A 57,671-nucleotide genomic window follows, 5' to 3' on the forward strand; every position below is an offset into this window, starting at 1 on the left:
TTTTTACTTTTTTGAATTTGCTACGAAATTCCTAAATTGCATTACGAGACGATTATACTTCCTATAAGGCAAATTATCAATAGTTTTTTACATTTTTTCCATGTTTAAGAATAAATGCAATTCTATGTAACTGCTTCTGGAAGTTTCCATCTCTCCATCACAATGACAGTATAGTATAGTTTTTTGGGAAATGCTATAACGAAACCCTAAGCGTTTTCTTACGAAAATCTTACGGAAATTATAGTTTTTGCGAAATATGTATAAATATTAGTACAATCTCATTTGGAGGCTGTACCTGTGTATCGGTTTGTGCTATATTGTTCATATATTTCTTTTTTTATTATTTTTTGAACAGTTTTTCTTTTTACAGTGAAGGAACTATACGCAGTCATGGAGGTTTTTATGGATCGGATTGGTTTGATTTGTCGTTATATTAAGGAAGATCCCCGCAGTACCCAGCGGGATCTGGCACAGAAAACAGGGTTTTCCGTGGGAACGGTGAATACTTTAATTAAGGAGGCCATGCAGCAGCGGCTCATTGCCCAGGGCAAGAGTGTGGCTGGTACCTATGAGCTGACCGGTGCTGGGGACGCGTTTTTGGAGCAGTTTCAGGTAGACGGCGCGCTGATCATTGCTGCGGGATTTGGGTCCCGGTTTGTGCCACTGACCTTTGAAACACCGAAGGGACTTCTGGAGGTCTTTGGAGAACGGATGATTGAGCGGCAGATTAAACAGCTGCATGAAGTCGGCATTACCGACATTACCATTGCCGTGGGGTATTTAAAGGAAAAGTTTGAGTACCTGATCGACAAGTATCAGGTGAAGCTGCTTTATAACCCGGAGTATGCCACCAAGAATACTCTGACTACCATCTACCGGGCCCGGCAGGTACTGGCGGGTAAGAATATGTACATTCTTTCTTCCGACAACTGGCTGCGGAACAATATGTTCCACGCCTACGAGTGCGGCGCCTGGTATGCTTCTTCTTATATGGAAGGAGATACTTCTGAATGGTGTCTTTCCTATAATAAAAAGGGACGTATCACCCATGTGGAAGTGGGCGGGCATGATTCCTGGGTGATGTATGGCCCAGTGTTCTTTTCCAGAACTTTTTCCGAGAAATTCCTGCCGCTTCTGGAGCGGTATTATCACACCCCGGGTACGGAGCAGTTTTACTGGGAGAATGTGCTGATGGAACATCTGGATGAGCTGGAGATGGATATCAACCGACAGCCGGAAAACCAGATCTATGAGTTTGAAAATCTAGAAGAGCTGCGTCAGTTTGACCCGCGGTATCAGAATCATTCGGATAACACGGCGTTAGAGCTGGTTTCCCGGGTTTTTGAGCTTCCGGAGTCTGAGATTCATGACATCCGCTGCTTAAAATCCGGCATGACCAACAAGTCTTTCCTGTTTCAGCTTCAGGGACGGCATTATATCTGCCGCATTCCGGGACCTGGTACGGAGCTGCTTATCAACCGGAAGGAAGAGGCAGATGTATACCGCGTCATCCAGCCGTTAAACATTTCCGAGCATATCATCTATATGAACGGGGAGACTGGCTACAAGATTGCGGAATATTATGAGGGAGCACGTAATTCCCGGTCGGACAGCTGGGAGGATGTGAGCCGGTGCATGGAGGTTCTGCATAAGCTCCATGAATCAGAATTGACCGTGGACCATGAATTTAATATGCGGGAGCGGATTGCCTTTTACGAGGGACTCTGCGCAGGCCATGGCGGCACGCTGTTTGAGGATTACACTGAGGTACGCAGCCACATGAATGAGCTGTTGGACCAGTTAGATGCCCTGCAGCGACCGAAGATCCTCTCCCACATTGACAGCGTGGCGGATAATTTCCTGTTCCTGCCGGATGGCTCTGTGCGGCTCATTGACTGGGAGTATGCCGGTATGTGCGATCCCCTCATAGACATCAGCATGTGTGCCATCTATTCCTATTATGACGAGAACGCCGTGGAAAAGCTGATGCAGATCTACTTTGGAAGAGAGCCGGAATTGCTGGAACGCAAGGTCATTTACTCTTACATTGCCCTGGGCGGATTCTTGTGGGCGCTGTGGGCGGTGTACAAAGCATCTCTCGGAGAGGAGTTTGGGGAGTATACACTCATCATGTATCGGTACGCGAAGAAATATCATAAGAAAGTATGTTTGTTGTAAGAAAAATGTTACCATTTTCCATTGGCTCCATGCTATAATCAGAATATATGAGATTAGGAGGATGGTATGAAATATACAAAGCGATTTACGACAGCCGCCATGGCGGGGCTGATTGGTGCCATGACCCTGGTTTCCGGCGTGACCGCCTACGCCGCTACCGGCTGGCAGCAGAACGGCAGCACTTATTACTATTATGACGCAAATGGGGAATTGCACAAGGGCTGGCTCAACACGGAGAACGGCTATTACTATCTGAATTTATCCACCGGCAAGATGACCGTTGGCTGGGAGAAGATCAACAACAAGTGGTACTACTTCCAGGGCAACGGCGTGATGGCGACCGGATGGGTGAAGGATAACGGCAAATATTACTACATGCTGACCGATGGCACCATGCACACTGGCTGGGTAAGCATTGACAACGTCTTTTATTATTTGGGCGACAGCGGTGCCATGGCAACTGGCTGGGTGAACATGGATAACGGCTGGTACTATTTTGATCCAAACGATGGCAAGTGCACGGTAAACAGCGCACGGGAGATCAAGGACAGCTGGTACATGTTCGGCAGCGACGGCAAGATGGTAATCGGATGGCAGCAGGTGGACGGCGGTTATTACTATTTCCACACCGACGGCAAAATGCTCACCGGATGGCTCAGCGACGGTACCAACAGCTACTATATGGATCCGGCGAATGGCCGTATGTCCACCGGGTGGAAGCAGATTGAGAATTCCTATTATTATTTCAACAATTCCGGCCACAAGCTTACCGGCTGGGTCCAGATTGACGGAACCTATTATTACCTGAACCCATCTGACAAGGGGCGCATGGCGGCAAACACCACGTTGAAGATTGACGGAGTTTCCTATACCTTTGCGGCGAATGGTGCCTGCACCACCAGCAATGGGAATGCCCTAAACGTAAGCAACAATAACAATACGAATTCCAGCACTGTTCCGGGAAACAACACTTCCTCGGGCACGACTCCGGGCAGTACCAGTACCAGCAACAGCACTGCGCCCGGAAGCTTCAACTCAAACAGTAATAACAACAGTAACAATGAATATGTATCCACCGGCCCGGCTACCGGAAAAAGCGATCCAAGCTTCAATGGAAGCACGCCTTCCGGTGGCAACAGCCAGAGTAATTCCAGCAGCAGTTCCAATTACGTCAATGGGCTGCTGAAGGCCGGACTGACCTCTGGTCCAAGACCGTAGGCAATGTAACAAAACAGATTGTAAGCACAAAATATCCCGCATCCGACTGAGATGATTCATCGGATGCGGGATATTTATTTGCAAAAATTCAGTTTTATGAGAAGAACAGTCTGTTCACTGCACTGAAGATACCGCGGATGGAGGACCGGGTGATGTTGGAGCTTACGCCGACACCGTAGGTCACCTTGCCGCTGTCCTTGTCCATTAAATGGATATAAGATGCTGCCTGTGCGTTGGAACCGGAGTTCAGAGCGTGCTCGTTGTAGTCCAGAACCTTGATCTGAACGCCGAGTGCTTCTTCCAGACCGCGCTGTACCGCATCGATCGGGCCGTTGCCGACGCCCTCGAAGGTTTTCTCCATGCCGTGATCGGTATAGGTAACCTTGGCAAGGGTTGCAAACTCGCCGTCTGCAGACTCGGTATCGGTGATCTGGCACTTGCGGAAGTGGATCGGCTCTTTCTTGTCCAGGTAGTTCTTGCGGAACTCTTCCATGATCTGCTCCGGAGCAACCTCACCCTGCTGCTCGGAAATCTTCTGGATGACATCCGCGAACTCTTTGTGCATGCCCTTCGGCAGCTTGAAGCCGTAGAAGGTATCCATAACGAAGGCTACGCCGCCCTTGCCGGACTGGCTGTTGATGCGGACGATTGGCTCGTACTGTCTGCCGATGTCGGACGGATCGATCGGAAGGTACGGAACCTCCCAGTACTGGCTGTTTCTCTCATGGAGAGCCTGTAAGCCTTTGTTGATGGCATCCTGATGGGAGCCGGAGAATGCAGTGAATACCAGCTTTCCTGCGTATGGATGACGCGGGTCAATGGTCATCTTGGTGCAGCGCTCGTACACTTCTGCGATCTCGCGGACATTCTCAATATCCAGCTTCGGGTCGATGCCCTGGGAGAACATGTTGTAGGCGATGTTTAAGATATCTACATTACCGGTACGCTCACCGTTGCCGAACAGGGTTCCCTCGACACGGTCTGCGCCTGCAAGGAGTGCCAGCTCGGTGGCAGCCACGCCGGTACCGCGGTCATTGTGCGGATGTACGCTTAAGATCACGCTTTCGCGGTTCTTGAAGTGCTTGTGCATCCACTCGATCTGGTCTGCGTATACGTTCGGAGTGTTCATCTCCACGGTAGACGGCAGGTTGAAGATGATCGGCTTCTCCGGAGTTGCCTCGCCCCAGGTATCCTGAACAGCGGTGCAGACCTCCAGCGCGTAATCAAGCTCGGTGCCGGTAAAGCTCTCCGGGGAGTACTCTAACATTAAGTCGCCGTCGTAATCCTTTGCATATTTCTTGACCAGCTCAGTGCCCTCGATAGCAATCTGCTTGATCTCTTCCATGTTCTTATGGAAAACTACGTCACGCTGCAGGGTAGAGGTGGAGTTGTAGATATGGACCACTACTTTCTTGATACCCTGGATTGCCTCGAAGGTTCTCTTGATAAGGTGCTCACGGCACTGTACCAGAACCTGCACGCGGACATCATCCGGGATGAGTCTGCGCTCTACTAACTGTCTTAAAAAGTCATATTCAATCTGGGATGCTGCCGGGAAACCAATCTCGATCTCCTTAAAGCCCAGCTTGACTAACATATTGAAGAACTCGATCTTCTCTTCTACTACCATCGGCTCTACCAGGGCCTGGTTTCCGTCGCGTAAGTCTACGCTGCACCAGATCGGCGCTTTCTCGATTTCCTTGTCTGGCCACTCGCGCTCCGGGTAGTGTACGACCGGGTTTCTTTTGTACTTAGCGATGTTTAACATAATTCATTTCCTCCAATTTGTTCGTTGTCCTGTTATATGCTGCGATGTTTTTGTATTACGGTGTATTCCGGCTGCTGCCTGTTTGTTCTGGCAGTTCCGGCAGATTCTGTGCTCAGCCCATGACGGGCAGTCGCTCGATCACGCCGTAGAAGCGGACAATGAACAATACTGATCCTACTGATTCAGCCCCATCTTTCATCATTCCTTTTTCTGAAAAATTTGATACGTTAATCCATATAATAGCATATTTTTCCAGATGTGACAAGAACCCATGTACAGCCGGAAGTTCTCTTGTAAATCCCGATTCTTTACAGAACATGCCCCTGTGCCTTCATGACCTCGATCACCTGGTCTACCAGCATCTCGCACTGTTCGGTGGTCGGCGCTTCTACCATGACGCGCACCACCGGCTCGGTGCCGGACTGACGGAGCAGGATACGACCATCTGCGCCCAGGGTCTCGGTGGCCTTTGCCACTTCTGCCTGAACTGCCGGATCATCCTGTGCTTCCTTTTTATCTTTGACGCGGACATTTTTCAGTACCTGCGGCAGGATCTCCACCTCAGAGGCCAGCTTGCCCAGAGTTTCCTTCTTCTCCAGCATCACTTCCATCACCTTTAAGGAGGTCAGGATGCCGTCACCGGTGGTGGCGTGCTTGCTGAAGATGATGTGGCCGGACTGCTCGCCGCCCAGACAGTTGCCGTACTGGGACATGTTCTCGTAGACATATTTGTCGCCCACTGCGGTCTTCTCGTAGGAGATGCCCTCCCGGTCAAATGCTTTGTAAAGGCCGAAGTTAGACATGATGGTGGTGACTACGGTGTTGTTGCGCAGGGTGCCAATCTCCTTCATGTACTTGCCGCAGATGTAGAGGATCAGGTCTCCGTCTACCACGCTGCCGTTCTCGTCTACCGCGATACAGCGGTCTGCGTCGCCGTCGTAAGCAAAGCCCACGTCACAGCCGGACTCTTTCACATAGTCCTGGAGTACATGGATATGGGTGGAACCGCAGTCGGTGTTGATGTTTAAGCCGTTCGGATGGTTGTTAATGACATGGGTCTCTGCGCCCAGGGCATCAAATACGTTCTTGGCAATAGCGGAAGCGCTGCCGTTGGCGCAGTCCAGAGCCACTTTTTTGCCCTTGAAGGAACGGGTGGCAATGGAGATCAGATAACCGATGTAGCGGTTTCTGCCTGCAGCGTAGTCGGTGGTGCGGCCAATGGCATCCTTTAAAGCAAATGGAAGCTCTTCCATCTCCCCGTCTAAGTAGCGCTCGATTTCTACGATAACGTCCTCTTCCAGCTTCTCGCCCTTGCCGTTGATGACCTTGATGCCGTTGTCATAGTATGGGTTGTGGCTGGCAGAGATCATGATGCCGCAGTCGAACTCCTCCGTGCGTACCACATAGGATACGCTTGGGGTGGTGGTGACATGAAGCAGATAAACATCCGCGCCAGAGGCGGTGAGACCTGCTACCAGGGAATACTCAAACATGTAGCTGCTCCGTCTGGTATCTTTGCCGATGGCTACGCGGCAGCGTCCCTCCGGATTGTCTGCGGTCTTTTTCGCGCGCTGTCCGTAATACCAGCCCAGGAAGCGGCCTACCTTATAGGCATGCTCTACCGTTAAATTGACATTTGCTTCGCCGCGGAAGCCGTCGGTTCCAAAATATTTTCCCATAATTTTAATCTCCTCTTTCTGGCTTAAACCGGAAATTCCCGGCAGGCACACCTGCGCCGCCGGGAACCTTTTGTATATTAGTATTCGATTTCTTTTAAGAAACGGCCCAGCGCATCCTGCCATGCCGGAAGACGCTCGAATCCGTTCTCGCTGAGTTTCTCTTTGCTCAGACGGCTGTTGGACGGACGTGCTGCCTTTGCCGGAAACTGGTCGCTGCTGACCGGAGTAACCGGCACATCCATGCCTGCCTGGCGGAAAATCTCTTTTGCGAACTCGTACCAGCTGCACAGACCCTCGTTGGTGGCATGATAACGGCCGTACTTGTCGGTCTGGATCATGTCGACCAGAAGTCTTGCCAGATCATAGGTGTAGGTCGGGGAACCAATCTGGTCATCTACCACGCTGACAGCTCCGCGCTCTTTGCCGAGACGCAGCATAGTCTTGATGAAGTTCTTTCCTGCCACGCCAAATACCCAGGCGATGCGCACGATAAAGTATTTGTCGGACAGCTCTTCTACTGCCAGCTCTCCCTCGTACTTGGTCTGACCGTATACATTTAACGGATGGCGTTCGTCATCCGGCTCCCACGGGCGGGTGCCCTGGCCGTCGAATACGTAATCCGTGCTGATGTACATCAGCTTTACATCTGCCTCTTTGCAGGCCTGAGCCACATTTCTTGTGCCCTCGCCATTGATGCGGCGGCAGAGGTCTGCGTTATCCTCAGCTGCGTCTACTGCAGTATATGCGGCACAGTGGATGACTGCGTCTGCGCCGGAATTTTTAATGACACGGCGGCAGGCTTCCGCGTCGGTGATGTCCATTTCCTGGACATCCACGCCGATGCCCTCGATGCCGCGCTTTGCCAGTTCATTCATCAGGTCAGTTCCAAGCTGACCTTTTGCTCCTGTTACCAGAACCTTCATGCTGTTTCCTCTTTCTGTTTCACAGTTTTTCAATGACGGTTTCGCAGGCTTACACTTCCTCGCGGTTTCCGTACATTTTCTCGTAATAATTCTGATACTCGCCGGAGATGATGGTCTCCCACCACTCACGGTTCTCCAGATACCACTTGATGGTCTTTTTGATGCCGTCTGCGAATTTGGTCTCCGGCAGCCAGCCCAGCTCGTTGTGGATCTTGGTCGGGTCGATGGCGTAACGCATGTCGTGGCCCTTGCGGTCGGTAACATGGGTGATCAGGCTTTCCGGCTTGCCCAGCTCCTTACAGATGAGCTTGACGATATCGATGTTCTTCATCTCGTTGTGGCCGCCGATGTTGTAAACCTCACCGACACGGCCCTTGTGGATGATCAGGTCGATGGCCTTGCAGTGATCCTCTACATACAGCCAGTCGCGGACATTTAAGCCCTCGCCGTACACCGGAAGCGGCTTGTCTGCCAGCGCGTTTGCGATCATGAGCGGGATCAGCTTTTCCGGGAAGTGATACGGGCCGTAGTTGTTGGAGCAGCGGCTGATGGTGGTCGGCAGGCCGTAGGTTCTGTGGTATGCCTGTACCAGAAGGTCAGCGCCTGCCTTGGAGGAGCTGTAGGGGCTGCTGGTGTGGATCGGGGTCTCCTCGGTGAAGAAGAGATCCGGGCGGTCTAACGGAAGGTCGCCGTATACTTCATCGGTGGATACCTGATGGTAACGTTTGATGCCGTACTTGCGGCAGGCATCCATCATCACTGCGGTACCCTTGATGTTGGTATCCAGGAAGATCTCCGGATTCTCAATGGAGCGGTCTACATGGCTCTCTGCAGCAAAGTTCACCACGATGTCCGGGTGCTCCTCCTCAAAGAGTTTGTAGATGGCCTCGCGGTCGCAGATGTTGATCTTGCAGAAACGGAAGTTCGGGTTCTTTAATGCCTCTTCCAGGGTGGATAAGTTGCCTGCGTAGGTCAGGCAGTCCACGCACACGATCCGGTAATCCGGATACTTGTTTAACATATGGTAAACAAAGTTGGAGCCGATAAAGCCGGCGCCGCCTGTTACGATGATAGTCATGGTCTGTTCCTCTTTTCTTTTGGTTTGCTGGCTCCGGCCTTATTTCATGTCGTTGCCGTGCAGCTTGTCGATGTATTTGCCGTCCAGAACATCTTTTAAGTAGCGGCCGTACTGGTTCTTCTTTAACTCCTCGTAGGTCTCCAGAACCTGCTCCTTGGTGATCCAGCCGTTTAAGTAGGCGATCTCCTCCAGGCACGCGATCTTGCGGTGCTGATGGGTCTCTACGGTCTTTACAAAATTGGTGGCCTCCACCAGGGACTCATGGGTTCCGGTGTCAAGCCAGGTAAAGCCCTGGCCCAGGAGCGTTACGTCCAGCTCGCCGTTCTCCAGGTAAATACGGTTTAAATCCGTGATCTCCAGCTCGCCGCGGGCAGACGGTTTTAAGCTCTTGGCATACTCGACCACACGGTTGTCGTAGAAGTACAGGCCAGTCACGCAGTAGTTGGACTTCGGATGCTCCGGCTTCTCCTCGATGGAAACGGCCTTGCCCTGATCGTCGAATTCCACGATGCCGAAACGCTCCGGATCGTCTACATAATAACCGAACACGGTAGCTCCCTTCTCCTTGGCTGCTGCCGCGCGCAGGCGCTTCTTTAAGCCCTGGCCGTGGAAGATGTTGTCGCCCAGTACCATGGCAACCGGCTCTCCACCGATGAACTCCTCGCCGATGATAAAGGCCTGTGCCAGTCCGTCCGGACTCGGCTGTACCGCATAGGACAGCTCCACGCCAAACTGATGGCCGTCTCCCAGAAGCGCCTCAAAACGCGGGGTGTCTACCGGGGTAGAGATGATCAGGATCTCCCGGATGCCGGCGTTCATAAGAACGGACAGCGGATAGTAGATCATTGGCTTGTCGTAAATAGGAAGCAACTGCTTGGATGTTACCTTGGTCAGCGGGTACAGGCGGGTGCCTGAGCCGCCTGCCAGAATGATACCTTTCATAAGTGTTCTCCTTTTGAATACATAAAATACCGCCCGGGTCTCTTTTGTACAAACGGACAGTTTAAGCTAGTTTGTACTATACCACAGATGCGCCGATATTGCAATCTGGGGCCGGAAAGAGACCGGGCGGGAATTCGAAATTTTTTATTAATTTGTGAGGGTTTCTGTTGAAACATGAAGGGCGCGGGCCAGTTTCTGCAGCGTCTGGGCCTGGGTTTTGCTGATATCCCGCTCTCCCTGCTCAAACAACTGAATCTGCCGCAATGGGACGCCTGACTGGTCAGCCAGTTCCCGCTGGGATAATTTTGCATATGCTCTGAGGCGCTTCAGCTTGGACTGCTTCCTGTCTTCTTCCATGCGTTTATCCACGATTTCTACAAACATCCGGATATCTGCTTCATGAAGAGGATTATACATGCTGCAGACTTCCGTGACAGGGATAACACTTTGGATTCGTTTGAAGGTTTTTACACTGTGCCACTGGTAATAAGCCAGGACCCAGCCGGTCCAGTACTCTGGAGTTTTATCCAGATACATGACATCTTCTGTGTCCGGAACCGGAAGTCCGCTAAGGCTCAGTACTTCCTTTGCCACCTCACAGCCATTCTTTCCTGCTGTAAAAGCTGGATTCCCCATTTCGAACTGTGCGGCCATACCGCTGATTAAAAACATAGTGTAAAAATCATTTAGCTCAAAATCCAGTGTATTCACTGCATAATCCAGCATATCCCCCATGACACGCTGAGCCAGCGGGAGGTACTCTTCATCGTAAGCGTGGATCATGATTCTTCATCCCCTCCCTCATAATGTCGATCATGTACAGGTCAGTAACCCGGGCTTCTTCTCCTTTTGTCTCCCGATACTGACGGCGTGCCGCCTTATCTCTCTGTATTTTCTTTTGATAATATTCTTCTGCGTATGCGGCCTCGTAATCCAGAAAACACAATTGGGAAAATACCTTCTGGCTCTTCAAAACCACTTGTTCCCCAAGCTTGCCAAGACGCATGGCATGTTCTAACTGCTTCAGAGAGATCGTTCCCATAACAAAATCCTGGGCAAAGGAAAAATACGAGTCATCCGCGCGGTATCCAATGATGATATCATACCCCGAAATATCAATCAGAAAATATTCTTGCAGGTATTCCTTTGCTTTTTCTGCAATGGAGCGTTGCTGCCAGTAGCTGCGGTAACGGGTCAGAAGTGCCAGCCAGTTCAGAATGCTATATTCACCCTGATTCAGATTCAGTACCTTTAATCCACCTAGCTCCAGTTCATAGCAGTTCGCGTAACCATCGGCATTTCTGGTACAAGCCCATTCCTTGGCAAGTTCTATATTCTCCGTGCAATAGAAACCGCGCCCGTAATCGTTCGCATAACTGCCATGACCATATTCCGGATTTGTAATGATATGATCGGAACCATGATACAGAATTTTCTTCATAGTCCTGCCTCCTGCCCTTTAAAACACTTGCTTTTTCAAAACAAAATATCGCTGTAGAGATACTTTTTTATTATATCTCCACAGCGATATTTATACAATCTATTTATCGTTTTCTCTACATGGCAAGCATTATTTCTGCGCTTCTCCAGACGTCTGGGCAGATGTCTCCGCAACAGCCGCACCTGCATCCGGCACGTTTCTTCCAGTTGCCGGAAGGAAGTTACCGTCTTCATCTACCTCTGCCGCAAACAGCAGAGTGCGGGCATCGTTCTGCTCATAACTGCAGGTAACCAGCACAAACATGGAGTCAAAGGGTTGCTCTGGCACTTCCGCAAAGCTGCAGGGTGCCAGGCGCTCGCTGACCCACTTGTCAAAAGATGCCTGAGACTTGAAGGAGGTCTTGCGGACAATGCCGTTAGAGTCACTGTAGTAGCAGCCCAGAGTCTTTAAGTGAATGGTGCGCTCCGGAGTGTAGATTTCAAAGTACCGGTGGTTTTCAAAGAAATCCTGGTCTTTGAATTTGACTACATCCTTGAACATGGAGCCGTCCTTCATGTGGTGGCCGTAAATCGGGTTGTTCCAGCCACTGAAGTCGGACTTGCTGTCGGCATCCAGGTAGATGGTGCCATACACGCTGTCTTTGCCCTCAAAATCCTTGTGCAGGTAATACTGGTTGTCCGGGGACTGGACGATGGGATAATCGATCTTGGTATCCGGCACGCGGATCCAGCCGATGGTGTCCGGGTTGGTCTCCCAAAGTGGGGCAAAGTCAATAGGGGAGACATACGGTGCCTCGGTCTCGGCTTCCGTCTCTTCCTCTGTTTCCGACGGTTCGGTCTCCGTCTGCTTTGCCGCTTCAGCCAGACTCTCTTCCAGGCGGCGCTGGGCCGCGGCATCCATCCATTCCTTTACCAGGCTGATGGCACTGGCGATGATGATAACCAGAAGAACAGCAATGATAATGCGCCTGAGAATGCCGTTTGAATTCCTGTTTTTATTCTCGTGTTCCATCATAAAATCCTCCATTTTGCAAAAAGCCAGATTTAATACTTTTGATTAAATCCAGCTTTTTTCAATCGTCCTGATGATTCCTACACTTCATTCATCTTTGCCAGCTTCGCTGCCTGGTCAGCCGCGATGCAGGCATCCAGGATCTCCTGGATATCACCATTCATGATCTTATCTAATTTGTACAGAGTCAGGTTGATGCGATGGTCGGTGACACGGCCCTGCGGGAAGTTGTAGGTACGGATCTTCTCAGAGCGGTCGCCGGTACCGATCTGGCTGCGGCGCTCTGCTGCTTCCGCGTTCTGCTTCTTCTCCAGCTCCAGGTCATACAGCTTGGAACGCAGGAGGCGGAATGCCTTCTCCTTGTTCTGCAGCTGGGATTTCTCAGTCTGGCTGTAGATGACAATGCCGGTCGGGATGTGGGTCAGACGTACCGCGGAGTCGGTGGTGTTGACACACTGTCCACCGTTACCGGACGCACGCATAACATCGATGCGGCAGTCGTTCATGTCGATCTGAACGTCTACTTCCTCTGCCTCCGGCATCACTGCTACGGTTGCGGTGGAGGTATGGATACGGCCGCCGGACTCGGTCTCCGGGACACGCTGTACGCGGTGTACGCCGGACTCGTACTTCATCTTGGAGTATGCGCCCTTACCGGTGATCATGGCCTGGACCTCTTTAAAGCCGCCAATGCCGTTCTCGCTTAAGGAGATGATCTCTACCTTCCAGTGCTGGCTCTCTGCGTAGTTTACGTACATGCGGTAAAGCTCTGCCGCGAACAGGGCTGCCTCATCGCCGCCTGCGCCGGCACGGATCTCCAGGATGATGTTCTTGTCATCGTTCGGGTCCTTCGGCAGTAACAGGATCTTCAGTTCCTGCTCCAGCTCTTCCACGCGCTTCTTGGCATCAGAAAGCTCCTCTTTGGCAAGCTCGCGCATCTCCTCGTCGCTCTCCTCTTCCAGAAGTGCCAGGCTGTCTTCGATGTCCTGCTTTGCCTGCTTGTAAGCTTTGTAAGCCTCTACTAACGGTGCCAGGTCAGCCTGCTCCTTCATGAGCTTGCGGAAGCGGTCCTGGTTCTCGGTTACGTTCGGCTCGCCTAATTCCTGCATGATTTCCTCATAGTGGATGAGGATGTCATCTAATCTGTCAAACATGCGGTTCCTCCTATTATATATTTATATATGTTCGTATCTATCTGTTTCTTATTTCGTACCTGTTCCGTGGTTTCACGGATATATCAGTCCGGCCAAATGCCGCATACCACACGGTCTTTGCCCGGAAGGTCTTTCACAACTCTTACTTTATCAAAACCTGCTTCTCGCAGAAGCCCGCTCACAGCCTCGCCCTGGTCATATCCGATTTCCAGGTAAATGACTCCGCCCGGCTTTAACCAGGTTCCGGCTTTCTTTGCAATCTGCCGGTAAAATTTGAGGCCATCTTCGGTGCCATCCAGAGCCATCATTGGCTCATGTTCCCGCACCTCCGGCTCCAGGGTAGCAATGACTGCTGTGGGAATGTAGGGCGGGTTGGATGTGATGATGTCGAAGGTTCCAGCCTCGCTCTGGGGCAGGGCTGTGAACAGGTCGCCCTGGCGGAAGATGATTTCTTTTTGATGTGCCTTCGCATTCCGCTCCGCCACCTTCAGCGCCTCTTCCGACAGATCTGTGGCTGTCACCGATTCATATCCGCCCTTCACCGCCAAACTGATGGCAATGCAGCCGGATCCCGTGCAGAGATCCAGAAGTTTTTTCTCTGTGCTCTGCTGCTCCTGCAGCACCAGCTCCACCAGAGTCTCTGTGTCCTGGCGCGGAATCAGTACGTGCTCATTTACATAAAATTCCAGTCCCATAAATTCCTGGCTGCCCAGAATCTGCTGAAGCGGAATGCGGGATGCGCGCTTTGTGATCATGCTGCGGTAAGTCCGGATCTGTTCCTGCACCTGTTCGTCCTGCTCTGAAAGGGGACGCAGGCGGTCCATCAGGAAATGAACCAGATCCAGATGAAATGCCTCGAAGAGAAGCAGCTTTGCGTCATTCTCCCCGTCGGTATCCCCCGCCTGTAAGAGGGCTGCGCTTCCTTCGTTCAGAAGGTCGTAGAGTGTCATCTGGTTTCCTCCTCCGGAATTTCTGTATCCGGGAAATTTTCCCTTAAGTATGCTTTCCAGTCAAACACCGCTTCCACCGCCGCAATGGCAACCTCGATCATGGAGTCATCCGGCTCACTGGTGGTAAGGTTCTGCATCCACAGTCCCGGCTTGCTGAGTAAGTTGACCACCGGATTGTCACTGCGGCCTGCAAGGCGCAGAAATTCGTAAGACACACCCGCAATGACCGGCACCAGAATGATGCGGCTTGCCATGCGAAGCAGTACGTTGTCTACCCGCACAACCATAAAGAACAGGATGCTGATGAGCATGACAATGATGAGGAAGCTGGTGCCGCAGCGCTTGTGCTGCTTGGAGCTTTCCCGCACATGGTCCACCGTGAGGGTCATGCCGTGCTCGATACAGTTGATGCATTTGTGTTCCGCGCCGTGATACATGAAGGTGCGGCGGATGTCTTCCATCCGGGAAATCAGTTTAATGTACGCGATAAAGATCGCGATGCGGATGACACCCTCTAAAATAGCCATGATGGTGTCGGAGTGGATGACCTGCTTACAGGCATTCGCAATGAGCAGCGGCAGCACCATAAAAATGCCGATGGCCATGACCACGGAAAACACCATGACAACCGCCATAAGCACCTGCTCCACTTTCTCCCCGAAGACCTTGTCCATCCACAGCTCCAGCTTTCCTGGCTCGGAGTCTTCATCATCCTCGAAGAAACTGGCAGAAAAGCTTAAGGTCCGCATGCCGAGGATCATGGAATCCGCAAAGCTGAAGACGCCCCGTACAAAGGGGAGTCCGCAGAATGGCACCTTTTCCGTCATGCTGACGTAGGTGTCCTTTTTGACCTCAATGCCGCCGTCCGGCCTGCGCACAGCCGTGGCATACTGGTCTTTATTTTTCATCATAATTCCTTCAATGACGGCCTGGCCGCCGATACCGGAATATTTCATATGAGTGATATCTCCTTATAAAGAAAAATAAGGTTGAGCCAAAGTGTCTCCACTTGAGTCTCAACCTTACTTCGCTCTCGTTATGCTTACGCCTTAACGCCGTATTTCTTGTTGAACTTATCGATACGACCGCGTGCAGAAGCAGCTTTCTGCTGACCGGTGTAGAAAGAATGGCACTTAGAGCAAACCTCTACGTGGATCTCTTCCTTGGTGGAACCGGTAACGAACTCGTTGCCGCAGTTGCAGGTAACCTTAGCCTGATAATAAGCTGGATGGATTCCTTCTCTCATGATTTTCACCTCTTCACTTTCTCAATTATATAGTACTGTGATCGTCTAACGGTCTCATTCGTACCGTTAAAATCACGCCACATCTATAAACAGCTCCATAATTGTATCATAGAACGATGGCCTTGGCAAGCATATTTTCTAAGGTTTTCAAAGATTTTTCATCAGAACATACGCCGTTTTTTCGCCACTTCCACAAACTCCCGGTTGGTGCGGGTCTGGGCGAACAGATCCAGGATGCGCTCCACGGAATCCTCCGGCTTCAGGCTGTTGGTTGCCTTGCGGACAATATCCACTGCCTCAGCCTCATCACGGCTGAGAAGCAGGTCATCGCGGCGGGTGCCGGACTTTAAGATGTCGATAGCCGGGAAGATGCGTTTCTCGGAAAGCTTGCGGTCTAATACCAGCTCCATGTTACCGGTGCCCTTGAACTCCTCATAGATCACATCGTCCATGCGGCTTCCGGTATCCACCAGCGCTGTTGCCAGAATGGTCAGGCTGCCGCCCTCCCGCATGTTGCGGGCCGCGCCGAAAAACCGCTTTGGCATGTGCAGGGCCGCCGGATCCAGGCCGCCGGAAAGGGTACGGCCGCTCGGCGGAACCACCAGGTTGTAGGCCCGGGCCAGACGGGTGATGCTGTCTAAGAGAATGATGACATCTCTGCCATGCTCTACCAGACGCTTCGCGCGCTCGATGACCATCTCGGACACACGTTTATGGCGCTCCGGCAGCTCATCGAAGGTAGAATAGATCACCTCGACATTGTTCCCTACTACGGACTCTTTGATATCGGTAACCTCCTCCGGGCGCTCATCGATCAAAAGGATGATCATGTGCATATCCGGATGATTGTTGGTGACTGCCTGAGCCACCTGCTTTAACAGGGTAGTCTTACCGGCCTTCGGCGGAGATACGATCATGCCTCGCTGGCCCTTACCGATTGGTGCCAGAAGATCCAGAACCCGCATGGCGGTGCTGCTCTTGCCCTGGGTCTCCATATGGAGGCGGCTGTTCGGGAAGATCGGGGTCAGATCCTCAAAATTCGGACGGCGTTCCAGCGCGCTGACCGGATAACCATTCACGTTTTTGATATATAAAAGAGCCGCGAACTTTTCATTGGAGGTCTTCACACGGCGGTTTCCATTGATGATATCACCGGTCTTTAAGTTGAAACGGCGGATCTGGGTCGGGGACACATACACGTCATTCTCTCCCGGAAGAAAGTTCTCACAGCGAATGAAACCAAAGCCGTCTGGCATCACTTCCAGGATGCCGCTTGCCGGTACACCACTGTCCATCTCTTCCTGGGATTTCTCAGCAACCTCGTCCCGATTATTCTGATATGCCGGCTGCTCGCTATTCTGGTTCTGGCGGTTCTGATAAGTCTGTTCCCCATTCTGATTCTGGCGGTTCTGGTAAGGCTGCTGCTCCCCCTGCGCGTTATTGTTCCGTCTTGCCGCGGCAGGCCGGCCATTCTGTCCACGGTTCTGGTAGGAAGTGCGGGTCGGCTGGGAATTCTCCGGCACTGCCGTCTCATGACCGATATTTTCCTCTGCTGCATTGCAAAGCGCTTCGATCAGTTCTGCTTTTCTCAGGGCGGTTGCCCCCTTAATTCCCTGCTTCTTCGCCATTTCCTTTAATACAGCTACAGGTAATGTCTGCAATTTTTCTCTCATATATGTTCTCCATTCTAAGCTTGTTCAAGTGGGTGGGATAATAATGATAGATATGGTTTTCACCATGTGATTAATCAATTTCCGAATGATGCGGGAGCTGCAGTCCGCAGCCCCCACGCATAATTTTATTATAATAGAATTCCCGAAAAAAGAAAAGATTTATTTTACCTGGATTCACTGTCATCCCTTACCGATTCCCGCAAAAAGCGCATATGTTCGCCAATTTTCGACTCATAGCCGTTTTCGGACGGATGGTAAAATACCTGTCCTTCCATTCCATCCGGCAGATACTGCTGTTTTACGTAATGATTCGGGTAGTTGTGGGCGTATTTGTATCCGATTCCGTGTCCCAGTTTTGCGGAACCACCATAATGGGAGTCCTGCAGATGCGCCGGAACTGGCATGGAACGCTGATTTTTCACGGCATCCATTGCCTCGAACACGGCATTGCACGCGGAATTGGATTTCGGTGCTGTTGCCACATAGAGGACCGCCTGGGAAAGAATGATCTGGGCCTCCGGCATACCAATGCGCTCCACCGCCTGTGCCGCGCTGACGGCCACGGTAAGTGCCTGCGGATCCGCGTTTCCCACATCCTCTGCCGCGCAGATCATGATCCGGCGGGCAATGAACTTGATGTCCTCTCCGGCGTAAAGCATGCGTGCCAGATAGTAAACAGCCGCATCCGGATCCGATCCGCGCATGCTCTTGATGAACGCTGAGATGGTATCGTAATGGTTATCTCCATCTTTATCGTAGCGGACCGCGCGTTTCTGAATGCACTCCTGGGCTACCTCCAGCGTAATGTGGATCAGGCCGTCTGCCTGGTCACGCTCCGTGGTAAGAACGCCCAGCTCCACGGCATTTAAGGCCGCGCGGGCATCTCCGCCGGATACATCCGCGAGGAAATCTGCCGCTTCGTCATCGATCACCGCATGATAACTTCCCATGCCCTTTTTCTCATCCCTCACCGCCCGCAGGATCAATTCTTTTACATCTTCCTGCTCCAGTGCCTTCAGTTCAAAGATCCGGGAGCGTGAAAGAAGCGCGCCATTTACCTCAAAGTAGGGATTCTCCGTGGTCGCGCCAATGAGAATCAGGGTTCCATCTTCCACATAAGGAAGCAGATAATCCTGCTGGCTTTTATTGAAGCGGTGTATCTCATCTACAAACAGGATGGTCTTTTTTCCGTACATGCCCAGGGCATCCTTCGCTTCCTTCACCACATCTTCCATGTCCTTCTTCCCCGCCACGGTTGCGTTGATCTGGCGGAAGCTGGCACTGGTGGTGTTGGCAATCACCTTGGCCAGCGTGGTTTTTCCGGTTCCCGGCGGGCCATAAAAAATGATGGAACCAAGCTGATCCGCCTTGATGGCGCGGTAAAGCAGCTTGTCCTTTCCGATGATGTGCTTCTGCCCTACCACCTCATCCAGCGTGGTGGGGCGCATACGGGACGCCAGAGGCGATTCCTGCTCCTGGGTGCTCGCTCTCATATAGTCAAACAGATCCATGTATCTTATTTCCTCCTCTTGCCGCAGCTTTCCGGACGTCCGGCCGCAAACTGCAGCGTATGCTTCTTTCCAGTATAATCCGCGCAGATTCCTGCGTCAACCAGGATTCGCGGCGGTTATCTATCCAGCTTCCCAGTGGCTGTTTCGTCTGCTCAGCCAGATCAGCTGCCCGCCTGCATTGTCCGGATAGTGCCAGACACTCTGCCCTGCTTCAGTCCACCAGCAGTTCTTCCACGGTCACAAATTCATACCCCTGCTTCTGCAGATCATCCACGATCCGCAGAGCCGCCTCCACGGAGGTTGGAAAGATATCATGCATCAGGATGATGTCACCGTTCTTCACATCTTTCTCCACCCTCCGTACAATCTGCTCTGTGTTCTGCAGCTTCCAGTCCAGGGAATCCACATTCCACAGCACTGTAGTCAGATTCACCCGGCACTCCAGCTGTTCATTCCAGGCACCGTAGGGCGGACGCAGATACTCCGGCCGTCTTCCGGTGATGTCCTGAATAAGCGTCTCCGTCTGTTCGATTTCCGCGCAGGCCTGCTCTGCCCCTTCCTTTGTCATCTGGATGTGGCGGTAGCTGTGATTGCCGATAAGGTGTCCCTCCTCCTGCATCCGCTGTACCAGTGATTCTTTTCCGGCAATATTTTCTCCCATGAGGAAAAATGTGGCTTTCACGCCGCGCTGCTTCAGTCCGTCTAGCAGGGCAGGCGTGCAGGTCTGATGGGGGCCGTCATCGAAGGTGAGGGCAACCTGGCGAGGCTGGGCGGTGGATGCCTGTGGGATGGACGGCCGGACGGAGGACAGCGGAGTGGTGGACGGCCAAGTAGTGGATGCCTGAATGGTGGATGGCTGAGCGGTAGATGACTGGAAGGTACCGAACTGGTGCCGCGCAATCGCAAAAACCGTGCCGGCCAGGGCTCCATCTGCCAGAAGCACCAAAAACAGCAGCAGACTCATTGCCGGCAGCTTCCATTTTCTTTTGCTCACAGCAGTACCCTCCGCGCCCTCTTTTCCCTATTATTTATATCAGAATTTCCCTGCGGATATGCTTGCGTTTTTCCTCCATGTGCGCTACAATAGTCATGTCAAATATTTTGAAGTATTTTAAATATACTTCATTAATTCCGATATTAGAAAGTATTTCATGGAAATTAGAAACCTGATTACATTTACCAAAGTAGCTGAGACCCAGAGTCTCTCCAAGGCTGCAAAAGCGCTGGGTTACGCCCAGTCTACCGTTACCATGCAGATGCAGCAGCTGGAGCAGGAACTCGGAGCGCAGCTCTATGAGCGTGTGGGCAAACAGATCCGTATCACCCAGACCGGGCAGGAATTCTTATCCTACGCAGGCGCCATCGTCCGTATGTCGGAAGAGGCCCTGATGGTTGGCAGACAGAAGGACGCCGCTGTAAGCGGTTCTCTGCGTCTTGGCATATTAAGCCCGCTGTCCCCGGCTGTTGGCAGTGCCATTGCGCGCTACCTGCAAAGCTATCCCCAGGTTGACCTGGAGGTGCAGACCGTACAGAATCCGGACGATCTGCTTTCCCGTCTGCGGCACAACGAGATTGACCTCGCCCTGACGCTTGACACGCTTTACACCGATGCCGATCTGGTCCATGCTTTGGAAGATCAGCCGGTTCCGGTTCACTATTACACAAACAAAGCACATCCTCTGACCCACCATGCAGGACCGGGCGCAGAAGATGTTTCCCATTATCCGATTATCCGCACCAGCTGTTACAATTCCGGGGCGAACGTTTCTGCTTCCAGGCAGCTGTATATTGCGGATCCGGAATTAGCGCTTTTCATTGCAGCCAGCGGGAATCCGCAAAGTGATTCCTCTGTTATTGTTCCGGTTCCGGATCTGATTGCGCAGAATCATCCGCTCTTTCAAAACCTGGCCCGGCTGAACTGTAAATGCGACATTCCACCGCTCTGGCTGCAGACGCTTTACCACCGGAACAAATGGCTCACCGGAGCCATGAAGGCCTGGCTTTCTGATAGCCAGAAGCTTTCCTTTTCCCCTTGACAACTTTTCCATTTTTTGTTTTGGCATAGCGTGCGTGGCCGGCCACTTTCCCCGGTCACGCACCCATCACACAAGCTTTAAAATTCCTGCCTGCGAACTGTAATCACCCACCGCTTCAGTATCTAAAGAAATGCCGAAATTGCTTGACAGAAAAGGGGTTGGGTGGTAAACTCACAGTGTATTTTGATATGAGCTTTTGATTCACATATTTTTGTAAGTCAAGAAGTACATTCCAGATTTACAAAAATATGTGATTTTTGTTTCATACGAAAATACAAATTTTATTTTTTTATAGGAGGTACCACAATGAATAACGGTACAGTTAAATGGTTCAACGCAACTAAGGGTTATGGCTTCATCACCAACGACGAGACTGGCGAGGAAGTATTCGTACACTTCTCCGGTATCGTAGCTGACGGCTACAAGACCTTAGAGGATGGCCAGAAAGTTACCTTCGATACCGCTGAGGGCAACCGTGGTCTGCAGGCTGTTAACGTTCACGTTGTAGCTTAATTTACCACCTGAAAAATAGGATACCCGGAAATCCGCATGGACTTCCGGGTATTTTTTTGCATATTTTCGTATAACAGAAAAACCCCGGAAATCCTTGCGGATCCCGGGGTTTTAAGCTCTAGTTGAGTTTTAATTACTTCAGGGTAACTTTTGCGCCCTCAGCCTCAAGTTTAGCCTTGATGTCCTCAGCCTCTTCCTTAGAAGCGCCCTCTTTCAGGACCTTCGGAGCACCGTCAACTACGTCCTTAGCCTCTTTCAGGCCAAGACCGGTAGCTTCACGTACAACCTTGATAACTTTAACCTTGTTCGGGCCAACCTCGGTCAGCTCTACGTCGAACTCAGTCTTCTCCTCAGCTGCCTCGCCTGCGCCTGCTGCTGCTGCAACTACAACGCCTGCTGCTGCGGATACGCCGAACTCTTCCTCACAAGCCTTTACCAGGTCGTTCAGCTCTAATACGGATAACTCTTTGATAGCTTCGATAAACTCTGCAGTGGTTAACTTTGCCATTTTAATTTCCTCCATTAAAATAATTATAATTCTAAATCAATTGTTGTTCGATATGACATCGAAATGCTTACTTCTGACTGCTCATACGGCTGGCCGCAGAACCATGCTCAGATAATTAAGCCTCTGCGCCCTGCTTCTCAGCGATCTGATTAAGCACACGAGCGAAGTTGGTGATCGGAGACTGGATGCTGCCCAGTAACTTTCCGAGAAGTACTTCTCTGGACGGGATGGTTGCGATAACCTGCATACCCTTCTGATCATAGTAAGTACCTTCAACAACACCAGCTTTGATCTCAAGCTTGTCTGCCTTTTTAGCAAACTCAGCCAGGATTCTTGCCGGAGCTGTAGCGTCGTCCTTAGATACTGCGATTGCGGTCGGTCCTTCTAAATCCGGATCCAGAGCTGCGAAATCAGTACCCTCAGCTGCACGCTTGATCATGGTGTTCTTGTATACTTTGTAAGTAACACCAGCTTCTCTTAACTGCTTACGAAGCTCGGTATCCTGAGCAACAGTAAGACCACGATAGTCTACTACTACTGCGGATGCAGCGCCGTTTAACAGCTCGGAGATCTCAGCTACGATAGGCTGTTTTAACTCAACTTTAGCCATGAATGTCTTCCTCCTGTTTTATTATATAACTGGAGACTGCAAGGAAAAGCCCCACTGTGCAAGACAGAGGGGCTCTACAAATTCGTCGTTTAATACAAATTGTACGTTCCTCGGTAGGCGGCTGTAACCTTACGCCTTACGGCACCTACTGTCTTCGGCAGTCAATACTTGTGTATGATAACATACTATATTGGGATTGTCAATCAGTTTTTTGCAAAATCTGATTAAGCCATCAGCTTAACTACGTTCAGCTTAACGCCCGGGCCCATGGTAGAGGTCAGGGTTGCGCTCTTGATGTAAGCACCCTTTAAGGTAGCCGGTTTTGCTTTGTTGATTGCATCCATAAGCGTCTGGAAGTTGTCCGCTAACTGCTCCTCAGTGAAAGAAGCTTTACCCACTGGCACGTGGATGATGTTGGTTTTATCAAGTCTGTACTCGATCTTACCAGCTTTGATATCGTTGATAGCTTTGGTTACGTCCATGGTTACGGTACCAGCCTTCGGGTTCGGCATTAAGCCCTTCGGTCCAAGTACACGACCCAGACGACCAACAACACCCATCATATCCGGGGTAGCTACAACTACATCGAAATCTAACCAGCCTTCGTTCTGGATCTTCGGGATCAGCTCCTCAGCGCCTACGAAATCTGCGCCTGCAGCCTGAGCCTCGTCAGCCTTTACGCCCTTAGCGAAAACAAGGATTCTGGTAACTTTACCAGTACCGTGCGGCAGAACAACTGCACCACGGATCTGCTGGTCAGCGTGACGTCCGTCACAACCGGTTCTGATATGAGCCTCAATGGTTTCATCAAATTTAGCTACAGCAGTCTTCTTAACAAGTGCGATAGCGTCTGCTGCATCATAAAGAGTAGCGCGGTCTACTGCTTTAGCCGCTTCTACGTATCTCTTTCCATGTTTCATAATAAAATAACCTCCTAGTGGTATTGTCGGGGATGTCCCTCCCACGTATTTAAAGTTTCATCTCAGTCCTGTATGAAGAATTACTCCTCAACAGTGATACCCATGCTTCTTGCAGTACCTGCAATCATGCTCATAGCTGCTTCCAGACTTGCTGCGTTTAAGTCAGGCATCTTGGTCTCAGCGATCTTCTGAAGATCTGCCTTAGAGATGGTAGCAACTTTGGTCTTGTTCGGGGTTGCGGAACCGGATTTGATCTTGCAGGCTTTCTTTAACAGAACAGCTGCCGGCGGAGTCTTGGTAACGAAGCTGAAGCTTCTGTCTGCGTATACGGTAATAACAACCGGGATGATCAGATCGCCCTGATCTGCGGTTCTTGCGTTGAACTCCTTGGTGAACTGTACGATATTAACACCGTGCTGACCCAGTGCCGGACCTACTGGCGGAGCCGGGGTAGCCTTGCCTGCCGGGATCTGTAATTTGATGTAACCAGTTACTTTCTTTGCCATGATAATGACCTCCTAATAATGTGGTATTGTCGGGGGTGTCCCTCCCACGAACCGGCATCACCGGTCCTTTTTCGTTGTTACATGTGTTTCACTTCTGTGAAATTGAGTTCAACCGGTGTTTCACGGCCGAACATTTCGACATTGATCGTAAGAGTGTGCTTACTCTCATTGATAGACTTAACGGCACCGATCGTGTCCTTCCATGCGCCGGCGGTTACCACAATGGTATCACCAACCGCATAATCCAGAGCGACTTCTGTCTTTCCGAATCCGAGGCTCTCCATCTCCTCATCGCTTAACGGAACAGGCTTGGAACCCGGTCCGACAAAGCCGGTTACGCCGCGGGTGTTGCGTACTACATACCAGGTATCATCGTTCATGATCATATGGATGAGTACATAGCCCGGGAACATTTTCTTGTCCGCAAGCTTCTCCACGCCGTTCTTGAGTTCTGCGACTTCGAGCATCGGAACAGAAACTTCGAGGATCTGATCCTGAAGGTTACGGTTCTCAATGGTTTTCTCAATGTCAACTTTAACTTTGTTCTCGTAGCCTGAATAGGTATGAACTACATACCACTTTGCTTCTGACATCTTATCACCCTCGCCTTAATTAAATAATGAAGCTGAGGCCCCATTTGATAATGAAATCCAGGATTGCGATGATAATTCCCAGCGCAGCGGTAACCGCCACAACAGCAACAGTCTGCTTGCCAACGGTTTCCTGGTCAGGCCATACGATTTTGTTGAACTCAGCTTTTAAACCCTTGAAAAAGCTCTTCTTCGGAGCCTTCTCAGTGCCTGTAGTTTCTCCCATATTTCACACTCCTTACTTGGTTTCTTTGTGTAAAGTATGAGTTTTGCAGAATCTACAATATTTTTTGGTCTCCATGCGATCCGGATGTGTCTTTTTATCCTTCGTCATGTTGTAGTTCCGCTGTTTACATTCTGTACATGCCAGTGTAATCTTTGTGCGCACGACTTCCACCTCCACTTGATTTTTCGTTGTTTTTCAGCCTCTCTTTTGTGCCAGATCAGCCTGTAGGCTAATTTTGAGCATAAAAAAAAGACCTAAGCTCTTCCATTCGCCATACCACTATAGCATAACGATGTCCATGCGTCAATCTTTTTCTTTATTTTTTTGCCGGAAATCCGCGTGTTTCCGTGGTTTTTCCGGATTTTCCCATATTTTTTCCATGTTTCTTGCGATTTTTTCAGTTTCCGTCGGTCTCCATTTCAGATTTTTTCCCTGGTCATAGGCCACCGCCGATACAGATGGAAACGAAATAAACCTGACGCACTCCGGCTGCTTTTAAAACCCTGGTGCAGGCTTCTATGGTGCTGCCGGTAGTGTAGATGTCATCTATAAGAATGACTGTCTGCGGAAGTTCCGGGGCTGTGCCCGCTGCCCGGCCCGGCAGATTCCGGCTGTCTGGTTTTCCCGGCGCCGGTTCCCATCGAAATTCCGCTGCCACTGCGAATGCATGGCGCAGGTTCCGCAGGCGTTCGTCCGGGCCGAGTTCTTTCTGCGGTGCTGTCTTTCTGGTCCGAACCAGCAGGCGCTCGTTTACCAAAAGTCCGGTCAGCTGCCCCAGGCGCACTGCCAGCTCCCCGGCCTGGTTAAAGCCACGGCTCCGCAGTCTTGCCGGATGGACGGGCACCGGCACCAGCACCGCGTCTTTACGGTGCTTAAAGAAATAGCCGTACCGCCGCGCAATGGCCTCCGCATAAAAATCCAGATATTCCCGGCGGTTTTTGTACTTGACCGCTGCCATGGATTTCTGCGCCACAGTATCATAGCGGATTAAAGCCACGCCGGACTCAAAGCTGCGCTGTCGCCGCTGACAGTCCGGGCAGTATTCCGCCCGGTCACTGATCAGCTCCGCCCCGCACTTTTTGCAGGACGGCTGGCGAATAAAGTGGAGCTTTGGCACACAATCCGGACAGATGAGCGCACCCTCCGGCAGTACAATCCGGCTGCATACCGGGCATCGTCGGGGAAAGAGCAGGCTGACCAGGCATTCCCGCAGCACCCCCAAACCAGATACCCCGTCCGGAGATACAGCTCCAGCATTTGCTGTTTGATTTGTTATCTGATTTCTTACAGTTCGGATCGCATAACCTCCTGAATCCGGATCTTCAATCCGGTGTAGCGGCGCTGTTCCACCTCATTGTCCACCATGGCCTGCAGCATCTCCGGAATTCCTACCAGACAGACGCAGGCACGGGCACGGGTGACCGCCGTGTAAATCAAGTTTCTTGTCATCAGCATGCGAGGACCGGAGTAAACTGGAATGACAACAGCCGGATACTCACTTCCCTGGGACTTGTGAATGGTGATGGCATAGGCCAGCTCCAGCTCTTCCAGCTGTTTAAAGCTGTAGTCCACCATCTTTCCCTCATCAAATTCTACCGTCAGTTCTTCCGCAAAGGTGTTGATTTCACGGATGATACCGATATCTCCGTTGAACACTCCGGCTCCGGAATCTATCGGAATGCCGTAGCGGTTGCGGGTCTCCCACTCAATCTGATAGTTATTCTTGATCTGCATGACCTTATCCCCGACACGGTAGATGGTTCCGCCCACCTCTTTTTCCGGCTTGGATGGATCCTGGGGATTTAAGAAACTCTGCAGAATCGTGTTCAGGCGTTCCACGCCGAGCGCGCCCTTTCGCATGGGCGTCATGATCTGGATGTCGAACATATCCGCATGCACATAGTTTGGAAGCTTCTCCCGCACCAGCGTCAGCATGGCGCTGATGATGGCATCCGGCTGCTCCCGGCGGATAAAGAGGAAGTCTTTGCTGCGCTTGCCCAGCGGGATCCGCTCGCCATCGTTGATCTTATGGGCGTTCACGATAATATCGCTCTCCGCCGCCTGGCGGAAGATCCGGGTCAGCTGCACCACATTAAATGCCTTGGACGCGATCAGATCCCGCAGGACATTGCCCGGTCCTACGCTTGGGAGCTGGTTGGTATCGCCCACCAGAATCAGACGGGTACCCGGATTCACCGCACGAAGAAGCGCGTGCATCAGGTAAATGTCCACCATGGACATCTCATCAATGATGATGGCGTCCGCATCCAGAGGATTTTCCTCGTTGCGCTCAAAATGCATGCCGGAAGTATCTTTATCATCAGAAGGAACGCCCGTCAGCTCCAGAAGCCGGTGAATGGTCCGGGCCTCGTAGCCGGTGGCTTCTGTCATACGCTTGGCCGCGCGGCCGGTGGGCGCCGCCAGAAGAATCTCCATCTCTTCCTGTTCAAAATAGCGGATGATGGTGTTGATGGTCGTTGTCTTACCGGTACCCGGTCCTCCAGTGATGATGAGAAGGCCGCTGTTGACCGCCTCAATGACTGCGCGGATCTGCAGCTCATCCGGCTCAATCTTCTCTTCCTCACAGATCTTCTCCAGTTTTTTGCGGATTTCCGCTTCCGGCTCGGAACCGCGCAAATTTAAGTCGTGGAGCATGCGGGCAGTGTTGAGTTCGGTGTAATAGTACTGGGAGGCGTAGACGTGGCGAGAGACCGGAGCGCTGCCGGCAGTCTCAGATGCGCCATTTCCCATGTACTGCATCCATTCCGGGTCTGTCTCCTGCAATGCCGGAGCCGACTCAGACACTGCGGTTTCAGAAATTCCAGATGACCGGTCTGCTTCTGACTCCGGCACCTTCTCCTCATTCACCTTCACCACGATCTTCTTTTCCATCTGCAGATCCGTCAGATGCTTTTCCATCACAGACGGATCCACATGCAAAAGCTCGGAAGCCGATGCCAGCAGCTCCTCCTGAGGCAGATAAGTATGCCCGTTTGCCACAGACTGCAGCAGTGTGTAGTAAATACCGCTGCGGATGCGGAAATCGGAATCCGTGAAAATGCCTGCCTTCTGGGCAATCTCATCGGCCATCTTAAATCCCACGCCCTGAATGTCATCGGCCAGCCGGTACGGATTTTCCTTGATGATGCCATACATGCGGGGACCGTACTCGTTGTAGATTTTTAAAGCCAGACTCATGGAAATGCCGTAATCCTGCAGAAACATCATGGCCTGACGCATCTCTTTTTTGGATTCCATCTGCTCGGAGATGGCCCGTGCCATTTTCTCGCTGATGCCTTTCACCTCAGCCAGGCGCTCCGGCTCTTCCTCGATGATGCGAAAGGTATCTGCCTTGAACCGGCGCACGATGCGCGCTGCCAGCGCGGTTCCCACGCCGCGGATGGCGCCGGAGCCCAGATAGCGCTCCATGGAGGCCGTATCCTCCGGTGCTTTCAGCTCGTAGGATTCCACCTGGATCTGGTCGCCGTAAACAGGATGCTCCACATCACGTCCGGTGGCCTCAATAAAGTCTCCCTCACTGATATAGGGAAAGGTTCCCACCAGCACATAATCCAGGCCATCCGCGCTGACGTTCAGGATGGAGTAGCCATTCTCCTCATTGCGATATTTGATTTTCTCCACGTATCCACTTACTGTTGCCATGTTTTGTATCTCCTGCGAAAAGAAAGGCCCCGCGTCCGCGATGGACACGAGACCCCTTCTATTTCTATTTTCCAAACCGTCTGTCTTAGTTGAATTCCTGCTCTTTTTTGTCTCCGTGCTGGAACTCGATGAACTTACCGGTTCCGATGGCCACTGCAGTCAGCGGATCTTCCGCTACCATGGTGGTAATACCGGTTTTTTCCTCGATCAGCTGGTCAAGACCGTTTAACAGGGAACCACCGCCGGTCATCACGATGCCGCGGTCGAAGATATCTGCTGCCAGTTCCGGAGGCGTTCTCTCCAGAACGTTGTGAACGGCATCTACGATCTGCATAGCTGGCTCGCGCAGTGCCTCCAGAGTCTCCTCGGAAGTAACCACGATGGTCTTCGGAAGTCCGGTTACCAGGTTACGGCCGCGTACTTCCATAGTCAGTACTTCCGGTCTGCGGTATGCGGTACCGATGTTGATCTTGATCTCCTCTGCGGTTCTCTCACCGATGAGCAGGTTGTGTTTCTTTCTCATGTAGCGGACTAAAGCTTCATCGAAGTCATCACCTGCGATCTTGATGGAGGTGCTTACTACGGTTCCGCCCAGGGAGATGACTGCGATATCCGCAGTACCTCCACCGATATCTACGATCATGTTTCCGCATGCCTTAGAGATATCAATTCCTGCACCGATGGCTGCTGCTACCGGCTCCTCAATGATGGAGACCTCCCGCGCACCTGCCTGATACGTAGCGTCCTCTACTGCCTTCTTCTCGACCTCGGTAGCGCCGCTCGGGATGCAGACTGCGATACGCGGCTTGCGCAGGGTTCTCTTGCCGACTGCTTTGTTGATGAAATATTTTAACATCTTCTCGGTAACGGTATAATCGGAAATAACGCCCTGACGTAGCGGTCTTACCGCGATGATATTACCCGGGGTTCTTCCGATCATCAGACGCGCTTCCTCGCCGATGGCCATGATTTTGTTGGAGTCACGGTCAATTGCTACTACGGAAGGCTCTTTGAGCACAACGCCTTTGCCTTTGATATACACCAAAATGCTCGCCGTACCTAAGTCGATTCCGATATCGTTGGATACTAACATAAATTTCCTCCTGATGTTTCTCGTTTCGTAACTGATTTATACCTTCTCAGTTACCTGGTTTCCCACTTCTATTCATGAATATGCGCAGAAAGCGCATTTTTCGTTCTAATCTCTCTTATTATATACAATCCAGGAGGTTTTTGAAAGGGTTTTTTTATTTTTTATTATGTTTATATTTTTTTTATGATGGCGACACAGTTTAGTCACAATTCTTTTTTATACTTTAAGTACATTATCCGAAAGGGTAATGGAACCTTTGTTTCAAGTGCAAACTTGAAATTACAAAGCTTTTTCATACTCATACCGGGCAGCCCGAAACTGCCCGGCCCCCCTAAAACATTTTCTTTTATTTTGTATACCTACCATTCCCAAAATCAAAGGGCGAAAAGGACTGCCAAACCTTTTCGCCCTTTGATTTTCTTATTTTTTCCATTTCTTTTTTCTGCGCCGGCCCCTGAAACCACCACAACATTTTGTGCCAGTTCCGGCCAGCCCCAGACCTGCTGCCGCCAAGATGAACAGTCCTGCAAAAAGCCGAGTCTGCCGTATATCTCCCATCTTCGGAAGACGCATCCGCCAGTGTCCGTCCGGCCCCAGATACAGCCAGCCCGTGCCGTCCGGCGAAGAAGGCTGATACCAGGCAAGAATTTTTCCAATGCGGAGCACCGGCTGAATTTCCGGCTCCGGGGTTTTGGGATTTTCGTGTCCGGAATCACCGGGTGTTTCTTCTGGTTTTTGCGGTTCCGGCGGCTTTGGTTTTGGCGTATCCGGCTCCGGTTCGGGAGTATCCGGGCCGGGCGGTTCCGGCTCCGGGGTTTTTCGGTCTGTCACGGTAATCTGATACTGCGCCTGCCCGTTCCACGGATATGATACCACACCGGTATCCGGCGCAAACTGCCAGCAAAACACCTCCGGGTTCCGTTCGTAACCAGACGGTGCCTCAATCTCCCGCAGTTCATACCAGAATGGACAGATGGCTCCGTTTTCCAGCACCTCTCCCACCGGAAGATCTGTTTTTTCCGCAGGTGCCGTGAGCCGCACTAAAAAAACAGGCTGCGCCATGTCCGGCCCTCCCGGAGCTTTCCCGTATGACATCCCTGTGCACCGGTTCTGCTCCGCTTCCGAATATGCTGCCAGTTCAAACACAGCGCCATCCAATGGACTTCCCGCAGAATCCGTCTTTTTCAGTATCAGCTTTCCTGTCACCGGCCGGTCATTCACACGCAGGATCCGGATCTCCGGCTGCCACTCATAAACGATCTGTACCGGCTCAAACGTTGTGTAATAGGCCGGACTTTCCTGCTCTGCCAGCCAGTAGATTCCATCCGGCAGACGCCGGATCCGGTGCGGCTTTAAATCTCCCTCTGCATAGCCCTGGGGAATCCTGCGGTTGATGGCATCCAGCTCTGTATAGTGGCCATCACTGCCGCTCATCCAGGAGTCAAAGAGATAACGGCTGCTTCGGGTCAGCCCTCCTTCCTCGTCGGCCCGGTAGAGTGCCAGTCTGGCACCGGCCAGTTCTTTACTTCCATTTTCATAAACTTTGGAGATAAGAAGCGTTCCTTCCTCATTTTCCACCCGGTACAGCTGGACTTCTCCAGTATCCTTCACCGTAACCAGAACCGCTTTCGCACGGGCAAACCCAGGCGGTACTTCCGTTTCCACCAGCACATAGCTGGCACCGGCCGGCAGGTAGTCAAACCGCTGGCGGTTTTCCAGCGTCAGGTACGTGCAGGCATACGCATTTACCTTCGGAAGCTGCTGCCACTCAAACTGATACTCAAAACGGAAGAGATGATCTGCCAGCGGATCCTGCTCCTTCGTCACCCCGACGCGGATGCGGGCTCCACCCTCTGCCCGGTATGTATAGACCGTCTGCTTCGGATCCTGTGGGTGCAGAAGCTCTTTCTGCCATTCCGACTCATACACTGCCCGGTACAGATCCGCTCCATCATTCCAGGCAACGCTGCTTCCCGGCTTTGCGCCATGTTCCAGATACATGGCTTCAAAAGCGGCAGGGAATTCCTGGTATGTGGTGCCGTCATCGGTTGTCCAGTGCGCCACAGGTAAGTCTTCCACATAAAGTGGATGTCCGTTTTCATCCCGGCAGACTGCTCCCGACGCGTCCAGCTTTGCCGGATACAGCGTAAAACCGACTCCTGCCACTGGCACTTCTCCATCCGCGCTATCTTTCCCATTTTCCAGGCAGTATTTCTCCACCTCTACCCGGGTGTGGTCTTCCTTCATCTCAAATTTCTGCAGTTCCGGCCGGTCGGTTACCGTGACCGGTACCGGATCGTGGGAAACGAAACCGGAAGGGACCTGAATCTCTTTCCAGAGATAGCTTCCAACCGGAAGCTGCGTAATCCCGTGCGGGGTTTCCTCTGTAGTCCATTCTGCAATACACTCAGCAGGTTCTTCCTGCCGGCGTTCTGCAGCGTCCTGCTCTTTTTGCATTTTCCGCCCACGCAGTCCCGCAAAGCCACCTTCTGTTTTCCACAATCCAAGCACTGCGCCTTTTACATATCCACAATTAAACGCTGAGTTTTCCCCCGCTGTGGTCAGGCTGCCTGCAGCATCTCCAGACGGGTCTGAACATCCATCAATTTTAGAAAATTCTGTTCTGGTCGGCTCATCGACCATGGCCACAGTCTGGATTTTGGCCGTCTCTTCCACAGCAATTCCTACAGGAAGTGCCTTTGCAAACCCTTCTGGTGCCTCAAGCTCTTCCATAATGTAGGTTCCGGCGGCAACCCGCTCCAGAATCTCACCGCCGCCCTCTGTCATAACTGAAGTAAAGGGGTCATTGGGGTACTGTTCCGATGTAGTCCAGGTGTTTTCCATCACATAAGCTTCTCCGTTCCGATGGAGAAGTGCCTGGTTTTCATCGATCTGCGCATTGTGCTCCTGCACGGCATAAGCGGCATGATTATACGCCTCCAGATTGTCCGAATGCTGCGACCGCACAAAATCTCCGTTCCGGTCATAGAGCTCTGCTGCCTTATCATAAGCTTCCCGGCTCTGCTGATAATAGGCCACCAGGCCGTGCCGGTCATATACCGGATCCATGCTCTTTTCAAAGCTTCCGTTATTGTCATCCAGAAGGGCCTCCTCATTCAGATTCCGTCCCTGCGCATTCCGGGAAAGTGTGGATTCCCTGTGGCTTTCCTCCCCCGCTTGTGACTTCCAGCTTCCGGTCAGATAAGCCTCCTCTCCGGCTCCGGCAAGCGCCGCGCGGAATGTCGTAATCTTATCGCGGGCAAGAATATTGCCGTAGCTGTCCCGGCGGATATTGACCGGCCACACAAGCACCTGCTTTTTCCCTGCTCCGGTTCCATCCCGGCCACGAATCTGGTCCCAGCTTCCATTGGTTCCGTCAAAATCCCGCACGACATATGCCATGCCTGTATACGGATCTACCAGAGCATCCCGCGCGCCGTCCCGGCCCAGATGATACACATGGGTCCCGGCGTCCACAGTCAGCACCTTGTCTTTGGCGTCGTATGCAAGTTTTGTCAGGTCCCCGCCGTCGAATTCCAGAAATTTCAGAGCACCCTTCCAGGCAAAAGCCTGATAACGCCCGTCTTTTCCATCCGTCTCCGGTGTAATTTCCAACACCAGATCACTCAGGTCGTAGTACAGGATATCCGTATCCGGACGCATGACGGTAACGGAATTCCAGACATTTCCTTCTGTGTAAATCATCTCCCCATATCGATCCACACCAGCGGGCCAAGGTGCCGTATACAGGCGGCCTTCGTCATCCCGCTCCGGAAGAAATTCCGTTTTCTCTCCCCCGTATCCTTTTTTCACATACATGCGGTCGATATGGCCGGCATCGTTTCGTTCGATCACCAGTCCTTCATAGGTGAAGTCCTGGGAATCTCCGGACGGCGTCAGGGAAATGGCGTCAAAGAGCGTCATCGTTGCTCCGGACGCATACGGTGAAGCGGCGTTTTGCGCCCCGGATTCCGCCTGCGCTGCCAGCTTTTTCACCTGCAGGCGGATGGGTTCGTTTTCCAGATAGATCCGTGCCGTATGAATCTCATCCTGCGGCTTGGTTTTGTAGGTGGTCTGCGCATCTGCCGGATCCTCGTAAATGGCTGCAAGAACCCGGCTGTCCGGTGTTCCCTTCTGATAATACGCCACCTGGTCTGAATAAAGTTCCAGCGCCACCGGCTTTGAGCGGGCATACCCCACCGGCGGCCTGGTCTCGCACAGGACATACGTTCCCGCAGAAAGCGGCTGCGGAGTATTCAGATAGCCAACCGTCTGCAACTGGTACTCCATCCCACCGCCCGGCACATTCTCAGAACCGGTTTCCAGACTGCCTCCGCCAGCATTTTCTGAATTGCTTCCTGGACGGCTTACCAGTCCGTCCCGCACGGTCACAAATGCTTTCATGACTCCGGTCTGCAGGCCAAACCGGTCGCCCAGAAGAATCTGCTCCGACTCCTCACACACCGGAGTTCCCGCCGGAACAACTCCGGTACAGAGTTCTGTGGTTTCCAGTCCATCTATGATCCCCCTGGCACCTGCGGCACTCCGGTTTGTGTTTTCCGGCACTTCGATCAGATGACTCCACAAATTCCGGCCCCAGAGTACTGGACGGATATCCGCCGCTCCCATGGCTGTCAGAAATTCCTCTGAGCCAATAATCTGCGTATCTTCTTCATAAAAGAGAACCCGTCCTTCTCCGTCCTTTGTATCATCCCGCTTTGCTGCGTAAATGCGGAACACGGCTCCGTCATGCAGGATGTTCTCATGGGTATCCGAATCCAGCTTTTCCAGGCGGAGTCTTGCGGTGTAAAGCCGGTTGCGGAAACGGACATTGGCATAGTCAAGACTGTCCGGGCCGCTTTCCGGCTCCCTCACCACAGAATACGGCACCAACATAGGAGCATAACGGCCATCGTAAGCCGTCTGCGAACCCTGCATGGCTGCCACGCCGTCCCGGTACCAGATGCCGGGGACGTTGTCCTCCGTACTGCTGCCGCCTGGATACCACACATCGTCCGCGGTCCGCGCCTGCTCCGATACGGAACTGTAGCGGTACACCTTCGAGACAGCCTCCCGCCCGTTTTGCCCCTCGCTCAGATAATACGGCACGGTCCCTGCTGTACGGTCATCCTGCGCGTTATAGTAATTCTGCCGCGGACGGTACTCGGACTGGGTCTGGGAAATATAATCTCCCGCCCCCGGATGTTCCACCGCTCCATTCCGGATCCGGTCTGTCTCCATTCCATATTTGTAAATCTCAAAATCTCCGCGGTCACTGTGCGCCCGGATCACATGGGATTCTTCCAGGAAACGGATCTGGTACCGCTTTTCCAGTTCTGCTGCCGTGTCAGACGCTTTGTAGCAGTAAAACGGATCTAACATTCCGGGAGATGCCTGCGCCCCTGCTTCACTGGCATACACCGCAGGCAGTTCGATCTCTTTTGGTTTGTCGGTCTCGTAATGACGGTTCTTAAAATCTTCCAGACTGGCATACTTTGGCTGCTGCTCCACAACCACATAGCTTCCGTAGGGAAGCATGGCCGATATGCCATAATATTCCGTGGCCGCTTCTGCTCCCCCGGCCTGATTCGGGATATCCACAGACAGCGTGGTCCGGTCCCGGTCTGCCCCACCGCCCGCTTCCTCATCCCAGGCAATGGCGTAAAGCCCGTCCAGATCATAGGCGAAAAACGGTTTCAGGTAGTTTTGTGCTTTTTGAATGGCATTTTTCAGTCCCTGGTCCAGAATCTCATCCGAAAATGATGTACTGCCCTGTTTTGCCACGTGCCCGGAAAGTGCTGTCGCCTGCGTCCCGGATTGTTCTGTCTGCATTTGAGTCCGCTCTTCCTGGAGCCCGGACGTTTCTGTCAGCTTCGCGATCTCATCATCCAGATACCAGGTGATGGCAAACTGGCGCACGCGGTCGGACGCGCCGGTATTCCAGATGGTTGCTTCACTTCGGTTCACCGCGTTTCCTACCGGGCGCCAGCTGGTCCAGGTTGGAGCTGCCTCATCCCACTTATCATGATTTGCGGTCTCTATGGCGTCAAAAAATTTTTCGTAGTTCAGGCGTTTCACGGTGCGGGTTTCTTCCCCGTCCTCCACCAGAGCCTCCGTAGTTTCCAGAAGTGCCGTATACCCCGGAGACGCCTGCTGCTGAATCTGCCCGTTCCGGTAAGCATACAGCTTTTCATGAAACACTGCCGCATCCAGAGAATCTTTGTATAACGGGTCTGTGCGGTGGCGCACCCGGGTATAGATCCGGTTTACCTTTTCCGGAAACAGGGCATTGGCCCGCTCCTGCTCCGCAAAGGTGCGCTCGTTGCCCCTTCGGTCCTGCCAGATTACTGTTCCATTTTCATCCCGGAACAGATTCTGCAGATTGGATTTCAGATACACCTTAAAACGAAAATTGTCCACAGCTTCTGCCTGATCATAGCGGTTTGTCCACCAGTCCTTGTGCGTATCCGCGTAAGAGCTGGTATTGCGGTAGGAGGTCTTTTCTATGGTTTTGCTGACCCGGATCCGCTGGCGGATGCCGCGCTCTTCCAGCGCCAGAGGCTCTGCCGAAGTACCGCTTCCCGGTCGTCCATCTCCGTCCTGCCAAACCGCGCTCTGCCCGGGATATACCAGACTGATCTGCTTCACAAAGCTGTTTTCCCCGCCAATCCCTGCCGCCTGATCCAGATAAGCCCGGACTCCCGCCCGTTTTACGCGCTCATAATAAGCGGCCGTTCCCATGGTATCGCCTGGCGCCCAGCTTCCGGCAAGATACGGCATATCCTCCTCTGTCAGTACGGTCTGTTCCGGTCCCGGAAGCACCAGCTTAAATGTATACTGCTGCAGCGTATCATCCCAGTGTGTCTGCCCGTAAACATCCGTGTAACTGCTCTCAGCGTGCCAGACCATCTCATCTGTCTTGGAATCAAGCTCTGTCCAGCTTCCATAATGCTTCTGCGTCTCCCCCATGACCGTTTCTTCTATATAAAGAAGTTTCGGGATCCGGTTTCCAGAGGCATCAAACGGGATTTCCCCGGGTTCATAATAGACCGTTTCAGCAATGCAGCGGGTCACCAGGCTGCCATCCGGCTCTGCCTGCGCGTCCGGTACCAGAACCGCAGACATCCGGTCTGACCATGTGGCAGCTTCCTCTTCTTCCTGCTTCTCCCCCTTCGGCCATGTAACAGTTTTCTCCTCATCCCGACCGGTCGTAAGGGGAGCAAAGGTACCGAAGCTGCCTGCTTCATCCTCCCCGGTGTAAACAGCATAAGTATAGCGTGGAGAGCCGGATTCCGGTGTCACCGGTACGCGCAGATAAAAGGCTGCGCTCCGCCCCTCTGCCTCCGGAACATAAAAGCACTCTGGATTTCCGCTGCGTCCTGCGTAGACGGACACTTCAAACACATCCTCTGTTTCCTCCACGCAGTCCACGCCGCCATAGGACAGATAAGCATGTTCCTGGTAATACTCCAGCACCGCTGCCAGCAGTTCTCCTGCCGTTACCGCATCCCCGTTTTCCTGAGTCCGCGGGACCTGCAGCGTGACAACCGGCGCGCCAAAACAAATCTGGGCTCCGCTCTGGTAACCGGTATCGTAAACCGGGCGGTCCAGCGTTGTGTAGCGGGAGCCGGACTCCTGGTCCTGCTTTGGCGTTCCTTTCCCATGGGCCCGCAAAATCAGCTCCAGCTTGTATTTGACAAATTCCAGATCGTCCCGCGCAAACGGTTTTCTTAACTTTGTAAGAACAGCCTCTTCATCCATTCCCTGCTCTGCCCGCAAAAGCAGTTCTTCACACCGCGCTGTGTCCAGCTCCACCTCTTCTGCGCGTGGCACATCCGTCACGGTCCGGTTTACCGGACGGTTTCGCGTAAGCAGATTCCCTTCTGCATCGTATTTTGGATACTGCCCCTCATACTCTGTCGTGACATAAACGGGATTTCCCCATGCGTCGGTCTCCACGGATTCCGTAAAGCGTCCGGTTCCAATGGGAGCAGACTCTGTTTTCACCGTGGTGTCCAGGCGATACAGGCGGCTTCCCGCCGGAATTCCGGAAAACACCAGGTCAAAGCCTCCGCTTTTTTCACTGTTCACCTGAAAGAACAGTTCCCGAAACGTGGGATCTCCATACGCGCCGCTTGCGCCGGACTGCACCTGCTGCTCCGCGTACAGTCCCTTTGTCACAACGGCGTAACCCGTCCTGGCTGTCTCTGCCGCCAAAATCTCCGGATCCTGCCCGGCATTGGTCCACGGGTGTTTCCGGTTTCCAATGGAAAGCTCATAACCCTCGGACCGGCTCAGTTCCTTTACATAGTAATCTCCCATCAGAAGCGGCCGGCCGATCCAGCAGTTTCCGTTGGCCGTCTCGTAATCCGGATAATCTCTTGTATAGCGACCATCCTCCGTATAATCGTCAAAGCTCTGGCTTCTGTTATACAGATTGGATGGCGCCGTCTGGTTCCAGTCCCCCGGCCGGTTTTCAATCTTCCCGGCTTCATAGTGATACGTCCTGCCCGGTGCTTCCGTGCAGGCCAGAAACGAGCCATCCCCATTTTTATCGGTGGATGCCACGGCAACCAGATCATTTTTCCGGTACACCACCCCGGTCTTTCCGTCCGGGTGTACCAGATCTTTTGCCGCAAACAGGCCATACACCGCGCCCTCCAGCACCGCATCTCCCTGGGTATCTCCATAGGAATCATAGGTGCCGTTCTCACCGGCCTTCAGATCCAGGTCGCGCTTGTTGATATGGATCTCGCCCTCTGTCCGGTGGTCATAGATCCGCCACCAGTCATCCTCACCATCCCGGCCATTGCAATGGCTGTACTGGCCGGACGGACTGGGCGGAACCGTTTTTCCGCTGCTGGCCATATTCAGTCCGCGGTTATAGGCATCCGGAAAGAGGGTTCCGCCGCTTCCACTGGCGCGTGCTGCCTCGCGGACAGGCATTGCGGATCTGGACGCGGCCGCCGCGCGCGATGGAAACTGCAGCTTCAGAATCCACTGTGCCGGGGCAGTTGCCAGATCCTCATCTGCGGCGTCCATATCTGCTTCTGATTCCTCATCCTCTGTTTTTGCAGTCCGCAGGCCGCTTACGTCTGAGGCAGAGGCCACTGACACTGAAACAGAGGCCGCTCTTTTTACTGCGGCAGCATCCGGCCCGACATTTGACGCTGTTGCTCCCGCAGCAGCCGTCTCCCCGGCATTTGACACTGTTGCTCCCGCAGCAGCCGTCTCCCCGGCATTTGACGGTTTTCGGTCATCCAGCAATGGTTCTTCCCCGGTCTCTTCCAGAAAAAACACCGGAAAGACCTTCTGCCAGAAGGACTTCCGCTCTTTTCTGTGCCGTGGAGCTTCTGGCTCCATGGCCTCTGATCCCGCATGTTCAAGTTCCACGGCCATCCAGCCTTCTTCTGCCTGCGCGCGCACATCTCGTACCATCCGCGCGGATTCGGCCACTGCCCCGTCATTTACCCGGATCTCATGGCTGTAGATTTCGGCAAAGAAAGCGTTGGCTCCGTTCTCAGAGGCGTCTGTGGTAATGACTTCGATGGGCAAGTCATCCCTGTGGTTTCCGTGGAGTGTATAGCCTTCCCGGGCTGTATCCTCCGTGATCGCATAGCTGTATTTCAGCGCAATGAAACGGTCATAGGTTTCTCCTGTGTCTGCCTCGCAGCCGGAATCCGCAAAGGAGCGGGGGCCCGCCGCCGAAACAGTGGTGCCTGCCGATGGGGTCTCGCCTTCCTCCCCGCCGGAAGATGCAATCCGGCCAATCTCACCCTGATCTACTTCCGGCATAAGCCAGTGAAAATGAACACCGGAAAAATTTCCGGATGCCCAGGCGGCGCAGGAAGCAAAGGTATTGAGCCACAGAGAACCCAGGCGGCGGTTCTCTTCCTTTGCCGCGTCAATCTCAGCCTGGTTTTCAATCTCTCCGGTTTCCTCATCCTCCTCTTCCTCCGGCACCGGCACGAATACCGGAGCCGGGTGTCCGTCACAAAAGGTCTTGTCATAATGATAGCCGTGTTCTACCGTTTTTGTAGCTTCTCCCGCGCCGTCCGTCATCATGGCAGATACAAAGCGGAAATCCTCCCACAAAACCGGACTGTCTTTGTGATAGCTTTTGTATGGCGCGCCGCCGGCATAAAGATGGGCGGCGCCGTCCCGGTCCGTATGGATCTGGTCTTTGTCGTCGAATCTTTCATACAGGGAAAAAACTGCGTTCTCCAGCGCTTTCCCTGTCTCATGGTCATACTTTCTCAGACGGACGTTGTAAGTGGAGGTCCAGTCTTCCTCATGGCGGTAAATCTGAAAAGCCACGCCGCCCTCTTCCGGCGTTACCTGCCCTCCTCCCACTCCGGCATAATAACAAAGCTCCGGCGCGCTGACTTCCACAAAGGCCAGACGCTGATGGGCCGCCAGCGGCGCGGCGCCGTTGTACATCTGCCGGTGGGTACCGGCGCAGCGGCTGCAGCGCCAGATCTGTAGGCACTGCTCGTACACCTCTTCCGGGGAAGAGAAAGTTCCTCCGCCGGATGCGTACCGTGTGCCACGGACATCAAACATCAGATACAGGCTGCCGCTCCCGCCCGTGCTGGTAAGGCGGATCTGCGAATCGGTTTTCTGGCAGACCCAGCCAGCTGGCAGCTGCGGGGTAAACGAACCCTCGGCTCCGGTAGAAGAAAATTTCAGGGGAACGCTGCGGATAAACTCCGCGTCCGCCCCGGACGGATCAAACGTAAGCACATACTCGCCCGGACGCCCGCTGTCCTGCGCCGGGGTGAATGCCGCAGGATTTCCCGCCTGCGTATGCCCCTGCAAAGCGGCTGGAATCCCCATTCCACTGTCTCCGCCTGTTCCACCCAGAAGACCGGCCAGGCGCAGATAAGTCTCTTCCTGTGCCAGCACCGCACTCAGCCAGGAATATTTTCCGCGCACGGCAGACGAATGAATCAGCAGCTTTAAATCTGCTTCCGTAACCAGATTTGAGATTGCGGGTACACCCTGCGCGGCTGCGCCCTCATTGATATTCCGGATCACGGCATTGACCTGCGGCACATTGCCAAAGCTGGCCTGCAGCGTCAGCATACCCCAGAACACCAGCGCGGTTTCTTCCCGGCTCAGTGTCTCCGACGGGAGAATATACGTATATTCATCCCCGTCAATCAGCGCCCGGTTTGCTCCGGCTCCGTCAATGCAGTAATGATGGAAATCAGGCCCATAAGCAGTCATGGTATCCCCCTGCCGGGCCGCTTCCGCTTTCCACGGAAGCAGTGGTATCACCGGAAGCAGTTTTCCACTGATCAGAAGCACCGCCATCAAAAATGCTGCCGCACGTTTTACGGATCTTTTCGTTCGCCCCATACTTCTCCTTTACCTGTTCATCTCCTGGCGCTGTACCACTCCGTTCACGATCCACGCGCCGTTCTCATTGGTCTGTTTTCCATCTGCTAAAACCGCATTGCGTCTCAGCGCGCCACGGCTTCCATTGGATTCTTCTTCAAAGTACAGGCACTGCCCGTCAATCCAGTTCCAGCCGGTCAGCATGCGCCCCTGGGTTCCGTCAGATGCCGGATTCAGGTAATAACGGTTTCCTTCCTCATCCTGGTACCAGCCAGTCATGAGAAAGCCTGCCTCGTCAAACCGGAACCAGTCGTAAGCACTCTGTCCGTTCTCGGCACTGGCATAGGGATTGTGGACTGCCGCCCACTCCTTTGCGTAGGTCCGCGCCTGGTCCGCAAACATCCACTGCCCTGCCGCGTTCTGCACCCAGGTACCTGTCACCACATAGGACGGCAGTGACGGGCCCGCTGCTTTTGTCACCCCGCCGGATGTAATGCCGGTGGAGCCGCCACCTCCTCCGCCTCCGCCGGAGCCTTTCGAGGAACCGCCGCCTCCGGAACCGCCCGTGCTGAATTTCGGCACCGTCTCATCCACCGTGGCAAAAGCAATCCGCACACGGCACTGCGCCTGAATATGGCCATGGGTCTGGTCTTCACTGACTGCTGTGACCAGTTCGGTCTTTTCCCCGCTTCCGCTGACTTTTTCCAGTGGTTTTTCCTGTTTCAGGGCGCGGTCACGATGGATCAGGTTCTGGATCCAAGCCGGATTTGTTTCTCCCGCCGGGTCCCACACCGGCGTAATCTTACAGTTCTGCTGATTGGCACCAGAGGGTTCCAGCCGGAGATTTTTTCCGCTTTCCGCATCCTTCCAGCTTACCTGTTCATAAAAGGGATGCTCCGGGTTCAGCGCGGCTGTCAGCACCACCGGACCGGTAACCGATAACGTTTCCGTCGGCTGATAACAGCTTCCGGTCAGCTTTCTTGTAATCGTAAACAGCACCTCTGTCTGATTCAGGCTTAAGGTCTCCACACGCACCGTAGTCAGATCCACAATCTGGAAATCCACCGCCACGCGGCAGTTTGCGTAAAGCGCCTGATGGTTCACCGAAGTTTCCGGGTTCGTCACTGCCGACACCACGCCGTACCGGGTATAGACCGTATCCTGAATCTTCTCCCGGTACTGGTTTGCCGCCTGGGCCTGCACTTCCCGGTTTATGATATTGGCGATAAACGCGGAGTTCATGTTAGGCAGAACAGACGCGTCTTTCATGGTATAACCGGTCTCGGAACGATTCTCCAAAAGGTCCGTGTCATCCACCAGCCAGCGCACGGTCCGGTCTATGGTCTGGCCATTTCCATTGTGCTCCACATGGATCAGCACCGGCTGCACCTCCACGCTGTGATCCTGTTTTCCATCCACGTAGCGGGCAATCAGGATTCCGGCTTCGTTCTTCACCTCCGTGACAATCTGCGGATGCTTGCGGTCGCCGCTCCGGGTCTGCACCACCGAAATGCGTGTCTGAGCCGGATCTGTCTCCAGCTTCGTGGTCACCTTGACATACTCCGCGTTCAGCTTCGTATCGCACTCCGGCATGATGAAGGAATACGCCCCGCCGCTCACATACTGCATCGGCTGCTCATTTCCATCCTTGTCCAGATAGGTGGGCGGTTTTACCCCGCCTGCCTCGCCGGTATCCACAATCATCTGGTAGCGGTCTTCGGCTGTGTTTTTCGGTGCGGTCGCCACGGTAACCACCGCTCCCGCCCTGATGGCCGATGGATGATCCTTGTCCACATCCCGGTAATAAGAGCTTCCCGTGGATGAAATGGCTGTCAGCGCTGCCACATCGGTATCGTAGGTTCCGTTGGCATTTCTCGCGTCAATACGCGGAATGTACACCAGATATCCTCTTGTGGGTTCGCCCATAAAGCCCGGCGCAAAATGGTCCATGGCAAAAGGCAGATCCTTTTTATAACCTTCCATGGTAAATTCCCGCCCCAGCTTCTGAGTGACAATGTAGCGGACTCCGTCCTCCAGCTCTTCATAAAAGAACCGCTCCCCGCAGTCGTACTCAATCTGGCCTGACACCGTTTTGTACTTGCGCTCCAGGTCGGACCAGTACCCGATGTGGGCATCCTCCGTAAAACGGTTGTCGCCGTCGATGGTGCTTCCAAACACCTGCTTTGCCTTGGCTAAGGTGTTGGTAAAGAGGTACGAAACGCGGCTGTCGCGCTCGATTCCATAGGTAAAGCGGGCACTGCTCTCGCGGGTTCCCACAAAGGTGCCTTCCCGGGAAGCGCTGCCGTTATTTGTCCTGGAAATCACACCCGCCATGCGGGCCAGAATCAGGTTTCCACTCTCATATTTTCCGACGATGCCGCCCACCGCGCGACTTCCATTACCGCCGATGGTTCCATTTACATAGGAATTGTAGATACCGCTCTGGTTCATAATACCGGCAATGCCTCCGATATAGCCTTTTCCATGAATCCGGTCAGAAGTTCCATTCTGGGTAATGACCACATTATCAACCAAATAGGCTTTTTCTGCCTTTCCGGCAATACCGCCCACTGCGCCATCGGTTCCGGCACCGTTCATGGTAATTCCCTCTGCCCGGCAGTTCTCCACGATGACGGAACCATCCGACTCCTGAATCTGAGTTCCGGCTGCCGTTCCCTTTCCGCTTCCGCAAAGCACTGCCGCAATCCCACCTGCATCCTGATTTGAATACACATACCCGGATACCGTAACATTCCGGATCACTGTGCCATTTTTTGCAGTACCGGCCAGAATTCCTGCCCGGTCCGCGCCGCTGATCTGATCCGCATGGATTTCCAGATTTTCCACACTGCCGCCATCGATCTCTCCAAACAGTCCCAGATTGGTCAGCCCCGTCAATTCTCCAATGATTTTCAAGCCGGTTATGGCATTTCCGCAGCCGTTGAAATGTCCGCGAAACGGTGTTGCCACATTGCCGCCAGATTCTGAGCGGTCACGATACCAGCCAATGGGATTCCAGTTCCCAAGATTTATGGAGATACCGCCCAGATCCAGGCTCTGCGTCAGTTCAAAATAACAGTCCTTATAATCATTTCCGGCTGCCACCGACTCGGAAAGTCCCATCAGGTGAGACAGTGTTTCAATCTGGTATGGAGCTTCCCGGGTTCCTTCTCCCGGAAAATTCACGTTGCCGTTCCAGTCCGTCCACAGATCTCCGGTTACCGGAAGCTCCGCCGCAAACAGCGCCAGATCGGACGGTGTGGCCAGGTCCGTCTGACGCGCGTCCGAAGCGGTGGCGAGGTCCATATTCTCCAGATCCGCATCGGAATCCGTGGCCCGGACATACTCCGCCGTGCCTGCACCGAATTCTTCTTTCTGATCCGAATCCAGATCGGATTCCAGTTCTATTTCATCTCCCGGTTCTTCTGTCTCTGAATCTTCCACCTCCGGCTCTTCCAAATCGCGTGAAACCGTTCCTGCATCACTCTCCGTTGCCCGGACATACCCGCTCCCGGCAGTCGGCGCAAACGTTCCCGCGCTCTCAGCCATAGCCAGACCTGCCGGAAACACCCCCGGTGATAATACGGCCAGCACTACCGCCATGGCGGACGCGGTCTGGCGTCTGATATGAAATATCTTCCTGTTCTTCTTCATACATCCCCCTTGTGAATCAGTTTTTCTGCGGCAGCACAAACGCCGGCCGCACTCCCGTAGTTCCTGTAACCTTCATCTCATCATCCTGCTTTTCCATTTCCGCTGTCTGCACGGCCTCCGGCCGGATATTTCCCTGAACCAGATCCACGATATAGATCTGGCTGCCCTCTGCCGCTCCACAGGGCGTCCGCAGCCAGTAGCCTTTGCAGAATTCGCTGATCTGGGTCTCCGGATTACGCTTTTTTACTGGTCCAAATTTCCACAGCCAGCTTCGGTAGCGGTATGCTTCGTCCACCGACAGAATAAACAGCCGGTCTTCCATTTTCTGGCTTCCCAGATACTGCGCCGCCAGATCACCTTCCGGAAACTGCTCCCAGCATTCCTCCTTTGTTTTCCCAAGATATCCCCGCTCCACGCCGGTATTGACCATTTCCGCATCCGCAAATTCTTCCGCAAAGCCAGAAAGCCACCCGCGGACCGCGGAATATTTGTAATCAGCCGAATTTCCAAAGCGCACAATCGGCCCAGGCTTATATACATAGCCGTGATTGCGGTCCCCCGGTGTCTCAAACTCATATCGGGAACCGATATTGGCCGGAATTACCTCATCGCAGAGAAACAGCGCGCCGCTTTTGTGATGATCCATATGATCCGCGTAGTTCTGGTCAATGCAGCGGAAGCGGTAAGATTTCCCGCCAATATTCCGGGTTACCGTATCACCAATATTCCAGTGCCGAAGCTGCTGCGTCCGGCGCTCCGGCCACGCACCCTCATACCATACACGATTCCGGTCCTGCGCCCCATAAACGTCAAGAGTCGGTCCCGCCGTCAGAAAAGCACAGGCACACAGCAGCCAAATCAGACACTGCCCCCTTTGTTCAGCCTGCATCGCATCCCCCTCTCTTTTTATTTGTTTTTTCTGTTTTAAAATTGGAAATAAATAAATGAATGAAATCTGAAAAATAACTGTGAAATAAATGAAAAAGCAAAGATTTCAGATGATTCGTTACTGTGCCATCATCATAGCACAGTAACGATCACAGTACAAGAAAAGTTCATCGACAAAAAATGACACTATCCGCGCAGGCAGAACTCGCTGCAGTCCACCACGCGGGTCGCAAAGCCTTCATAAAATTCCGGCTCATGGCAGATCAGAAGGACACTGCCTTTGTAGGCCTTTAACGCACGGGCCAGCTCTTCCTTGGCATCTACATCCAGATGGTTGGTCGGCTCGTCTAACAGGAGTACATTGGTCTCCCGGTTAATCAGTTTACATAATCTTACCTTTGCCTGCTCACCACCAGAAAGAACGCGCACCTGACTCTCAATGTGCTTGGTGGTCAGACCGCATTTTGCCAGGGCAGAACGCACCTGATACTGGGTGTAGGACGGGAATTCCTTCCAGATTTCCTCGATACAGGTGGTGGTATTGCCCGGCGCCATCTCCTGCTCAAAATAGCCCAGATACAGATAATCCCCCAGCTCCACACTGCCGGACAGTGCCGGGATCAGACCCAGAATGCTCTTTAACAGGGTGGTCTTTCCGATTCCGTTGGAGCCCTTTAAAACGACCTTCTCACCGCGCTCCATGCTGATATCGAACGGGCGGGTCAGCGGCTCATCGTAACCGATCACCAGATCCTTCGCCTCAAAGATCATCTTGCCTGCAGCACGTGCTTCCATGAAGTTAAACTCTGGCTTCGGTTTCTCCTTCGCCAGCTCAATAACCTCCATCTTGTCCAGCTTTTTCTGGCGGGACATAGCCATGTTTCTGGTGGAAACTCTTGCCTTGTTGCGGGCCACAAAGTCCTCCAGCTCGGCAATCTCCTGCTGCTGGCGCTTGTAAGCCGCCTCCAGCTGCGCCTTCTTAACTGCGTAAACCTCCTGGAAATGGTCATAGTCTCCCACATAGCGGTCCAGCTTCTGGTTCTCCATGTGGTAGATCAGGTTAATGACACTGTTTAAGAACGGGATATCATGGGAAATGAGGATGAAGGCATTCTCATACTCCTGCAGATAACGCTTCAGCCACTCAATGTGCTGCTCATCCAGATAGTTGGTCGGCTCGTCCAGAAGCAGAATGTCCGGCTTCTCCAGAAGCAGCTTGCCCAGAAGCACCTTGGTACGCTGGCCGCCGGAAAGCTCGGAGACATCCTTATCCATGCCGATTTCCTGCAGTCCCAGCGCACGGCCGACTTCCTCCACCTTGCTGTCAATGATGTAGAAATCATGGGCCATCAGAAGATCCTGAATGGTACCCAGTTCCTCCATCATGGCGTTCATCTCATCCTCGGACGCCTCCCCCATCTTATCGCAGATGGCATTCATCTGCTCTTCCATCTCGAACAGGTACGCGAACGCGCTCTTTAACACATCGCGGATGGTCATGCCCTTTTCCAGCACGGTATGCTGGTCCAGATAACCGGCGCGCACATGCTTTGCCCACTCAACCTTGCCCTCATCCGGCTGCAGCTTGCCAGTGATGATGTTCATGAAGGTGGATTTACCCTCGCCGTTTGCGCCCACCAGGCCAATGTGCTCACCCTTTAACAGGCGGAAGGAAACGTCTTGGAAAATAGCCCGGTCGCCAAATCCGTGGCTTAAATGTTCTACGTTTAAAATACTCATCAAAAACTCCTCTCAAAAATCCGCAGATAAAGGCAGCATCTGCAAAACGTCCAAATTCGCGACTGTGTCTCATTTTACATGAGAAACCAGGCAGTGGCAAGCTCTTTTCCGGGAATTTGCGCATATCTTATAGTAATTATGCCGGGTCTGTGTAAGCGCAGGCGGCACGCCTGTCACATGGACACCGCAAATCTGCCCGGAGTGATTTCATGGTTCTCCCCTTAAGCCACATTCCGCCCGACTCCGATGCCCGCATCATCTGGATTGCAAGCGAACCGGCACGCCGGGAACAGCTTGCCAGACAGGGATTTGTACCGGATGAAACAGTCCGCTGTGTCCGCCGTTCCCGCCGCAGGCGGCTCTTTTTGTTCCGGGTGCGCGGACGCCTGGTCCTGCTGCCCCGGAAACTGGCCGGTGAAATCTTTGCGGAGATACAAAATACTTAACAAGTTGAGACAAACGCAGTATAATAGAAAAAATTTCAGGCACTGTTTTTTAGCTGCATAAAAATTGTCAGCAAAAACAGAAGCACACATCAGGAGGTCGCACAAAATGCAGAGTCAGATCACAAGAGAAGAAGCAGTAAACTTACTGAAAACATACAACAAGGAGCCGTTCCATATCCTGCACGGCCTCACCGTAGAAGGCGTCATGCGCTGGTACGCAAAGGAACTGGGCTACGGAGATGAGGAAGATTTCTGGGGCATCTGCGGACTGCTCCACGATATTGACTTTGAGCTGTACCCGGAACAGCACTGCATCAAGGCACCGGAGCTGTTAAAGGAGGGCGGCGTTGGCGATGACATGATCCACGCCATCTGCTCCCACGGCTACGGAATCTGCTGTGATGTGGAGCCGGTCCACGAGATGGAGAAGGTGCTGTTCGCCGCAGATGAGCTGACCGGCCTGATCGGAGCCGCTGCCCGTATGCGCCCGTCCAAAAGCACCAAAGATATGGAGGTTTCCAGCCTGAAGAAGAAATTCAAGGATAAAAAGTTCGCTGCCGGCTGCTCCCGCGATATCATCCGCACCGGTGCCGAGCGCCTGGGATGGGAACTGGATGAGCTCTTTGCGAAAACCATTGAGGCAATGCGGTCCTGCGAGGACTATGTGAACGCGGAGATGGAGCAGGAGTAAAGCTTCTTATAAACGCAAAAAACCGCGTATCTACGCGGTTTAAAAAAGCAGGCAACGGGAATCGAACCCGCCTCCTCAGCTTGGGAAGCTGATGTTCTACCAATGAACTATGCCTGCAAATTTATGGAAACAATATTTATTATAAGTCTGAATTTCAGAAAAGTAAAGGCTTTTTCCACGCAAAACAAGACACATAAAAAAGGCTGGCGCCGGATTCAAAAAATCCGGCGCCTTTTGAGTCTTATGAAGTTTACTCTTCGTCATCTTCCTCTGCTGCAACACCACCAATGATGCCGAGCATACTGGCTACTACTGATACCACTACAAATAATACCAGCAGCAGGATACAGCCAAGAAAAATCATGATATCCATCTGCAAACGCCTCCGTTTCTGATTTTGCGTTCATCCGCAATATTTTAAAATACCTGCTCACATTTACAATTGTTTCAAGTATAGCACAGGTCCCCCGGCAAGTAAAGGGGCGCGTTAATCGTTTGCGGAGTCCGCGGAATCACTGGTCTCCGCCGTGCCCTTCTGATCATAAGTGTCCAGGAAATGATGGCGTACGCCGCCCTGTTTGTAAGCCACTACGGTGTCGAGATTGACGTTTTCCACGCTCTTGAAGATGTTGCTTTCCACGAATGGATTCTTCTCTTTCAAGGTACGGATCAACTCTTTGACTTCCACACGCTTGGACTGGTTTTCTTCATTATTACAGGTGGTGCAGGTGTCGGTGAACTTGCAGGCACACTGGATAAAGTGCAGGTTGTTGTAGTCTCTCCACGCCTTGATGTCGTCCTCCCGCACCAGATACAGCGGGCGGATCAGCTCCATGCCCTCGAAATTGGTGCTGTGAAGCTTCGGCATCATGGTCTGTACTTGGGCGCCGTAAAGCATGCCCATGAGGATGGTCTCGATGACATCGTCATAGTGGTGTCCCAGGGCAATCTTGTTGCAGCCCAGCTGCTTTGCGAAGGTGTAGAGGTGACCGCGGCGCATGCGGGCGCAGAGGTAGCACGGGGATTTCTCAATGGTGTAGACCGCATCGAAAATGTCGGACTCGAAAATCTCAATCGGAATCTTTAACTTTCTGGCATTCTCCTCAATGACCTGACGGTTCTCCGGGCTGTAGCCCGGGTCCATAACCAGGAATTTCACCTCGAAGGGGAACTTGTTGTGTTTCTTTAACTCCTGGAACAGCTTGGCCATCAGCATGGAATCTTTGCCGCCGGAAATGCAGACCGCAATGCGGTCGCCCTCTTTGACCAGCTCATACTGGTTGATGGCTTTCGCGAATTTGCTGAAAATGTTCTTGTGGAATTTCTTGCGCAGGCTCTTTTCCACGGAATCACAGATCTCGTCTGCCTCCTGCTTTTTGATCTCAGCCATGAGCCAGGCAATGTAGCCGCCCTTTAAGCTGACTGCATCGAAGCCCTGCTCACAGAGGGTTTCTGCCACATCGCGGCTCACGCGGCCGCGGCTGCAGCAGATAATGATCTTTTTGTCTTTTTCTTCCGGCGGGTTCTCTTCCAGTTCTTCCGCGGAACTGGCAATGGCTCCTTTGATGGCACCGTGATTAATCTCATCCGTGCTGCGAATGTCGTAAAGCACGTAGGTGTCCGGGGAAAGGGCGTCAAATTCTTCTATGGTTAGTTCGTTCATATTTATTCACTCCTGTAGCGTGTCAAATCCTGTCCATGCCGCATCTTCCTGCATTCCATGAACAAAATGTTTTCCGTTTCCTGCTTCTGCATTGAAAAAACAGACGGCCACATCTGCAGCCGTCTGCTTTCTTTGCTGCGCACATCCATCATACAGGAAACATGCGCAAAACTCAATATCCTATTTGCAATCCGATTTTACTCGGCCCCGGCACTGACCACATTTGCTCCAGTGCTTTCTTCTGTTTCTCCTGCCACTGTCCACACCTCCGAAGTCACCCACTCGCTCTTGTTGTGGCTGCTCTGGCGCACAGTGCGGACACGGAACTGATACTCGCCCGGCTCCGTCATCTGGGACGAAAAATCATAATGGTTCTTGTATACCGAACGCATGATGCCGGTATCAATGCCGTTTCTGACCAGCTGAATCTGGTAGTAGCGGGCGGATTCCTCCGTATTCCAGGACGCTGTGCCCGGATGGGTGCTGTCCCAGCCAAAACCGACGGAAGAAGCTACATCATTCTGTGCCAGAGAAATGGCAGAACGGTTGTCAAGCTTTGATTTCTTGTCGTAAATCAGCTTTACCCGCAGCGTCAGCATGGTATTTTTATCGGAACGCTTCGCGCTGACAAACTGTACCTTGTCATAGCGGTTCTTGGATGAAGTGGCCAGGTTTAAGCGGAACGCGTCCGAGGAAGAGCTGGCAAAATACCACTGATCCTCGTCTGCCACTACCAGAGTCACTTCGATCTCCGGCGGATTGCTGTCGCTGAAATCTTCAGAATCCTCGTTTACCACATCCGTATCACTGATATAGTAGCGGTCCGTATTCGCGCCCTCCGCAGTGACGGAAAAAGAATTTCCATCCACGCCAATGCCAAGGTCCGAATCAAACACCAGATCCATTTTTCCTACCTTGCTCTTATCCGATGCCGCATACATGGTGCCTGTTGTCCCCACAGAAAGCAGCAAGACTGCGGCGCTTATTAAAATCCGTTTTGTTGTCTGTTTCATCAGTCTTGGGATTCTCCTTCCTCTTTCCGGTTATAAAGGTGGCAGATCAGATCCACGCAGGTGTCAATGCCAAGCTCCGCGCTGTTTAAGGTCACATCATAGCTGGCCCCGGCGCCCCAGCGCTTTCCGGTATAGCACTCGTAGTAATTGCGGCGGCTCTTGTCGGTCTTTTTGATCAGCGTGATGGCATCATCCCGGGTAAGTTTCCGCACTTCCATGATGCGGCGGATGCGGGCATCCATATCCGCATAAACAAACACCGATGTTACTCCAGGCTGTTCCCGCAGCACATAATCGGCGCAGCGGCCGATGATGACGCAGGATTCTTTCTCTGCCAGCTGCCGGATGACCTCCGACTGCACGTTAAATACCATATCGTTGATAGCAATGCCTCTTCCGGTCTTGTCGTTCTGCATCTGCCGCGGAACGGAATAGAAAAATGGATTCGGACGTTTCTCTTCGGCTGCCGCAAGAACATCCTGGTCCAGTTCTCCGTAATTGCAGGCCAGCTCAATGAGCTGCTTATCATAGCACTTAATGCCAAGACGTTTCGCCACCTCCGTGCCAATCTCACTGCCGCCGCTTCCAATCTGACGTCCTATGGTTATGATCCGGTTTCCTTTCATATTCTCCACCCCTTTTATCTGTTTTTGAAGATTTCCACAAATGCCTTCCACATTTTCACAAGCACATTCCAGATCCGACGCAGCGGGCTCTGGCTTGCCGCCTCGCTCTCTGCATCCAACACTTCGTCATCATCGTCCAGGCTGATCTCTGCGGTACGCAGAATGATCTGCACAGATTCCGGCTCCTGGTTTTCGTCTGATGTAAAGGATATCTTCTCCGCGTTCGGATCCATGTTCAGGAAACGGGTGTCGCCGTCTAAGTCATCCCACTCCTTGTCGATGGCTTCCTTCATGGTCACACCTGCGTGGCGGATAGAAGCGGTGCTATCCAGCACGCTTAAGCTCTTATCCAGAAGCTCCAGGGTGCCGCGGATGCTGTCGCGGGTAGCTGCGTCCAGATTGTCACTGCTGTTCTTTAAGGTGTTCTGCACGATGGCAGCCGTGCTCAGGCTCGTGTTCAGTGCCTCGGTGGTCCGGTTCATCAGTTCTTCCGTATCATCTAAGGACGCCTGCAGATCCGGGTAGTAGCTGTCCATGGAATCGTACAGGGCTGCGGTGTCCTCGGTGAGCATTTCCAGGCTGTCGGTGAGTTCGGAGGTATATTGGGCTGTGTCCGCTACATCATCTAGGAGACTGGACATTTCGGAAGCCAGTTTGTTGCTGGCTGCAGCCAGAGTCTGAAGCTTCTGGGTCTTCTGGCCCAGGACGGTCTGCAGCGTTACCATATCCATCGGAAGGCCTGCCGCTACTGCCGCGCTGCTTCCCGCGGAGGAATACATGGCAATTCCGCTCGAATCACTTGGGCTTGCGGTCCGGTCATCGTAAAGATCCACATCCATATCAATATAATAATCGTCATCCACATCCTGAAGGCTGACTCCCGTGGATGCAAGGCTGGTCACATAGATCTGCTCACTGGCCTGCAGCTGGGCATCCAGCGCAATGATCGTCTGCATCAGCTGATTTAATGGAGATACTCCGCCTGCCAGATCCTCCGACCCGCTCTTAACACCCTTTAACGCGCTGTGCAGCTTATTCAGCGGATCCTGCATTTCCCGCACGGTGTCCACAATATCACCCAGGCTGTCGTGGGCTGTGTCCGCTGCCTCTTTTGCGGTCTCGATATGCGGGATCATGGCCTCTAACTGGTCCGATACGGCGCTTAAGGTCTCAATCGCGCGGTCATTGCCCTCCAGGATGCTGTCCTTTGCGCCGCTCCAGGTCTGTCTGGCGCTTTCCGCGGAGTTCATGCCGTTCTGCAACGAATTGATGCCATCCCGCATCGCCTCAACAGACAGAGCCATCTGCTGCATGCTGTCGTGCATCTCATCGCCGCTCTCTTTCCAGGTATCCTTGGCGTCTTTTAAGTCGGTCACATGCTCTAAGTCACTGCCGGTCAGCGGGGTCATGGCCATGAACACGCCGCTGGTTTCAAAGCTGTCGGTGCCAATGCGGACGGTGAAGTCGCCATCCTCGCCCGGAAGTGCCGTGAATACAACCGCACTGTTACTGCCGATGGTCTGCTTCTGGGCGCCGTCTGCCTCCAGGCTGTAACAGTCATTGGTATCCACCATCACTGCTACGGCCAGAACAAAGTTGTTCTTATAATATTCATTTACATCTGCGCTGTCGTTAAACTTCGCGTCGATATGAATCTCAATGAGTCCGGATGCGCCTGCCAGTTCATCGGCATTTTTCGGCACACCGTTCAGTTTGTAGGACACATCAAAATTCCACGGAAGCGCTACCTTCTTTGCGTCCAGCTCCCCTTTATAATAGAAGCGTCCCTTGTAATCCGGTGATACGTTCCAGGTTACCTTGTTTCCCTCAATGACCGGCTCGGTGTAGTCGGACATGTTGGTTACGGCGGTATAATTGCCGTAATCGGTGATGGTGGTCTGGCCGTTTAAATCACAGCCCTTCACCACATTGACCTTGTCTACATTTCCGTAGTAGTCGAGGTTGACATACATATTTTCATCTACGGCCACAGATGCCTGGCCCGCAAGCACCGGCAAAACTGTGCCGGTACATGCCATGACTGCAGCCAGTCCCATGACACCCAGTCTCTGATATCTTTTCTTCATGACATTTTCCCTCCTGCTGCTTTCCTGCTGCAATATTGTTCTTCCCTGCTGTCTTAAGCAGCCTGCCGCTCTTATTTCTCTTTCCGGTGTTCTTCCAGTTTGGTCCGGATCTGCTCCGCTCTTGCATGGAACTGCTGTTTTCTGGTCACATAGCGCTCCCGGAGCCGTCTTCTGGAGCCTTTCCATTTCTTCTCAATGACCAGGCCGTCGGTCAGCACCAGAAGTGCCGGAAGCAGAGTCAGTACCAGTATCAGGCTTAAGAAGCCGCCTCGGCCAATCAGGTGTCCCAGGTCTCCGATGGCCGCCGTGGTAGAGATCATGTATACAATGTATCCCGCCAGGGTGATGATACCGCCGGATGTGAAAATGGAGGAGCAGGACCGGGTCACGGCCTCAATGCAGGCCTCCTTCTTTGGAAGCGTCGCGCGCTTCACAATATAGTTGTTGGTAAGCAGGATCGAGTAGTCGACCGTCGCGCCCATCTGGATACTGCTGACGATGATGTAACCCATGTAGATCATATCCACACCCTGCACATACGGAACTGCCATATTAACGAAGATTGCGACTTCAATCGGGATCATAACCACGATCGGGATCAGCACGGACTTAAAGCTGAAGGCAACAACCAGAAATACACCAAGCAGTGTCAGCATATTTACCCGCGCGTTATCGTCGGTGATGGTGGACTTGATATCCTGGGTGGACGGTGTCTCACCGACCACATAGGAATTATCCGGATAATATTTCTTCATGAGATCCCGGATCTGATCTGTATATTCGAAGGATTTGTCACTCTCGCCCTTGGTCCTTATGTATAACAGCATCCGCGCCGTATCCTTCGTGTGGAGCTGGCTGACTGTGGATTCCGGAAGGAAGTCCTCCGGAATGCCCTCCGGCAGCGTATTGGCCATAGAAGTGACACTCTTTACATATGGAAGATCTTCCAACTCGTCGGACAGCTTCTTTTCTGCCACCGGATCGTTGTTCGGATAGATCAGAAGCATCATGTTGCTTCGGCCAAACTTCTGGGTGATCTCCTGATCATCCGCATAAACCTGGGTTCCCGGAGCACCGCCCACGGCGCTGTTTCCGTACTGGAAGTTGTTCATCTGCTGCGCCACATAAGCCGGCGGGGTGATGAGAAGCACCGCCGCTAAAACCAGATAGCGGATGCGGTACACGCCCTTGCCCAGCCTGGTAAAGTCCGGGAAGAAGGAACGGTGTTTGCTCTTATCATTCCATTTGGTAAATTTCAGGATCATGGCCGGCATGAACAGCACCACCGTCAGAAGGCTGAAGATGATACCCTTTGCCAGAACCAGGCCCATATCGAAACCGATGTTGAATTTCATGGTAACCAGCGCCATGAAACCAACTACGGTCGTTAAGCTGCTGGCGAAGATGGAGTTGATAGCCTCCTCAACCGCCTTGACAATGGCCTCCTCCTCGGAAAGTCCGGTATCACGCCAGTTCATGTAGGCATCCAGCAGGAAAATGGAATAGTCCATGGAGGTTGCCAACTGTAAAATGATGGCTACGTTATCGGTCAGGAAGGAAATCGTGCCGATGAATATGTTGGTTCCCTTATTTAACAACACCGCCACGCCCATAACCAGCAAAAACAGGATCGGCTCCGTCCATGCCGTTGTAGCCAGACAGAGCACCACAAAAATCATGATGACCGCAACCACCAGGATCTTGTTCATCTCTTCATGGGTGGTCTGGATCAGGGATTTGTTCTGCACTGCCATGCCGACATAGCAGCCTTTGTCTCCGGTGATGGCTTTCATCTCATCGATGGCCGCCTCGGTTTTCGGGGAATCGGATTCCTCCTCAAAGGTGATGTCCATAACTGCACAGCGGTCCTTGTAGTAATCCTTGATGTCATCCATATTGATGAAATCTTCCCCTGCGTAGACATTGACCGTAGTGTCGCACCAGAGAACCTGGTCCACACCGTCAATGGCCTGAATCTTGTCTTTATATTGCTTCGCCTCATACAGGCTTACGTCCTTTAGCATCAGCCGGGCTGTTCCCGGATAACCGAACTCCTTCTTCATCACATCCAGTCCCATGCTGGACTGCGCCGTGGAAGGCACGTACTTGGTCAGGTCGTAGTTTACATTCACGAACAGCATTGCTACCGCACAGAAAATGCAGGCCGCAACGAACACCGACTCGATCCAGACACGTTTTTCGATGATGAATCGTGCCAGACGGATGGTAAATCCGGTATCTTCTGTTCCTGTCTGCTTCTTCTCCGCTCCCTTTTTATGGGGCAGACGCGCTTTTAATTTGTCTTTCAGGGATTTTTTGTCTTCCATATCTGATCTCTGCTCCTCTTTCCCTTTTTTATTTCATACCGTTCGCATGATCTGCAAACAGAAATTCTTTTTCTGACTCTACCGCATCAGGATTACCATAAAATACTGTTCTCCGTCTTTCTCCGCGTGGGCCATACCAATGCGCCGGTAATAATCCAGGGAATCTTTTCGTTTTCCGTTGGAATCATATTTATCCTGAGTCTTGCCGATGAGCTTGTCGAAGGCGTCATCCGCGTCTTCCCTGCCGCGCAGGTAAAGTTCCCGGCAGCTGGAATTCTTCCGGTAGGAAATCTGCGCCAGGTAATCCTTCAGAGTACCCTCACCCGGAATTGCATCCCCGCTGTAGCCATTTGCCAGAGCTGCTTCCAGGCGGTGTGCCGCTGCCTGGTTCAGTTTTTCATCCATGATAAATCCGGCATAACGGTCGTACTGCCGCTTTTCATCATTGCCATACTCATCTTCCCGGTCCGGATACTCGTCGAAATACAGATCCTTTTTCTCGTCGTTTAACTGGTCAAATAAAAACTGTGTCTCTTCATCGTAACAGAACACCGGATACGCGCCACCTCCGGTATTCGGCACCCACTGGGCGGTCTTTAAGGAGCCGTTCCAGTTAAATTTATAAATGGCATTATCAAACTGAAGATCCTGACGGTTTTTACTGCCGTCCGGCAGAAGGTAATACCAGTCATCCCCCTCCTGAACCCAGTTCGCGCGGGCCGCCTCAGTCTCTTCCGAGGCAATTACTTTTGTAGTTCCATATGTAGAAGCTGGCTTTGTCTCAGCCACCGCGCCGCTTCCCGCCTCTATGGTGGAAGCTGCCGCCAGTGCTGTTACCGGATACTGCAGAAGCATCAGTCCCGCCGTAAAAAGTGCGACACGTAAAGGGTTCGTTAAGAACCATGTGTTTTTGTGCAATTTATCTCGATAATCCATAGAAACCTCCGAAATTCCTCTTCATTTTCTTGCACTATTATCTATGTATATGTTAAAATACACAAGTATCAGTTTCATTTGGGTCGTTCAAAATGAGACACTTGTATCAAATTTGTTCAGAATAACACATTATAAACCTGGCCTGTTTTCTGTTTGAAATCCTGCGGAATTTCTGTTCCGAATATTTTTGCCTGAAAGCAGAAAACACATATATGATGGAGGTTACTACATGGCACAGTCAACATCCCGGAAAACCAGCATTACCGCCCGCCGGACTTACGCGCTCTTAAAGGGCGCGCTCTTTTCCCAGCTTGCTGCCCTGCCTTTTGAGCAGCTGACACTGACCGATATCTGCAACACCGCGCTGATCTCCCGTTCTACCTTTTACCGCTATTTTGAGGATAAATATGACCTGCTTCATTACTGTCTCGGTTCTATGCTCGATGAACTTGGACTCGATGAAGATGTTCTTTATCTGACGAACCGTTCTTCCGTGCGGGATTTCCTGCGAATCCTGCTGCGTCTCATCGGCGAAAACCGGATCCTGTACCAGAAAATCTATCATGCGAATCAGGACGGCGACCTTATGCGCATCATCCGCACCGGTCTCATCCGCATTATGAATGATAAAGTTCAGGCTGCCGAACAGAAGGGCTATCGTCTGAAACTTCCTGCCCCTATATTCGCCAGCCTGATGACTGATTTCTATTTTGATATTGTGAAATGCTATCTGGAGCAGGACGAACCCTGCGACCCAGACAGCTTCGTAGACAGCATCTGCCTGTTTATTGAACGTGACTTTTTTGCGCCGCCGGAAGCCTGA

The 57,671-nt window shown here is 52.5% G+C and carries 43 protein-coding genes, 1 tRNA gene and 1 other annotated feature; of the genes, 7 read left to right on the plus strand and 37 right to left on the minus strand.

Annotated elements, in window-relative coordinates:
• Positions 1-402: 402 nt before the first annotated feature.
• On the plus strand, positions 403-2,178 hold the full coding sequence (locus WMO41_RS05405; protein ID WP_349228883.1) for a sugar phosphate nucleotidyltransferase: 1,776 nt from the start codon (positions 403-405) through the stop codon (positions 2,176-2,178).
• Positions 2,179-2,244: 66 nt separating this feature from the next.
• A complete protein-coding gene (locus tag WMO41_RS05410; protein ID WP_349228884.1) occupies positions 2,245-3,396 on the plus strand; it encodes a PspC-like choline-binding domain-containing protein in 1,152 nt (383 codons plus the stop codon).
• A gap of 94 nt (positions 3,397-3,490) precedes the next feature.
• Here the strand turns inward: WMO41_RS05410 and leuA are convergent, their stop codons facing one another.
• The 15 genes from leuA to WMO41_RS05485 form a co-directional block, all read right to left on the minus strand.
• Complete coding sequence (gene leuA / locus WMO41_RS05415) at positions 3,491-5,164, minus strand: 2-isopropylmalate synthase (protein WP_349228885.1); 1,674 nt, start codon at positions 5,162-5,164, stop codon at positions 3,491-3,493.
• 308 nt (positions 5,165-5,472) lie between these two features.
• Entirely contained in the window at positions 5,473-6,843 is a 1,371-nt protein-coding gene (gene glmM / locus WMO41_RS05420; protein WP_349228886.1) for a phosphoglucosamine mutase, read from the minus strand.
• A 77-nt stretch (positions 6,844-6,920) separates the two neighbouring features.
• On the minus strand, positions 6,921-7,766 hold the full coding sequence (gene rfbD / locus WMO41_RS05425) for a dTDP-4-dehydrorhamnose reductase (protein ID WP_349228887.1): 846 nt from the start codon (positions 7,764-7,766) through the stop codon (positions 6,921-6,923).
• Positions 7,767-7,815: 49 nt separating this feature from the next.
• On the minus strand, positions 7,816-8,844 hold the full coding sequence (rfbB, locus tag WMO41_RS05430) for a dTDP-glucose 4,6-dehydratase (RefSeq protein WP_349228888.1): 1,029 nt from the start codon (positions 8,842-8,844) through the stop codon (positions 7,816-7,818).
• 39 nt (positions 8,845-8,883) lie between these two features.
• Positions 8,884-9,786, minus strand: a complete 903-nt coding sequence (gene rfbA / locus WMO41_RS05435) for a glucose-1-phosphate thymidylyltransferase RfbA (protein WP_118531284.1) — start codon at positions 9,784-9,786, stop codon at positions 8,884-8,886.
• 147 nt (positions 9,787-9,933) lie between these two features.
• Entirely contained in the window at positions 9,934-10,569 is a 636-nt protein-coding gene (locus WMO41_RS05440) for a helix-turn-helix domain-containing protein (protein ID WP_349228889.1), read from the minus strand.
• Positions 10,550-11,227, minus strand: a complete 678-nt coding sequence (locus WMO41_RS05445) for a DUF3990 domain-containing protein (protein ID WP_349228890.1) — start codon at positions 11,225-11,227, stop codon at positions 10,550-10,552. Before WMO41_RS05445 ends, WMO41_RS05440 begins: the two co-directional genes overlap by 20 nt.
• A gap of 129 nt (positions 11,228-11,356) precedes the next feature.
• On the minus strand, positions 11,357-12,241 hold the full coding sequence (gene srtB / locus WMO41_RS05450) for a class B sortase (protein ID WP_349228891.1): 885 nt from the start codon (positions 12,239-12,241) through the stop codon (positions 11,357-11,359).
• 77 nt (positions 12,242-12,318) lie between these two features.
• Positions 12,319-13,392, minus strand: coding sequence for a peptide chain release factor 1 (prfA, locus tag WMO41_RS05455; protein WP_118531280.1), 1,074 nt, complete (start codon positions 13,390-13,392; stop codon positions 12,319-12,321).
• A gap of 83 nt (positions 13,393-13,475) precedes the next feature.
• Positions 13,476-14,342, minus strand: coding sequence for a peptide chain release factor N(5)-glutamine methyltransferase (prmC, locus tag WMO41_RS05460; protein WP_349228892.1), 867 nt, complete (start codon positions 14,340-14,342; stop codon positions 13,476-13,478).
• Positions 14,339-15,298, minus strand: coding sequence for a DUF1385 domain-containing protein (locus WMO41_RS05465; RefSeq protein WP_349228893.1), 960 nt, complete (start codon positions 15,296-15,298; stop codon positions 14,339-14,341). The genes prmC and WMO41_RS05465 overlap by 4 nt, the downstream gene beginning before the upstream one ends.
• 86 nt (positions 15,299-15,384) lie before the next feature.
• Entirely contained in the window at positions 15,385-15,588 is a 204-nt protein-coding gene (gene rpmE, locus WMO41_RS05470) for a 50S ribosomal protein L31 (RefSeq protein ID WP_118531274.1), read from the minus strand.
• Positions 15,589-15,749: 161 nt separating this feature from the next.
• Positions 15,750-17,261, minus strand: a complete 1,512-nt coding sequence (gene rho / locus WMO41_RS05475) for a transcription termination factor Rho (RefSeq protein WP_349228894.1) — start codon at positions 17,259-17,261, stop codon at positions 15,750-15,752.
• 164 nt (positions 17,262-17,425) lie between these two features.
• The gene (locus WMO41_RS05480) at positions 17,426-18,772 is read right to left on the minus strand and encodes an AAA family ATPase (protein ID WP_349228895.1); all 1,347 of its coding nucleotides are present in this window, start codon (positions 18,770-18,772) and stop codon (positions 17,426-17,428) included.
• A 211-nt stretch (positions 18,773-18,983) separates the two neighbouring features.
• Positions 18,984-19,766 carry a polysaccharide deacetylase family protein gene (locus WMO41_RS05485; protein ID WP_349228896.1) on the minus strand — a complete coding sequence of 261 codons (783 nt, stop codon included), beginning with the start codon at positions 19,764-19,766 and terminating at the stop codon, positions 18,984-18,986.
• Positions 19,767-19,923: 157 nt separating this feature from the next.
• Between WMO41_RS05485 and WMO41_RS05490 the strand changes: the two genes are divergently transcribed.
• Together WMO41_RS05490 and WMO41_RS05495 are read left to right on the plus strand one after the other, a co-directional pair.
• Positions 19,924-20,808 carry a LysR family transcriptional regulator gene (locus tag WMO41_RS05490; RefSeq protein ID WP_349228897.1) on the plus strand — a complete coding sequence of 295 codons (885 nt, stop codon included), beginning with the start codon at positions 19,924-19,926 and terminating at the stop codon, positions 20,806-20,808.
• Positions 20,809-21,114: 306 nt separating this feature from the next.
• The gene (locus WMO41_RS05495) at positions 21,115-21,321 is read left to right on the plus strand and encodes a cold-shock protein (RefSeq protein WP_118531268.1); all 207 of its coding nucleotides are present in this window, start codon (positions 21,115-21,117) and stop codon (positions 21,319-21,321) included.
• Positions 21,322-21,454: 133 nt separating this feature from the next.
• Here WMO41_RS05495 and rplL read toward each other — a convergent pair whose 3' ends face one another.
• From rplL to WMO41_RS05565, 14 genes are all read right to left on the minus strand, one after another.
• Positions 21,455-21,829 (minus strand): 50S ribosomal protein L7/L12, encoded by a 375-nt coding sequence (rplL, locus tag WMO41_RS05500; protein WP_118531266.1) that lies wholly within the window; start codon positions 21,827-21,829, stop codon positions 21,455-21,457.
• Positions 21,830-21,944: 115 nt separating this feature from the next.
• On the minus strand, positions 21,945-22,439 hold the full coding sequence (gene rplJ, locus WMO41_RS05505) for a 50S ribosomal protein L10 (protein ID WP_118531264.1): 495 nt from the start codon (positions 22,437-22,439) through the stop codon (positions 21,945-21,947).
• 33 nt (positions 22,440-22,472) lie between these two features.
• Positions 22,473-22,615: a sequence feature (ribosomal protein L10 leader region), on the minus strand.
• A gap of 48 nt (positions 22,616-22,663) precedes the next feature.
• The gene (gene rplA, locus WMO41_RS05510) at positions 22,664-23,359 is read right to left on the minus strand and encodes a 50S ribosomal protein L1 (RefSeq protein ID WP_118531262.1); all 696 of its coding nucleotides are present in this window, start codon (positions 23,357-23,359) and stop codon (positions 22,664-22,666) included.
• A gap of 80 nt (positions 23,360-23,439) precedes the next feature.
• The gene (gene rplK, locus WMO41_RS05515) at positions 23,440-23,865 is read right to left on the minus strand and encodes a 50S ribosomal protein L11 (RefSeq protein ID WP_118531260.1); all 426 of its coding nucleotides are present in this window, start codon (positions 23,863-23,865) and stop codon (positions 23,440-23,442) included.
• Positions 23,866-23,942: 77 nt separating this feature from the next.
• Positions 23,943-24,458 carry a transcription termination/antitermination protein NusG gene (gene nusG / locus WMO41_RS05520; RefSeq protein ID WP_118531258.1) on the minus strand — a complete coding sequence of 172 codons (516 nt, stop codon included), beginning with the start codon at positions 24,456-24,458 and terminating at the stop codon, positions 23,943-23,945.
• Positions 24,459-24,477: 19 nt separating this feature from the next.
• Positions 24,478-24,681 (minus strand): preprotein translocase subunit SecE, encoded by a 204-nt coding sequence (gene secE, locus WMO41_RS05525; RefSeq protein ID WP_118531256.1) that lies wholly within the window; start codon positions 24,679-24,681, stop codon positions 24,478-24,480.
• A gap of 12 nt (positions 24,682-24,693) precedes the next feature.
• Positions 24,694-24,843 (minus strand): 50S ribosomal protein L33, encoded by a 150-nt coding sequence (gene rpmG, locus WMO41_RS05530; protein WP_080552267.1) that lies wholly within the window; start codon positions 24,841-24,843, stop codon positions 24,694-24,696.
• A gap of 274 nt (positions 24,844-25,117) precedes the next feature.
• Entirely contained in the window at positions 25,118-25,897 is a 780-nt protein-coding gene (locus WMO41_RS05535; protein ID WP_349228898.1) for a ComF family protein, read from the minus strand.
• Between the two features lie 68 nt (positions 25,898-25,965).
• Entirely contained in the window at positions 25,966-28,344 is a 2,379-nt protein-coding gene (recD2, locus tag WMO41_RS05540; RefSeq protein ID WP_349228899.1) for an SF1B family DNA helicase RecD2, read from the minus strand.
• Positions 28,345-28,429: 85 nt separating this feature from the next.
• Complete coding sequence (locus tag WMO41_RS05545) at positions 28,430-29,437, minus strand: rod shape-determining protein (RefSeq protein WP_118531252.1); 1,008 nt, start codon at positions 29,435-29,437, stop codon at positions 28,430-28,432.
• Between the two features lie 420 nt (positions 29,438-29,857).
• Positions 29,858-40,798 carry an MSCRAMM family protein gene (locus WMO41_RS05550; RefSeq protein WP_349228900.1) on the minus strand — a complete coding sequence of 3,647 codons (10,941 nt, stop codon included), beginning with the start codon at positions 40,796-40,798 and terminating at the stop codon, positions 29,858-29,860.
• Between the two features lie 9 nt (positions 40,799-40,807).
• Positions 40,808-44,431: a M26 family metallopeptidase gene (locus WMO41_RS05555; protein ID WP_349228901.1), complete on the minus strand. Its 3,624-nt coding sequence runs from the start codon at positions 44,429-44,431 to the stop codon at positions 40,808-40,810.
• A 16-nt stretch (positions 44,432-44,447) separates the two neighbouring features.
• The gene (locus WMO41_RS05560) at positions 44,448-45,320 is read right to left on the minus strand and encodes a DUF6273 domain-containing protein (RefSeq protein ID WP_349228902.1); all 873 of its coding nucleotides are present in this window, start codon (positions 45,318-45,320) and stop codon (positions 44,448-44,450) included.
• 185 nt (positions 45,321-45,505) lie between these two features.
• Positions 45,506-47,059 carry an ABC-F family ATP-binding cassette domain-containing protein gene (locus WMO41_RS05565; RefSeq protein ID WP_349228903.1) on the minus strand — a complete coding sequence of 518 codons (1,554 nt, stop codon included), beginning with the start codon at positions 47,057-47,059 and terminating at the stop codon, positions 45,506-45,508.
• A gap of 209 nt (positions 47,060-47,268) precedes the next feature.
• On the opposite strand from WMO41_RS05565, the gene WMO41_RS05570 reads away from it, so the two are divergent.
• Both WMO41_RS05570 and WMO41_RS05575 read left to right on the plus strand, forming a co-directional pair.
• The gene (locus WMO41_RS05570; RefSeq protein WP_349228904.1) at positions 47,269-47,505 is read left to right on the plus strand and encodes a FeoA domain-containing protein; all 237 of its coding nucleotides are present in this window, start codon (positions 47,269-47,271) and stop codon (positions 47,503-47,505) included.
• A gap of 106 nt (positions 47,506-47,611) precedes the next feature.
• Positions 47,612-48,196 carry a hydrolase gene (locus tag WMO41_RS05575; protein WP_349228905.1) on the plus strand — a complete coding sequence of 195 codons (585 nt, stop codon included), beginning with the start codon at positions 47,612-47,614 and terminating at the stop codon, positions 48,194-48,196.
• 46 nt (positions 48,197-48,242) lie between these two features.
• Here WMO41_RS05575 and WMO41_RS05580 read toward each other — a convergent pair.
• The 8 genes from WMO41_RS05580 to WMO41_RS05615 all read right to left on the minus strand — a co-directional run bounded on the left by WMO41_RS05580 (position 48,243) and on the right by WMO41_RS05615 (position 56,848).
• Positions 48,243-48,313 (minus strand) — tRNA-Gly (locus WMO41_RS05580).
• 133 nt (positions 48,314-48,446) lie between these two features.
• On the minus strand, positions 48,447-48,569 hold the full coding sequence (locus WMO41_RS05585; RefSeq protein WP_349228906.1) for a hypothetical protein: 123 nt from the start codon (positions 48,567-48,569) through the stop codon (positions 48,447-48,449).
• Positions 48,570-48,683: 114 nt separating this feature from the next.
• Complete coding sequence (locus WMO41_RS05590; RefSeq protein WP_349228907.1) at positions 48,684-49,859, minus strand: PP-loop family protein; 1,176 nt, start codon at positions 49,857-49,859, stop codon at positions 48,684-48,686.
• A gap of 197 nt (positions 49,860-50,056) precedes the next feature.
• Positions 50,057-50,872: a hypothetical protein gene (locus WMO41_RS05595; RefSeq protein ID WP_349228908.1), complete on the minus strand. Its 816-nt coding sequence runs from the start codon at positions 50,870-50,872 to the stop codon at positions 50,057-50,059.
• Positions 50,872-51,498 carry a cytidylate kinase-like family protein gene (locus tag WMO41_RS05600; protein WP_349228909.1) on the minus strand — a complete coding sequence of 209 codons (627 nt, stop codon included), beginning with the start codon at positions 51,496-51,498 and terminating at the stop codon, positions 50,872-50,874. The genes WMO41_RS05595 and WMO41_RS05600 overlap by 1 nt, the downstream gene beginning before the upstream one ends.
• A gap of 14 nt (positions 51,499-51,512) precedes the next feature.
• Complete coding sequence (locus WMO41_RS05605) at positions 51,513-53,585, minus strand: hypothetical protein (RefSeq protein ID WP_349228910.1); 2,073 nt, start codon at positions 53,583-53,585, stop codon at positions 51,513-51,515.
• Between the two features lie 71 nt (positions 53,586-53,656).
• Entirely contained in the window at positions 53,657-55,912 is a 2,256-nt protein-coding gene (locus WMO41_RS05610) for an efflux RND transporter permease subunit (RefSeq protein ID WP_349228911.1), read from the minus strand.
• Between the two features lie 78 nt (positions 55,913-55,990).
• Positions 55,991-56,848, minus strand: a complete 858-nt coding sequence (locus WMO41_RS05615; RefSeq protein WP_349228912.1) for a hypothetical protein — start codon at positions 56,846-56,848, stop codon at positions 55,991-55,993.
• Positions 56,849-57,077: 229 nt separating this feature from the next.
• On the opposite strand from WMO41_RS05615, the gene WMO41_RS05620 reads away from it, so the two are divergent.
• The gene (locus tag WMO41_RS05620) at positions 57,078-57,671 is read left to right on the plus strand and encodes a TetR/AcrR family transcriptional regulator (protein ID WP_349228913.1); all 594 of its coding nucleotides are present in this window, start codon (positions 57,078-57,080) and stop codon (positions 57,669-57,671) included.

The organism is Ventrimonas faecis (assembly GCF_040096075.1).
Classification (GTDB): domain Bacteria; phylum Bacillota; class Clostridia; order Lachnospirales; family Lachnospiraceae; genus Brotaphodocola; species Brotaphodocola faecis.

What these genes read in the sequence shown, in the direction of transcription:
- glmM (WP_349228886.1), bottom strand. Translation starts at nt 6,843, where the DNA reads ATGGGAAAATATTTTGGAACCGACGGCTTCCGCGGCGAAGCAAATGTC.
- prmC (WP_349228892.1), bottom strand. Translation starts at nt 14,342, where the DNA reads ATGACACTCTACGACCTTCTGAACGAAGGAAGCGCAGCCCTCTTACAG.
- WMO41_RS05595 (WP_349228908.1), bottom strand. Translation starts at nt 50,872, where the DNA reads ATGAAACAGACAACAAAACGGATTTTAATAAGCGCCGCAGTCTTGCTG.
- secE (WP_118531256.1), bottom strand. Translation starts at nt 24,681, where the DNA reads ATGGGAGAAACTACAGGCACTGAGAAGGCTCCGAAGAAGAGCTTTTTC.
- WMO41_RS05610 (WP_349228911.1), bottom strand. Translation starts at nt 55,912, where the DNA reads ATGGAAGACAAAAAATCCCTGAAAGACAAATTAAAAGCGCGTCTGCCC.
- recD2 (WP_349228899.1), bottom strand. Translation starts at nt 28,344, where the DNA reads ATGGCAACAGTAAGTGGATACGTGGAGAAAATCAAATATCGCAATGAG.
- WMO41_RS05570 (WP_349228904.1), top strand. Translation starts at nt 47,269, where the DNA reads ATGGTTCTCCCCTTAAGCCACATTCCGCCCGACTCCGATGCCCGCATC.
- WMO41_RS05560 (WP_349228902.1), bottom strand. Translation starts at nt 45,320, where the DNA reads ATGCAGGCTGAACAAAGGGGGCAGTGTCTGATTTGGCTGCTGTGTGCC.
- WMO41_RS05465 (WP_349228893.1), bottom strand. Translation starts at nt 15,298, where the DNA reads ATGAAATATTCCGGTATCGGCGGCCAGGCCGTCATTGAAGGAATTATG.
- leuA (WP_349228885.1), bottom strand. Translation starts at nt 5,164, where the DNA reads ATGTTAAACATCGCTAAGTACAAAAGAAACCCGGTCGTACACTACCCG.
- WMO41_RS05620 (WP_349228913.1), top strand. Translation starts at nt 57,078, where the DNA reads ATGGCACAGTCAACATCCCGGAAAACCAGCATTACCGCCCGCCGGACT.
- WMO41_RS05440 (WP_349228889.1), bottom strand. Translation starts at nt 10,569, where the DNA reads ATGATCCACGCTTACGATGAAGAGTACCTCCCGCTGGCTCAGCGTGTC.
- WMO41_RS05615 (WP_349228912.1), bottom strand. Translation starts at nt 56,848, where the DNA reads ATGGATTATCGAGATAAATTGCACAAAAACACATGGTTCTTAACGAAC.
- WMO41_RS05590 (WP_349228907.1), bottom strand. Translation starts at nt 49,859, where the DNA reads ATGAACGAACTAACCATAGAAGAATTTGACGCCCTTTCCCCGGACACC.
- WMO41_RS05575 (WP_349228905.1), top strand. Translation starts at nt 47,612, where the DNA reads ATGCAGAGTCAGATCACAAGAGAAGAAGCAGTAAACTTACTGAAAACA.
- WMO41_RS05550 (WP_349228900.1), bottom strand. Translation starts at nt 40,798, where the DNA reads ATGGGGCGAACGAAAAGATCCGTAAAACGTGCGGCAGCATTTTTGATG.
- srtB (WP_349228891.1), bottom strand. Translation starts at nt 12,241, where the DNA reads ATGATGGAACACGAGAATAAAAACAGGAATTCAAACGGCATTCTCAGG.
- rplJ (WP_118531264.1), bottom strand. Translation starts at nt 22,439, where the DNA reads ATGGCTAAAGTTGAGTTAAAACAGCCTATCGTAGCTGAGATCTCCGAG.
- rplA (WP_118531262.1), bottom strand. Translation starts at nt 23,359, where the DNA reads ATGAAACATGGAAAGAGATACGTAGAAGCGGCTAAAGCAGTAGACCGC.
- rho (WP_349228894.1), bottom strand. Translation starts at nt 17,261, where the DNA reads ATGAGAGAAAAATTGCAGACATTACCTGTAGCTGTATTAAAGGAAATG.
- WMO41_RS05545 (WP_118531252.1), bottom strand. Translation starts at nt 29,437, where the DNA reads ATGTTAGTATCCAACGATATCGGAATCGACTTAGGTACGGCGAGCATT.
- rfbB (WP_349228888.1), bottom strand. Translation starts at nt 8,844, where the DNA reads ATGACTATCATCGTAACAGGCGGCGCCGGCTTTATCGGCTCCAACTTT.
- prfA (WP_118531280.1), bottom strand. Translation starts at nt 13,392, where the DNA reads ATGTTTGACAGATTAGATGACATCCTCATCCACTATGAGGAAATCATG.
- rplK (WP_118531260.1), bottom strand. Translation starts at nt 23,865, where the DNA reads ATGGCAAAGAAAGTAACTGGTTACATCAAATTACAGATCCCGGCAGGC.
- WMO41_RS05600 (WP_349228909.1), bottom strand. Translation starts at nt 51,498, where the DNA reads ATGAAAGGAAACCGGATCATAACCATAGGACGTCAGATTGGAAGCGGC.
- WMO41_RS05565 (WP_349228903.1), bottom strand. Translation starts at nt 47,059, where the DNA reads ATGAGTATTTTAAACGTAGAACATTTAAGCCACGGATTTGGCGACCGG.
- rfbA (WP_118531284.1), bottom strand. Translation starts at nt 9,786, where the DNA reads ATGAAAGGTATCATTCTGGCAGGCGGCTCAGGCACCCGCCTGTACCCG.
- WMO41_RS05585 (WP_349228906.1), bottom strand. Translation starts at nt 48,569, where the DNA reads ATGGATATCATGATTTTTCTTGGCTGTATCCTGCTGCTGGTATTATTT.
- nusG (WP_118531258.1), bottom strand. Translation starts at nt 24,458, where the DNA reads ATGTCAGAAGCAAAGTGGTATGTAGTTCATACCTATTCAGGCTACGAG.
- rfbD (WP_349228887.1), bottom strand. Translation starts at nt 7,766, where the DNA reads ATGAAGGTTCTGGTAACAGGAGCAAAAGGTCAGCTTGGAACTGACCTG.
- rpmE (WP_118531274.1), bottom strand. Translation starts at nt 15,588, where the DNA reads ATGAGAGAAGGAATCCATCCAGCTTATTATCAGGCTAAGGTTACCTGC.
- WMO41_RS05490 (WP_349228897.1), top strand. Translation starts at nt 19,924, where the DNA reads ATGGAAATTAGAAACCTGATTACATTTACCAAAGTAGCTGAGACCCAG.
- WMO41_RS05445 (WP_349228890.1), bottom strand. Translation starts at nt 11,227, where the DNA reads ATGAAGAAAATTCTGTATCATGGTTCCGATCATATCATTACAAATCCG.
- WMO41_RS05495 (WP_118531268.1), top strand. Translation starts at nt 21,115, where the DNA reads ATGAATAACGGTACAGTTAAATGGTTCAACGCAACTAAGGGTTATGGC.
- WMO41_RS05605 (WP_349228910.1), bottom strand. Translation starts at nt 53,585, where the DNA reads ATGAAGAAAAGATATCAGAGACTGGGTGTCATGGGACTGGCTGCAGTC.
- rplL (WP_118531266.1), bottom strand. Translation starts at nt 21,829, where the DNA reads ATGGCAAAGTTAACCACTGCAGAGTTTATCGAAGCTATCAAAGAGTTA.
- WMO41_RS05410 (WP_349228884.1), top strand. Translation starts at nt 2,245, where the DNA reads ATGAAATATACAAAGCGATTTACGACAGCCGCCATGGCGGGGCTGATT.
- WMO41_RS05405 (WP_349228883.1), top strand. Translation starts at nt 403, where the DNA reads ATGGATCGGATTGGTTTGATTTGTCGTTATATTAAGGAAGATCCCCGC.
- WMO41_RS05555 (WP_349228901.1), bottom strand. Translation starts at nt 44,431, where the DNA reads ATGAAGAAGAACAGGAAGATATTTCATATCAGACGCCAGACCGCGTCC.
- WMO41_RS05480 (WP_349228895.1), bottom strand. Translation starts at nt 18,772, where the DNA reads ATGGATCTGTTTGACTATATGAGAGCGAGCACCCAGGAGCAGGAATCG.